Source organism: Arthrobacter sp. MYb23 (genome assembly GCF_002979775.1).
GTDB lineage: Bacteria > Actinomycetota > Actinomycetes > Actinomycetales > Micrococcaceae > Arthrobacter.
Genome location: NZ_PCPR01000001.1, coordinates 227,379 through 285,049, shown reverse-complemented (window position 1 = coordinate 285,049; position 57,671 = coordinate 227,379). Strand labels below are relative to the sequence as shown.

Sequence of the window (57,671 nt, the reverse complement as noted above, 5' to 3'; positions counted from 1 at the left end):
GGCGGCGCCATTTTCAGCCTTCTCGAACACGGTGCCGTGGAGGACTCGGGAGCCTATGGCACCGCCGTCGAGCGCCTATTCGCTACCCCGCACGCAGTGGACATTTCGGCACTCGCGGCGGCTTACGGCGTCGGACACCAAGCCGTAACCACGACGGCGGAACTCGCCGTGGCCCTCAAGTCGCCGGTGAAGGGCCGCACCATTGTTGAAGTGCGCGTGGACCGGGCAGGCCTCCGTGCACTCCACGCGCGGATCAAGGAAGCCATCTCGGCCGCTGTGGACCAAGTCCTGACAGCAGGCTAACTCCAGCGAGGGCACCCGTGGGTTGGTCGCTACTGTTGCCGCGGATCGCACCCGTAACCACTAGTGCGAAGGGCGCGAAAGGGTGCGCCGAGGGTGAAGGAGTGGTGCGCCGGGCGTGAAGGGGTTCCCCGCCGCCGTCGTGCTTCTGTGAGCCACCCAAATTCGTAGGTGACACAGAAACGGGAGGGCGACACCCAAATATGGGTTTCGCCCTCCCGTTTCGGTGGCGCTAGCGAAGATGCGTGGCGTCAGTGCCAAACTGAAGGGGTTAGTCCTCCACCACGTCAATGTGCGTGGGGTCGAGGACACGGCGCAGGAACTCCTTGGTGCGCGGCTGGGTGGGGGCGCTGATCACGTTTTCCGCGGGCCCTTCCTCCACCACAACACCGGCGTCCATGAAGACCACGCGGTCAGCAACTTCGCGGGCGAAGCCCATCTCGTGCGTCACCACCAACATGGTCATGCCTTCTTGGGCCAGCTTGCGCATGACAGCCAGGACGTCGCCCACGGTTTCGGGGTCGAGAGCGGACGTGGGCTCATCGAAAAGCATGAGCTGCGGGTCCATGGACAGTGCGCGTGCGATGGCCACGCGCTGCTGCTGGCCGCCTGACAGCTGGTCCGGGAAACGATCGGCCAAGTGACCCAGGCCCACGCGCTCCAGGTTGTGGCGCGCCACCTCTGCGGCCTCGGACTTGGAGCGCTTGAGGACCTTTGATTGCGAGATGGTGCAGTTGTCCAGGACGCTCAGGTGCGGGAACAGGTTGAAGTGCTGGAACACCATTCCAACGTTCCGGCGCATCCGGTTGAGGTCCACGTCCGGGTCGGTCGCCTCGAACTCGCCCACGTTGATGGTGCCGCCGTTAGGCTGCTCAAGCAGATTGACGCAGCGGAGGAGAGTGGATTTACCCGAGCCCGAAGGCCCGATCAGGCAAACAACCTGACCCGGTTCAACAGTCAGTGAGATGCCTTTGAGGACCTCGTTACTGCCGTAGGACTTGCGCAGATCCTTGATGTTTACGCCGGCGGCTTGAACGGTGGCCGTGCTCCCAGTGGAGTTATTCATGACTGTCCTGCCTATCGCTTAGTCCGCGCGGAGCGGCTTTCGAACTTCCGTGCCAGGAGGCTCAACGGGATGGTGATGACCAGGTAGAAGGCACCGGCTACGAGCAGCGGCGTGAGGCCTGCACCGAGGCTGGAGATGCCGTCGCGGCCAAATTTGGTGAGCTCGTACTGGGATGCGGTGAGGCCCAGGACGTAGATCAGCGAGGAGTCCTTGGTGAGCAGGATGATCTCGTTGGTCAGCGGCGGCAGGACAATCTTGAATGCCTGCGGGATGACGATTGAGATCATGGCCCGCCAGTGCGGCATGCCCAGCGAACGGGCTGCTTCCATCTGGCCCTTGGGCACAGCCTGCAGGCCGGCGCGCAAGGTTTCGGCGATGTAGGCCGAGGCCACCATGCCCAGCGAAACCATGACCACGATGTTGACGTCCCACTGGACACCGAACGCCAGCGGTACGCCGTAGCCGAAAGCGATGAAGACGAGAAGCGCGGGAACGCCCCGGAAGAACTCGATGTATCCGGTGGCGAGCCAGCGGTACAGCGGGAACGAGGAGAGCTTCATCAGGGCGAGCAGAAGGCCACCTGACAAACCCACAACGAAGGCCAGCGCCGTGTAGATGAGGGTGTTCTTGAGGCCCACTAGGAAGATGTCCGGGAACATCGGCCCAATTTTTGAGAAGTTGAAGACGCTGGTGCCAATCGTCTTCCAGTCCACAGCAAGGATCACTGCGGCCACGGCCACGACGAATATTCCGGCCTGGACGTACAAACTGACTTTGGCTCGTTGACGTGCAGTCATTGCCATGGGTTTCTCACATTCATGTTGCGCAGGTGGGGCCCCGAAACAACGGATCGTTTCGGGGCCCGCCTACGTGATCTTGGGAGCCGGGGCTCGGACTACTTGGTGGCTTCGCCGAACCAGGTGGTCTCGAACTTCTTCAGGGAGCCGTCATCGGTGATGCGCTTCAGCGTGGCGTTCACGGCATCCGCCATGGCGGTGTTGCCCTTCTTGATGGAGATGCCCAGCTTCTCGCCCGTGGCGTAGTCTTCCACGCGCTTGAGGTTGGAATCGTCCTTGATGGCGTAGCCAAGTACGGACTGGTTGCCCACTGCGGCATCGATGGTGCCGGCCTTGAGGGCCTGGACCAGGAGGCCGGAGTCTTCGAACTGCTGGGCGTCGATTCCCTTGTCCTTGGCGTACTGGGCGCCAGTGGTGGCCTGCTGGACGCCCACCTTCTTGCCCTTGGCGCCGTCGATGTTGGAGATACCGGAGGACGAGGTGGCCACGAGGGTCAGGTCGTCGTCCAAGTACGGGGTGGAGAAGTCCATGACGCTCTTGCGGACGTCCGTGATGGAGATCGAGGAAATGGAGACATCGCAACCGGTCAGCGCGGTGCCGGTCTCGATTGCTTCGAAGGAGCTGTCCACTACGTTGAGTTCTGCTTTGACGTCCTTGGCGATCTCGGCGGCGATGTCCATATCGAAGCCGACGATCTTGCCGTCCTTCTGGAATTCGAAGGGCTCGTAGGGAACGTCCGAGCACACCGTGAGCTTGCCGGCATTGACGAGCTTGAGACCCGACTCCGAGGACGCGGCAGGGGTGGAGGAACCACCACAGGCGGTCAGGGCCAGGGCGCCGGCTGCGAGCACGGCGGCAATCTTGGTGCCGGACAGAACCGAACGGGAGATCTGCATGTTGTTTACCTTTTGTTGCGGTGGATGCTGAACTGAGTCGGTTTTAGTGTAGCGCCGAACGTGAGATGTGCATCACAGGAAACGAAGTTTCACTATTGGATAACAACATTACCTACATATCAACCCCGCTTGCAGGGGTCCTGTCTGGAATCCCAGATTTAGCGCGTGATCCCCAGCGCTTCCAGCATCGGCCGGAATTTAGCCCACGTCTCAGCCAATTCGGCCTCAGGCACGGACCCTTCCACAATCCCGCAGCCCGCGTACAAGCGCACAGTGTTGGCATCCTCAATCACAGCGCCACGGAGTGCGATGCCCCACTCGCCATTGCCGGCAGCGTCCAGCCAACCCACCGGCCCGGCGTAAGGGCCGCGGTCCAAATGCTCCAGTTTGCGGATCAGGGCACCGGCTACCAAAGTGGGCGTTCCGCAGACCGCCGCGGTGGGGTGCAGGGCGTTGATCAGGGCAAGGCAGGTAGGAACGTGACCCTCGATGTCCGCCAGCTCCGCCTTCACGTCCGAGGCAAGATGCCAGACGTTGGGCAGCTCCAGAATGAAGGGCTCGCTATGGGAATTCATCGCCTCGGAGAAAGGAGCGAGCTGCCGGGTCAGTGAATCTATGGCGATCTCGTGCTCGTGGCGCTGTTTTTCCGAGCCAGCCAGGACCCGTTCCGCATACTCCATGGGGGACCCATCCATGCCGTCCGCGTCGCGGCGATCCAAGGTTCCAGCCAGCACGCGGGCCTGCGCAGTGCGGCCCTCCACCTGAATCAGCATCTCCGGCGTAGCACCCACCAGTCCGTCGACGCCGTACGTCCAGCATTCGCGGTACCTCGCGGCGAGTTGACGAAGAACCTCAGCGGCGTTGACGCCCTCAGGAAGGTTCGCCACGACGTCGCGGGCCAGCACCAGCTTCTCCAGCTTTCCGGCGCGGATCTCCTCCACGCCGTTGGAGACGGCCTGCATCCAAGCGGCCTCACTCAGGGAGCCGCGGCTTAAGGAACCGCGGCTGGGGTGACCAGCTGAACCGTTCGCGGCAATAGCGTCCGGCGAGAGTCCGACGTCGGGCCCTCCGGTGGCAGGACGGTCGCCGTTGGGCTCCGGCTCAGTAAGCCAGCGGTCCACGGAGGCGAGGACGCCTGCCTCGGTGAGGGGGCCGTCGTCGAACGTTAACTGCGTGGCCCAGGCGCGGCCGTCCCGCATGCCGATCACCAGCTCCGGAAGGATCAAGCGGGAAACGTGCGGGGAGGTTTTGGAGAAGGCAAAGGAGCCGAAAGCCACCGGACCAGTGCCCGGGACCTCCACCAGATCCGTGATTTCCGCCTCAATAATGAGGTGTCGCCACCAGATGTCGGCCTCAAGGAACCGCTCGGGACCGGTGGCCTTGAAGCGGGTCAGTTCGCCGTAGCCAACCAGGCCGGCTTCGCGGCGGGACCAGCACAGGACGTCGTCCCGCACCAGAAACGACGGCAGCCCCCCGGAGGATGTTTCAACATTCAGGGGGACTGTCAAGGTGCGGAGCGTGCTCGTCATGATGGAACAACAGTACTCCCGAGTTCAGCCAGAATCTGAGCCGACTTCTACAGCGCAGCAAAGTCGGTTGAATGTCTGAGACAATTACAGGGTGAACCGAGCATCCTTGGAAAAGCGTCCGGACGAAGTTGCGACGATGTTTGATGATGTCGCCCCAAAATACGACGTCGTCAATGATGTCCTGTCCATGGGCCAGACGCGGCGTTGGCGCCGGATCGTGGTTGATGCCATGGACGTCAAGGTGGGTCAGAAGGTCCTGGACCTCGCCGCCGGAACGGGAACATCCAGCGAACCCTACGCCGACGCAGGCGTGGACGTCGTGGCATGCGACTTCTCCCTGGGCATGCTCAAGGTAGGCAAACGCCGCCGCCCGGACATCGACTTCATTGCAGGCGACGCCACCAACCTGCCGTTCGCTGACAACAGCTTCGACGCTTCCACCATTTCCTTCGGCCTCCGCAACGTGGTTGAACCCCGCAAAGCCCTCGAGGAGATGCTGCGCGTCACCAAGCCTGGCGGCCGCCTGGTCATTGCCGAGTTCTCCCACCCCGTGGTTCCCCTGTGGCGCAACCTCTACACCGAGTACCTGATGCGCGCGCTCCCGGCCATCGCCACCAAGGTCTCCTCCAACCCGGACGCCTACGTGTACCTCGCCGAGTCCATCCGCGCCTGGCCGGACCAGGATCATTTAGCCCAGTGGCTCAAGGACGCCGGCTGGACGGACGTCACCTACCGCAACCTCAGCGGTGGCATTGTTGCCGTGCACCGTGCACAGAAGCCCGCCGAGCACCGCGAAAGTGTTCCCGTGGCCAAGCTCCGCCGCCAGATCAAGCCGCGCCACCAAGCCGGCTAACCAGCACAGCCCGTTGATTAGGACGTCGTGAAAGTACTGATTGTTGGCGCGGGCCCGGCCGGGTCCACCGCTGCGTATTACCTCGCCCAGCAGGGCATCGATGTCACGGTGCTGGAAAAGACTTCCTTTCCCCGTGAAAAAGTGTGCGGCGACGGCCTGACTCCTCGAGCCGTTCGCGAAATCCAGAAGCTAGGACTGCCGCACGCTGTCTCGGAGGGTTGGAGGCGCAACAAGGGCCTCCGCCTGATCGCCGGTGGCCGCACCATCGAACTGCCATGGCCCGAGGTGGCCGACTTTCCCACCTACGGCCTGATCCGGACCCGACTCGGTTTTGACGAGGACCTGGCCCGCCACGCCGAGTCGGCGGGCGCCGTCGTGCTTGAACGCCACAGCGTCACCTCCGCATTGACTGCAGAAGATGGCCGCGTCATCGGCGTCCAGGCTTCCATCCTGGACGAGTCCGGACGCAAGACGGGCGAAACGCGCGACTTCCACGCCGACGTCGTACTCGCCGCGGACGGCAACTCAACGCGAACTGCTGTGTCGCTGGGCATGCACAAACGCGACGACCGGCCGCTGGGCGTCGCAGTCCGTACGTACTTCACCTCGCCCAGGCATGATGATGACTGGATGGAAGGCTGGCTGGAACTCCCCGGCAAGTCCGGAAAGCCGCTGCCCGGATACGGCTGGGTGTTCGGGGTTGGCGACGGAACATCCAACGTTGGCCTGGGAATCCTGAACTCCTCCAAGGAATTTGGCAAGCTCGACTACAAGCAGGTCCTCCGCGAATGGACCGCCGGGATGCCCTCAGAGTGGGGCTTCACGCCCGAAAATCAGGTGGGGGAGATCCGTGGCGCAGCGCTGCCCATGGGCTTCAACCGCACGCCGCACTACTCGCCCGGGCTGCTCCTCCTGGGCGATGCCGGTGGCATGGTGTCCCCGTTCAACGGCGAGGGCATTTCCTACGCGATGGAATCTGCCCGGTTCGCAGCTGAGTTCTTGATTGACGCTTCGTCGCGCTCGGCTTCTGCCGGATGGTCCACGCACGACGCCGATGCTCACCTCGCGCGGTACGCGGACTATGTGCGGGACCAGTGGGGTTCACACTTCACCCTGGGCCGCATGTTTGCCTCTTTGATTGGGAAGCCTGCCGTGATGAAGCTGGCATTGCGCACGGGCATGCCCATCCCTGTGCTCATGCGCTTTGTGGTTCGAATGCTGGCCAACCTCACGGATCCGTCCGCGAAGGGCTTCGAAGACCGCGTTATCCGCGTCCTCGAGATGCTGGTTCCGGCTACCTCCAACACTTCCTCTGCCCGCGCCCTTACGCCGGCAGATACCAACACCGCGGTCTCCGCAACAACTAGTTAGGGTTAACCCGTGACGAACTCTGCCGAACACAGCTGGACGCATGCCGGGCACGGCTTGCCGCAGGCTGTTGAGCCTGCTCCCAACACCACCGCGATCGCAACGGGACTCCAGCTGCCCGCTGGATTCGCTGCCATTGCCGGCGATGCCGAGCTGGGCCCGGCCATCACCACCAACCTTGCCCGGGTGGAGAAGAAGCTCCGCGAAGCCATCTCCAACTCGGATCCTTTGGCTGACGCGACGTCGCGCCACTTGGTGGAAGCCGGCGGCAAGCGCATTCGTCCGCTCCTGACTCTTCTGTGTGCCCACCTCGGTGATGCTTCACGTCCCGAGGTAGTCCAAGCTGCTGTTGTGGTGGAACTGACGCACCTTGCCACCCTGTACCACGACGACGTGATGGACTCCGCTCCCTTCCGCCGCGGCGCTCCCACTGCCCACGAAGTATGGGGCAACTCAGTGGCCATTCTTACCGGCGACCTCATCTTTGCCCGCGCCTCCATCCTGGTGTCCGAGCTCGGTTCCCGGGCGCTGGGCATCCAAGCGCGGACCTTTGAGCGCTTGTGCCTCGGCCAGCTCCACGAGACCGTGGGACCGCGGGAAGACGAAGATCCCGTAGATCACTATTTGTCCGTCATCGCTGACAAGACCGGCTCACTGGTGGCAGCGTCCGGCCAGTTGGGCGCGATCTTCGCCGGCGCCGACGAGTCCTACGAGGACCTGCTGGTGGAATATGGCGAGAAGGTTGGCGTGGCCTTCCAGCTTGCCGACGACGTCATTGATGTCACCGGTGTGAAGGTCAAGTCCGGCAAGTCACCGGGAACCGACCTCCGCGAGGGCGTTCCCACCTTGCCCGTCCTGTTGCTTCGCCGGGATGCTGCTGCGGGGGATGCCTCCGCAGCTGCCCTCCTTGAATTGATCGACGGCGATTTGTCCTCCGATGCAGCTCTGGCTGAAGCCGTGGCCGGACTGCGCGAGCACCCTGTCACCAACGAGTCCTGGAAGATCGCCCGCCAGTGGTCCGCCGAAGCCGTTGCGGCTCTGGACCCGCTGCCGGAGGGCGTCGTGAAGGCGTCGTTGACCAACTTCGCCCATGCTGTAGTGGACCGCAGCAGCTAGGTTTTTCTCTTAGGCAGGCGTCCGACTCTCATGGGTTGGGCGCCTGTTTTTTGCTGCCCACGTTCTCGTCTGAGTAAGCGCTGGGGCCGCGTACCTACGCCACCCACTTTGAGGGGCCGGGTGCGGTGACACGCCAGCGGTTGCGGCGTGTTGGGCAGTTTGGGGAATCAAAGTGGGTGGTGGGCGCACGCGCCACCATCAAATCGCGGGAAAAACGGAATGGCCCCGGCTCGCTGCAGCGTTACGAGTCATACGCTGCACCGAACCGGGACCACAATCTCCGTTCGCATCAGACCCACCGGAGGCATTTAGTGGATCCGTGAAAAGCTTATGACAATTCTGTCACATATGCAACTCTGCGGGTCAACGGTTTTTGTGATGCTGCAGCAAGATTTACAGCTGCGCGCCGATCCTCCGCCACCAACTTTGAATTTTGGAAGCGACGGACACGCTGTTTTGGCGGTGTGTTGCAGCCTTCAAGGTGGGCAAAGCTGGTGGTGGAGGTGCACGGAGTTGTCCACATAGGAGAACTCCCCAGCCAGCGCAGCGTCCTATAAAAGCCAGCATGGCTGTATGGACATCATCAATTTCCTCCAAAGCCGGCGCGGAGCAGCGACCACTCGGACCCTGCTGACTGCCGGCTTTACTCGCCGCATGCTTGCAAATGCCGTGATGGACGGTCGAGCGACACGCCTTCACCGTGGCGTCTACACCTCTAAAGAGGCAGACCTCGACGTCGTTGCCGCCTTTCGAGCCGATGGCTTACTTACCTGCGTTACAGCAGCTCGCTTCTATCGGCTTTGGACCCTTGGGGATCCCGGCTCTCTCCATATGAGCTGCAGTACTGGACTAGCGAGACGGGGTGTAGTCCATCACGGAGCCTGCTTACACACGGCACACCCGTATCTACCAGTTGCAGGGGTAGCGGATGTCCTGATCCACGCCCTCAGATGCCTACCGGAATTGGAAGCGCTTGTCATGGTGCAGAGCGCAGTCAGCCAAGCACTCCTGTCCACAAGTTTCCTAAGATCGAAGCTGCCCGGCAACCGGAACGGCAGGGTCCGCGGAACGTTGGATTTGGTTCTGCCTCGTGCCGATTCACTCTTGGAGGTGCTGGCCCACACGCATTTCACACGGGCAGGTCTACGAGTCCGTATGCACGTGGACGTGCCCGGTGTGGGAGAGGTGGACTGTGTGGTCAATGAATGCCTGATTGTAGAACTCGACGGCGGCACTCACCTGGAGGGGAAACAGGTCAAGAAGGACCAATACAGGAATAACGCGGGCATGCGCGGAGGCTTCTTGTCTCTCCACTATTACTACGTGGACGTCGTACACCATCCGGAGAGAATGGTCGCCGAAGTCCTGGCAGTCCTGCTCAATAGGGAAGTCGGCCGCTTTGCGCCGGCGAGGTACGCACCCGGGTGGGTCCCGCCGTCGTGAGCTCCGTCTGTGCCTGTACCGCCATCACCAACTTTGGCCGCAAACTTCCGCCGACACGCCCCGTGTACGGCGTGTCAGGGCAGTTTCAAAATCAAAGTGGGTGGTGGCCGCACGGCCCGCAAAGGAAACAGCCCCTTCCCAACCCAAAATGGGTGGGAAGGGGCTGCTCCAAAAGTGAAACTTAGTCTTCGTCGTCGTTGAATGCCCACTCGAACATGTCGAAGGCGAACTCGGAGAATGTACCTTCTTCGCTCTTCCACTGGCCGCGGGCGTTGTTGCGACGCCAGACGATGGGGTCCGGGATGCTGAGATCGGCGGTGCGGAAGCCCCAGGTGAACTGTTCGTCCTCGTCCTCAAGGAACATGAGGAAGCCTTCGTCGTCTACTTCGAGTTCCTCAGGGTCCCAGAAGTAGTGGTAGGCCTCCATGAGGTCCTCGCAGCCACCGATTGCAAGGTAGAACTCGCGCAGAACCAGCGGGATGGTGAAGGAGTGATCGGAGAGGGCGTCGTCCAGTTCGTCGGGCGTGAGGCCGTCTTCTTCCTGCCATTCATCCTCGAGATACTTTGGGACCAGCGCGCGGAACTTCTCGAGGAACATGTCAGTCATGCTCTTATCCTAGCTAATCCCGGGGACCTGAAATTGCGCCCCCACCGGTGGCTGCTCGATGCCATCCGCGCACAGCCAACGGCACATACCAACTGCGCCGCCACGCGGTTACCCGGAAAGCGAAAACAACGCCGGCAATGACACAAGCGGTTACCCCGTTGAACAGGCCAAGGTTCCACAACAACGTGGTCAAGCCGGCACCCGCGAAGGCCGGCAGAGCATAGATATCGCGGTTGTTGAACAAGGTAGGGATTTCGTTCGCGGTGATGTCGCGGAGCAGGCCTCCGCCCACGGCTGTGGTGACCCCCAGCAGGATCGCAGCCACCGGATTCATGCCCGCGCCGATTGCCTTCAGCGTGCCCGTGATGCAGAACAAGGCCAGCCCGCCGGCGTCGAACAGGGTCAGCAGAGAGGTGAAGCGCTGCACTGAGGAGAACAAGTAGTAAACCAGCAGCGCAGCCAACAACGGCGGGGCCAGGTACGCGGGGTTGGTAAAAGCGATAGGGGGACCGGCGTTGATCACGATGTCACGGATTACGCCACCGCCCAGTGCCGCGATGGACGCGAGAAGTATGGAACCCACGAAGTCGAACTGCTTCCGGGCCGCCAACAACGAGCCTGACACAGCAAAAAAGAACACGCCGATGAGGTCAAGCCAAAGAAGAACAATGTCAAAGGAAATCAAGTGGACGGGTTCTTTCTTAACGCGCTTAACAACAGGTGCTGGCTCAACGTTACGCTAGCTCCCATGAACAGCCCCGTTTTGATCGCTTGCGCCCACGGAACCCGCAACGCCGAAGGCCAAGCTGCCATCCGCCGCGTCATGGCCGAAATCGAAGCACTCCGCCCCGGGTTGCGCGTGGTTGAGGCCTACGTGGACGTCCAGGAACCCGAGCTGGGCGGTGTGGTGGAGGCCCTGCCTGAGGGGACTCCCGCCGTCGTCGTACCGCTTTTGCTCTCTACCGGCTTCCACATCAAAGTGGACGTTCCAAAAGCCATCAAGCCCCGGCCCGAAGTAGTGGCCGCCAGGCCGTTGGGCCCGGACCCGCGGTTGGCTGAACTGTTAGCCACCCACCTGCGCGCGGCTGGGTTGCAGGAGAACGACGGCGTTCTGCTGGCTGCCGCGGGATCGTCCCTGCCGGACGGTTCGGTGGATTCAGAAGAGCAGGCGCGACTCCTCGCCGAGCTGCTGCCGAACAAGGTGCGCGTCGCCTATGGCGCCAGTGCCCAGCCAACAGTGCCCGACGGCGTCGCCTCCTTGCGTGCCGAACTCGCCGAAGACGGTGGGACAGGCCGGGTCTTCATTGCCTCGTACCTCTTGGCTACTGGCTATTTCCATGACCAACTGGCGAAGGCTGGTGCGGACATTGTGGCTGAACCGCTTTTGCCGTCTCCTGTGTTGGCGGAGATCGCGCTGGAACGGTACGACGCAGTGTTGGCTAGCCGCTGACGACGGGTTTGCGGCGAGGGCTGTTGAGTTCCTCGGGGCGCAACGCCTCCAGTCTTTGTGCGATCACCGAACAAGCGTCCGGCCCTCCCCGCTCTATGTAGGCCGACTCCTTGGGATGCAGCAGAACAATGCCAACCAGCGCAACATCCCCGTTCGGCGTACCGACCATCCGAGGTACGTGCGGATGTTTCACACCCAGAATGAGGTCAACCAGTCCAGCTGCGTTGCGCCAGCGCCGCGGTGCTCTTGTGTGCTTGACGTTCTGCAGCGTCAAACCGCCGCCGCCGGGGCGCTTCAAGGTTCTGTAAAGACCTGGACGGTGGGCGACTACTTGGGCAGCTAAGTACAGAAGTTCGAACTGCCAAAGCCTGTCCAGCTCATGGATGCCCTTCCCGACCAAAGCCGTGCTTGCAAGATAGACCTCGAGTCCTTCTCCAAGGGGGTAACCCTGTTCCAGGCAGGGGTCGGAGAGGCCGTCGGAAGCCACGATTGATACAGCCCCGACGTTGTCGATCTTTTGGAAGGCCTGCCGGACCCCAGGCCACTGCGGTCCACCATGAAAGCCCAAGTTGATGACGTTTGTGTAGAGGAGAGGGTTGACGGTTCCAGCCATCGACCACGCTGCATCCAAGGCCTGCGCGGTCTGCTCGAGGATGCGGTTGTGGGACTGTTCCTGCTGGATGTCCTGTTGCTTTTGTGAAGGGGTCTTGACCCCTTTGAGTTCTTCCCTGAACCAGCCGGGAACGTGGTCCTCGTTTCTGGGGAAATACGTAAGTTCGTCTGAGTAGTCCGCTTCTGCGGGTTCCGGAGACTCCCATGCAGGCTTCTGGTTGTAGTTGTAGCTGGCTTCCCAGCCGCTGCCAGCAGAGGTGATCGTCAGAGTCATGGACAGCCAGGTGCCCTTTCCCTCCGAGTACATGCCTTGGCGCAGACGTTTCGCGGCCCAAAACATGTCATGTGAAATGCTCTGTCGGCCGACTATTTGGCGGTCTTGATAAACGAGGGCGACGAACCTGCTCATGCTTCCTGTCTCCATGTAGTCGACAGTGAATTTGTCCCAGGTGAGCTCTCGCGGCCGTGCCGTCCAAAGTCCTTCCGCAATGGTTCTCTCTAGTTCTCGAGTCGATTCGAAAGTGTCCTTGGAGGTGGTTCCTTGCGTCATTCTTGGAAGTCCTAGTCGGAGCCCGGGGTCCAGGTGGAACCCCGCATTTCTTCTTTAAACCAGTCGGGGATGTGTTCCTCGTCCCGGGGGAATAGGTACAGCTCCTGGGCGTAGGTGTCATTGACCGGATCGCCGAGTTCCCAGACCGGTTTGTCGGTGTAGTTGTAACTGGCTTCCCAGCCATTTCCGGCTGGCGTGACGGTCAGGGTCATGGAAAGCCAAGAGCCCTTGCCAGGCTTGTACATTGCTTCTCGAAGATCGTCGACTGTGAATGCGACTTCTTTGACGATGCTCCTACGATCGATCACGGCTCCCTGATGGAAGATCTTGGTGATGGAGCTGCCCAGCCCACCTATTTGATTATGGACATACACCAGTGAATCCCAAGACACATCCGTTGGACGGATGGACCACACCGCCTCGGCGATGATTTGCTCGTACTCACGCGCCTGCTCAAATGGGTCTTTGGCCGATTCTTGAGTCGTCATTGCGTTCCTCTTTCTACGATGTTTTTGAAGGTCACATCTACGAAACCTTGGCCGTCGGCCCACGCTTGGACGATGAACTTCTCGGGTGTTTTCATGGAAGGTCGTCGCAGGACGTCAATCTGCAAATTAATCCTAGGCGGCGGTACTTCGAGCAACTTGTCGCGGAGCTGCATCTCTATCCTGTAGAAGTTCTTCCGGTTAACGGAGCTTCGGTTCAGTTCCTTCAGCATGCCAACGGTGTTGATGCGTTCGCCGATTCCGTCGAAGAGCCGCGCGATGAGGTGGCCGCCGTCGTAGTCGGGTGGAACGACGTCGGGATCCCAGTCGCCTATCTCGGCCATTGATTCCCTGCCGACCTGTCCTTGGATGTATGGGGACCTTTGGCCGTCCCCGAGTTCGAGCCCCTCCACCTTGACGTGTTCCGTATGTCCGTCTCCATTGGTCTTGAACGTCACGTCACCTTTGACGCCCTCCACCTTGTACGTCATGTCCGGCAGCGGGTTGTTCAGGTCAGGGTTCAGTTTGTCATTGACCTTGGTGATGACAGCTTCTTTGATGGTCCCATTCGCATCCGTAATGAACGTACCGCGGCCGGGCACCCGGTATTCGGTATTGGGTGCGAATCCCTCGGTGACTTTGGTCCAGGGTGTCCTGGGTCCGGGAACCATGGAATCGGGGACACGAACCACTTGTTGCACTGCAGGGTTCGAGGCATCGTGGAGCGGGGAAGGTTTGAGTTGGGCGATGACTTCGTGATGCTCCGCGGCTCTGCCGAGGGTGCCCATCGCCGGGGGACGGTAGGCGGCCTGGTCCAGGCGGTCGATGCCGTGAAGGACCTCCTCTGCCAGACCGCTCAAAGGACCACGGCCCACCCCGGAGATGCCGTCCGCTACACGGACTGCGCCAGCACCGCCGTCGAGGTGGTTGAGGAGGTTCGCGGATCCCTGCAACGGTGGTTTGATCAGGCTCTCCCAGGTGACAACCTTGACCGTAGTCATCACGTCAGTGATTTTTGCTACCGTCACTGAACGCAGTTCTCCTACTTTGGCAAGGCCTGGCAGTGTGCCGGGCAGACTTCCTAGGTCACCCGCACTGGCGAGACGCAGACCCAGTCGTTCAGCGAGGGATCCGGCTTTCAGGACGCCAGCCGTACCGAAGGAGACAACGAAGGCGCCAACATCCGCTGAGTTGCGGGTCAGGGCATATTCCCATTCGCCCTTTGACCATGCGTCCGCCTGGAATAAGTCCGGAAGAACCTTTCCCAACTGCTCAGCCGCAGCGTCCTGCTCCTCTTGCTTCCCTGTGATTGCCCGGTCCAGCCAGATGCCAGGGGATATAACCATGCCCACGTTCCAGAGCATGCTGCCCACACCACTCCAGGCGTCACCGAAATTTTGGGTGGTGAGGCCCAATTCCTTAATCTCGGGTTTCCACGCCAGCGACAACGGAGTCAATGAGTAGGCGCCGCCCACCAACTCCCACCCCGAGTCCAACAGGCCCTGCCCAGCACCCATCAAGCCCCGAAGTCTGGCCCGATCCACGGGTGCGCCCCAGGGGAGATCACCTTGTGCGCCCAATGCATCCAAAGTCCCGGCATCAACAGCATGAACGTTGGATCCATCCGGCTTCGCCTGCGAATCGTTGATGTTCACATAATGTGTTCCGCCGTACTGGGCAGCGATCTTATTGGCACAGTCCTGCTCGGCTTCCATGAACCGAGCCTTGATGTTGTTAAGTTCAGCGAGCAGCCGGTTCTGCTCACTAACGAGCTCAGGAGCGGTGGCCCACTCGTCGCCCTTGAGCTCAATGCGTGAACTGAGGTTTCCGGAATCGCTCCTCAGGGCGTCGCTTCTCGTTTTGATGTCGCGGCAAGCAGAAGCGAAAACCGACAGGGCAGAAGCGACCATCGAAACGCTGCTGTTGAGATCATCCGCCATGGTGGTAACTGGGGAAAAGGCCGCCAGAAGCTGTGGCTTCTCGGGTGTATCGAATGTCCCGGCCAAGGCGTTCCAGCCCGAGGCAGTGACCTGAACTGATGCCTCATATTTAGCTCCGGCAGTTGATAAGGCAGCAGCTTGTGCGTCCAAAGCTTCCGGGTTGGGTATCACGGGCAACGCTGTGAGGTCGAGGCCCGGGACCCCACCCCCTGGCGCTACACAAATCTCGTTGAAGGTAGTCATGTAGTCCCTTTAGCCAAGCTCCGCCGGGCGGTGACCTGCCCGCAGTGGCATGGCGCCGCCGTCGGACGCGCTGTTACCGGCCGCGCTGTTGCCGGCCGCGATGGCCGAGGCCTGGGCCTGCTGCGCCATGACGCCGTCTGCCTGAACGTACGCCATGAGGGCGTCGTTGGTTCCTTGGACGATTGCTGCGGACCTGCCGGCAATGAACTTGACCTTGAGTGCCAGTGAGTGCTCTACGAATTCATTGAGCGCCTGAGCTACAAGACCGGTGCCGAGCACGGCCCCAACATCGGAAATGGCGGTTCCCACTGCCTTAGCCGCTTCGTTCTGCGCGTCGATATTAGAAGCCGCCGTGGTCAGCACAGCGTGGGTGCCCTGCGGCGTCAATATTCCAGTTGAGCGTCATCGTTCCCCCAAATAGCGTCCTCGGACTCGGCCGATACCTCAACGACGCTACAACGACTGGACGAATCCGTCTTGTCACACGTTCAATCCCACAGAGGAGCGTCACGAAAGGGGCCACGAAGCCACAATATGAACCTGCATAAGAAGCCCGCTGCAACAAGGCCGATGAAGCCTTCGTGACGAAATGTTTCCCTAGGTGACTTCGCGTTTCCGGACCTTTGCTGGCGAAAACTGGCCAGACCTACAGTCGATGTATGACAGATACAGCTGTAGCCGGTGCGTCGGCTGACACCGCCAAGCGTCCGGCACGCACCCGCCCTGCCGCCAAGCCCCACGGCCAGTGGAAGGTTGACGGCACCGCGCCCCTCAATGCCAACGAAACCTGGAAGCAGGAAGACAGCGGACTGAACGTCCGTGAGCGGATTGAGTCTGTCTACTCCAAAGAAGGCTTCGACTCGATCGACGGTACTGACCTTCACGGCCGTTTCCGTTGGTGGGGCCTCTATACCCAGCGCAAGCCCGGGATCGACGGCGGCAAGACCGCAACGCTTGAACCGCACGAGCTCGAAGACAAGTACTTCATGCTGCGCGTGCGCATCGACGGCGGTGCACTCACCACCGAGCAGCTTCGCGTCATCGGCCAGATCTCCGTGGACTTCGCCCGCGGCTCGGCCGACCTCACGGACCGCCAGAACATCCAGTTGCACTGGATCCGCGTTGAGGATGTGCCCGAGATCTGGCGCCGCCTTGAAGGCATCGGTCTGTCCACCACAGAGGCCTGCGGCGACGTTCCGCGCGTCATTCTTGGCTCCCCGGTTGCGGGCATCGCCAAGGACGAGATCATCGATCCCACGCCGCTGATCCACGAGCTCGCCGAGCGTTTCATCGGTGACCCCGAGCTGGCCAACCTGCCGCGCAAGTACAAGACCGCAATCACGGGCCACCCGTCCCAGGACGTGGTGCACGAGATCAACGACTTCGCCCTGGTGGGCGTCGTCCACCCTGAGCTCGGTGCCGGCTACGACCTCTGGGTCGGCGGCGGACTGTCCACCAACCCCCGCCTGGCCGAACGCCTTGGGGTGTTCGTCTCCGCTGATGTCGCCGCTGAAGTATGGCTGGGCGTCACCAGCATCTTCCGCGACTACGGCTACCGCCGCATGCGCACCAAGGCCCGCCTGAAGTTCCTCATGAACGACTGGGGACCGGCCAAGTTCCGCCAGATCCTGGAGGACGAGTACCTCGGCTTCAAGCTTCCCGACGGCCCTGCCGCTCCCAAGCCCACGGCTCCCGGCGACCACATCGGCGTACACGAACAGAAGGACGGCAAGTTCTTCATCGGCGTGACCCCCACTGTTGGGCGCACGTCCGGCGAGGCACTTGTTACGCTGGCGGACACTTTGGAGAAGCACGGCAGCTACCGCCTGCGCACTACTCCTCACCAGAAGCTCGTCATCCTGGATGTGGCCAAGGAGCAGGTTGAGCCGCTTATCGCCGAACTGGACACCTTGGGCCTCTCGGCTCGTCCGTCCGTGTTCCGCCGCGGCACCATCGCCTGCACGGGCATCGAGTTCTGCAAGCTGGCCATCGTGGAAACCAAGGTCACGGCAGCTACGGCCATCGCTGAGCTGGAGCGCCGCTTGGTGGACCTCGTGGAAACCAAGCAGCTGCCGTCGGCACTGTCCCTCCACATCAACGGCTGCCCGAACTCCTGCGCTCGTATCCAGACGGCGGATATCGGCCTGAAGGGCATGATGCTTCCAACGCCCGACGGCGACCCCACCCCGGGTTTCCAGGTCCACCTCGGTGGCGGGCTGGCCAACAACGAGCGCGAAGAAGCCGGTTTGGGACGTACCGTCCGCGGCCTCAAGGTCACGGTGGAAGACCTGCCCGATTATGTGGAACGCGTGGTCCGTAAGTTCGTCGCCGTAGGCGCCGAGGGCCAAACCTTCGCAGAGTGGGCACACTCGGCAGATGAAGGAGATCTCCAATGACAGATCCCGTCACCATTACCAACCTCGCCAGCGCGGCAGCCCGCCCGCTGCGTTCCCATGAAGAGCTCAAGGCCTTGGCCGAATCTGGCGCCGCTGAGCTCGGCTGGAACGCCCCCGCCCGTGACATCATCGCCTGGGTGGCCCGCAACTTCGAGCTGCCCACGGTGACGGTGGCCTGCTCCATGGCCGACGCCGTCCTGCCGGCTTTGGTGGCGGACCAGCTTCCCGGCGTCGACGTCTTGTTCCTGGAAACCGGCTACCACTTCAAGGAAACATACGAGACGCGCGACGAAGTCGCAGCGAATCTCCGCGTCAACGTGGTGGACGTCCTTCCGGAAAACACCGTGGAACAGCAGGACCGCCTCCTGGGCAAGGACCTGTTCGCCCGCGACCCCGCACAGTGCTGCGCGCTGCGTAAGGTGCAGCCGTTGCGCCGTTCGCTGGCCGGCTACGAGGTGTGGTTCACCGGTGTCCGACGCGATGAGGGCCCCACCCGCACCAACACGCCGGTGGTCACCTGGGATGAGGGCTTTGGCCTGGTCAAGGTGAACCCGATGGTGGACTGGACCTTCGATCAGCTGATCGAGTACTCCGAGGACAACATCCTTCCCGTCAACCCCCTCCTGAGCCAGGGCTACCCGTCCATCGGCTGCCAGCCCTGCACCCGCAAAGTGGCCCCGGGCGAAGACCCCCGCGCCGGCCGCTGGGCAGGATCCGACAAGACAGAATGCGGACTACACACATGAGCACGTACACAACAGAGGAGTCCACGGTGGAAGTTGCAGCGGCAGTCGACGCCCCCTCAGCCGAGCGTCTCTCCAGCCTGGACACCCTCGAGTCCGAAGCAATCCACATCATCCGCGAGGTTGTGGCCGAGTTCGAGAAGCCTGCGCTGCTGTTCTCCGGCGGCAAGGATTCCGTGGTCATGCTGCACTTGGCCACCAAGGCGTTCTGGCCGGGCAAGGTTCCCTTCCCGGTCCTGCACGTGGACACGGGCCACAACTTCCCTGAGGTCATCGACTTCCGCGACCGCACCGTTGAGCGCCTGGGCCTGAAGCTGGTTGTGGGCTCGGTGCAGGAGTTCATTGACAGCGGCGAACTGGCTGAGCGCGCTGACGGCACCCGCAATCCACTGCAGACAGTTCCGTTGCTTGATGCGATCCAGAAGAACAAGTTCGACGCCGTATTCGGCGGTGGCCGCCGTGACGAGGACAAGGCCCGCGCCAAGGAGCGCATCCTGAGCCTCCGCGACGAATTCGGCCAGTGGGATCCGCGCAACCAGCGCCCCGAACTGTGGAACCTGTACAACGGCCGCCACACGGTGGGCCAGCACGTCCGCGCGTTCCCCATCAGCAACTGGACCGAGCTGGACATCTGGCGCTATATCGAGCGCGAAAACATCGAGCTCCCCGGCCTGTACTACGCCCACGAGCGCGAAGTCTTCGCTCGCGACGGCATGTGGCGCGCTGTGGGCGAGGTTTCCCAGCCGCTGCCTACCGAGGAAGTCATCACCAAACTGGTGCGCTACCGCACGGTGGGCGACATGTCCTGCACAGGTGCCGTCGAGTCCGATGCCCGCACCGTGGCCGACGTCGTTGTTGAAGTCGCTGCCTCCACCCTGACCGAACGTGGCGCCACCCGAGCAGATGACCGCATCTCCGAGGCAGCCATGGAAGACCGCAAGAAGGACGGCTACTTCTAAATGAGCACCGAAACACTGGCTGCCGGGCTGGAAACAGCCCTGCCCACAACACTGTTCCGTTTCGCCACGGCCGGCTCGGTGGACGATGGCAAGTCCACCCTGGTGGGCCGCCTCCTTCACGATTCCAAGGCGATTCTTGCTGACACGCTCGACGCCGTTGCCCGCACCTCTGCGGACCGCGGTTTCGGTGGGGAAAAGGGCGGGATCGACCTCGCCCTGCTGACTGACGGACTGCGTGCCGAGCGTGAACAGGGCATCACCATCGACGTCGCCTACCGCTACTTCGCAACGGACCGCCGCAGCTTCATCTTGGCGGACTGCCCCGGCCACGTTCAGTACACCAAGAACACGGTGACGGGCGCTTCCACAGCGGATGCCGTCGTCGTACTCATTGACGCCCGCAAGGGTGTCCTGGAGCAGACCCGCCGTCACTTGTCTGTTCTGCAGCTGCTGCGTGTTGCCCACGTGATTGTGGCTGTGAACAAGATTGACCTGGTGGACTTCAGCGAGCAGGTGTTCCGCGACATAGAGACCGACGTTCAGAAAGTAGCCCGCGAGCTTGGCCTCGGGTCTGATGGCGTTGCTGATCTCCTGGTGGTTCCCGTTTCGGCGCTTGACGGCGACAACGTGGTGGACCGCTCCGAGCGCACCCCTTGGTACACCGGTCCCGCACTGTTGGAGGTCCTCGAGACCCTCCCGGCTGCTGACGAGCTTGAGGCCGAGCTGGAGAGCTTCCGCTTCCCGGTCCAGCTGGTGATTCGTCCGCAGGGCGCCTTGGCTCCCGACGCTGTGGCTGGCGGGCTCGATGTGGAGGCGTACCGCGATTACCGTGCCTACGCAGGCCAGATCACTGAGGGCTCGGTGAAGGTTGGCGACGAAGTTTCCGTTATCAGCCCGGGTCACGAGCCGCGCACCACCACGGTGATCGGCATCGACTTCGCCGGCCAATCGCTGGACGAGGCCGCGGCTCCGCAGTCGGTGGCTGTCCGTTTGGCCGACGAGATCGACATCGCCCGTGGCGACACCATCGCCGCAGCCGGAACGGTCCGCGAAAGCACGGCTGACCTGTATGCGTCGCTGGCGTGGCTTTCACCGAAGCCGCTCCGCGAAGGCCAGAAGGTCCTGGTGAAGCACGGCACGCGCACGGTCCAGGCACTGGTCCGCAACGTCACCGGCAAGCTGGATCTGGCCACGTTCAACGTGGAGCCGGCATCGAACCTGGAGCTCAACGACATTGGACACGCACAGCTGCGCCTGTCCGCTCCGTTGCCGCTGGAGAACTACCTGCACCACCGCCGCACCGGCGCTTTCCTGGTGATCGACCCCATCGACGGCAACACCCTTGCTGCCGGTCTGGTGAAGGACCACCCGGGCGACCACGAAGACGAACGTTACGTCATTTAGGGTCACACGTAGTCACAAAACCGCAGCTTGTTCGCGACTCCTCACGTTGTACGGCGGGAATTTCGAACAAGCTGCGGTTTTCTTTTTGGGGAAGGACCCATGCCACAGAACACCACGCTCAGCACTCTCCTCAACGCCGGTAAGGACCTGGTCCTGGACGGAGCTTTGGCCACCGAACTGGAAGCTCATGGCTGCGATCTGGAAGACGCATTGTGGTCCGCCAAGGTCCTGCTGGAGCAGCCGCACCTGATCAAGCAGGTTCACCGGGACTACTTCGACGCCGGGGCCTCCGTGGCCATCACAGCCAGCTACCAAGCCACTCCTCAGGGTTTCGCGCGGCGCGGGCTGTCCGTTGAAGAGTCGTTGGAGCTGGTGGCTTTGAGCGTCCGGCTGGCCGACGAAGCCCGCCAGGAAGCCTTGGCGGAAGGTTCTGCGAGCGGCCCTTTGCTGGTGGCTGGATCTGTGGGTCCCTACGGCGCCTACCTTGCCGACGGCTCCGAATACCGGGGTGATTACGCGCTTTCCGCCGCGGAATTCCAGGACTTCCACCGGCCCCGCATAGCCGCGCTGGTGGACGCCGGCGTGGATTTCCTGGCGTGCGAGACCCTGCCGTCGTACGCCGAAGCTGAGGCTCTGCTGACGCTCGTGGCGGAGTTCGACGTCGAATCCTGGTTTACGTTCACGCTGCGGGACAGCGGCCACATCAGTGACGGAACGCCGATCGCGGACGTTGCTGCGTTGCTCAGCGCGGAACCGCGGGTGGCCGCCATCGGCGTTAATTGCGTGCCGCTGGAACTGGTCACTGAAGCGCTCGGCACCCTGCAGGAGTCCTCGACCAAGCCGCTGGTGGCGTACCCGAATTCGGGGGAGACCTACGATGCTGTGACCAAGACGTGGGGTCCTTCAGAGGGCGTTCAAGGTCACGGAACTTTGGCAGGCAACGCAGCTGTTTGGCGTGACCGGGGCGCCCATCTCATAGGTGGCTGCTGCCGCACAACTCCGCGCGACATAGAAGGCCTGGCAGCGAATATGACGCCACGTGAACCTGCGTGAACCTTGATTTCTACGGGATTGAAGCCGAAATATGACAGTCCCTACTGTGAAGGCATGACCTCTCCGGAATGGTCCTTGCTTGCCCTCGACGGGCGATGTCACGGGGCCTGATCTCGCCCCCACCTCGCATCCCACATTCATAAGGACCCACCCCAATGGCTAACACACCCGAGTCACAGAAACCCGATTCCGGTACCACCCGCATCGTCGCCGGTGAAACCGCACCCAAGCCCAAGCGCCGCCGCACCCTGGAAATCGGCCTCGCCGTCGGCCTCGTGCTGCTGATCGGTGCAGGCGCTGCAGTTGCTTCCGCCGTTTCGCAGAACAACCAAGCTGCACCGGCCCCCACCACGACGCCTGCAGCTGAGCTCAAGCTCGGCTACTTCAGCAACGTGACCCACGGCCCTGCGCTGGTAGGCACCAGCAAGGGCCTGATCGCCAAGGAACTCGGCGAGACCAAACTCAGCACCCAGATCTTCAACGCGGGCCCCGCTGCGATCGAAGCCTTGAACGCCGGCGCCATTGACGCCACGTACATCGGCCCGAACCCGGCCATCAACTCCTTCGTCAAGAGCAAGGGCGAGTCCATCAGCATCATCGCCGGTGCCGCTTCAGGCGGTGCCCAGCTGGTGGTCAAGCCGGAGATCACCTCCGCAGCCGACCTCAAAGGCAAGATCCTCAGCTCCCCGCAGCTCGGCGGAACCCAGGATGTGGCCCTCCGGGCCTGGTTGGGCGAGCAAGGCTTCAAGACCAACACCGATGGCAGCGGTGACGTCAACATCAACCCGACCGAAAACGCCCAGTCGCTGAAGCTCTTCCAAGACGGAAAGCTCGACGGCGCGTGGTTGCCTGAGCCGTGGGCCTCCCGCCTGGTGCTCGAAGCCGGAGCGAAGGTCCTGGTTGACGAGAAGGATCTGTGGGAGAACGGCGACTTCACCACCACCATCCTGATCGTGAACAAGAAGTTCGCTGCCGAACACCCGGAAACCGTGAAGGCACTCCTGAAGGGCCACGTTGAATCCGTGAACTGGCTCAACTCGGCTTCTGCTGAGGAGAAGGCGACCACCATCAACGCGGTCCTCAAGGACACCGCTGGTAAGCCGCTTCCCGCGAACGTGATTGAACGTGCTCTGCAGAACATCAAGTTCACCACCGATCCGCTGGCCGGAACGTACAACAAGCTCCTGGAAGACGGCGTCAAAGCCGGAACCACTCAGAAGGCCGACATCAACGGCATCTTCGATCTCCGCACCTTGAACGAGGTTGAAGGCAAGAAGACCTCGGCCGCAGGACTCGGCCAGGACTAAGCAGTATCAGGCTGGTCCGCTCCCCTCATGTTGATCGGGGAGCGGACCGGCCTTTAGCCATATCAGCTCTACCAATCAACACGAAGGACGGGACCATGCCAGTCGTACTCGAGAACCTGGGTAAGCGCTTCGGCGACGGCGCCCCGGTGCTGGACGACGTCAACGCCACCATCGCGCAGGGAGAGTTCGTAGCCCTCCTCGGTGCGTCCGGCTGCGGCAAGTCCACCCTGCTGAACATCATGGCGGGACTGGAAAAGCCGACGTCGGGCGCTCTTGAGGTACCCAGCGACGGTGCCGCCTTCATGTTTCAGGACGCATCTTTGTTCCCGTGGCTGACCGCACGCGGCAACATCGAGCTCGCACTTCAACTGGCGGATAAGACCAGCACCAAGGCGAGCCGGCGTGAACGCGCCAGCGAGTTGTTGGAACTGGTGCACTTGGGCGGCGCAGGGGATAAGCGTCCCCACGAACTGTCCGGCGGCATGAGGCAGCGTGTTGCGCTGGCCCGTTCCTTGGCGCAGGATCGCCAGTTGTTGCTGATGGACGAGCCCTTTGCTGCACTGGACGCCATCACGCGCGACCTCCTGCACGACGAACTTGAGCGGATCTGGAAGGAAACGGGCCGGACCATCGTGTTCGTCACCCACAATGTGCGCGAAGCCGTTCGACTCGGCCAGCGCGTGCTCCTTTTGTCCTCGCGCCCGGGCCGTGTGGTGGCCGAATGGGACGTCACCGAGGAGCACCGGACCGATGCCGGCCGCGCTGGGGAGCTCACCGGAGTTATTACCCGCCGTCTTCGCGAGGAGATCCGCCGCCATGCCAAGTAACCCCATCACCACCGAAGAGCGGACCCTTCCCGTGACTGAATCCAAAGAGCACATAACCTCCCCGTCGCTGAAGGGCAATGCCTCCGAACTCCGTGACCTCGAGGCCGGGCTGGACAATCTTCAGTCGGACAGCGGACGGAAAGCCGGCATCGAATGGAAGCGCGTACTGCTGCCCGTTGCCGCGCTGGTGGTCCTGATCCTCGCCTGGCAGTTCTACGTTTCGCTCGAGTTCAAGCGCCGTGACCTCGTTCCCGGGCCGTTGGACGTTCTCACCCAGTTCGTGACCATGTGGGGCGAAGGCAAAGTCCAGGAAGCAGTGTGGACATCGCTGCAGCGTGGTGTGATCGGCTTCCTGATCTCAGTGGTCATCGCTACTCCCGTGGGTCTGATCCTGGCCCAGGTGGCTCCCTTGCGCCGTGCGTTCGGTCCGCTCATTTCCGGGTTGCAGGTGCTCCCGTCGGTGGCATGGGTCCCTGCCGCGATCATCTGGTTCGGCCTGACTGACGCCACCGTCTACTTTGTGGTGTTCATGGGCGCCATCCCGTCCATCATCAACGGACTCATCTCCGGTGTGGACCAGATCCCGCCGCAGTACCGCAGCGTGGGCACAGTCCTTGGCGCCAACAGGCTCCAGATGGCACTGCAGATTGTCCTGCCCGCCGCACTCCCGGGCTACATCGGCGGGTTGAAGCAGGGATGGGCCTTCTCCTGGCGTTCACTCATGGCCGCGGAAATCATCGCAGTGGGCGGCACCATTGGTTTCGGGTTGGGCTCATTGCTGGATCAGGGCCGCTTGCTCTCCGACATGACAATCGTGATGTCCGCGATCCTGCTGATCCTGTTCGTGGGCATCCTGATCGAGCTCTTGGTGTTCGGGCCGATCGAGAAGCGTTTGCTGCAGCGTCGGGGTTTGCTGGCGGGCAGCAGCCGCTAACCCCCCGGAGTTTTTGTACACGTCATGCCCTTAAGAGCGCTTCTTAGGGGCATTATGTGTACACAAACTCCGGCTGGCCTTGTTCGCGGGTTCGCACCCTTTCGCGCTGTGCGCACCCGTTCGGTGTCGGCGTCGCGCCCGTTCGCGCCATTCGCTGCAGTGGTTACGGGTGCATTTGGCGGGAAGTGGTGCGGCAGCAACCCTCTAACCCTTTCTGCCCCCGCAGCCTAGAATCGTCGGATGGGCCTTCTAACGTTCAGCATCAACGTCACTCTTGATGGTTGCGTCGACCACCAGGAGGGCATCGCCGACGACGAGACTCACGCCCTCTTCACCCACCTCTTGGAGCAGAGCGGGGCAATGCTCTGGGGCCGTACCACCTACGAAATGATGGAGAGCTACTGGCCCTTGGTGGCAAGCGGCGAAGTGGACGCACCGACCGCGTTGCGGGAGTGGGCGCTGACGCTGGAAACAATGCCCAAGTACGTAGTATCTTCCACGCGCACCGACTTCCCTTGGATCAATAGCCACCACCTTGTTGGCGATCTGCGCACGGCGGTGCAGGATCTCAAGGACCGGACCCCCGACGGTGTGCTGGTAGGCAGCGGAAAATTAGCCACGGAACTGGACCGACTGGATCTGATCGACGAGTACAAATTCCTCGTCCACCCCATGATCGCTGGCCACGGTCCCACCCTGTACCAGGGCGGGCTGCCCGCCACCCGGCGCCTCGAGCTGGTCTCGGCTAAGCCGCTCAGCAACGGCGTGGTATCCATGCACTATCGACGCATTGACTGAGGGCTGAGCACGCACTCTGCCTCATGCACCCATTGCCGCCGTAGGCACCCTTTCGGCTCCGGCGTCGCTCCCTTTCGCCCCGTTCGCACCAGTGGTTATGGGCGCGATTGGCGGAAAAGGGCGCGGTGCGCTGGGGAAGCTGAGCGAACGCACGACGGCGACCTGCCGCCGTCGTGCGTTCGCTCTGAACCCGAGTGCTAGAGGGTGGCCAGGAGATCCCGCATTTCCTGAATCTCCGCTTCCTGGGAAGTGACGATGTCCTTGCTGAGCTGGACGGCTTCGGGGTTACTGCCCTGGCTGATCTCAGTCTTTGCCATGGTGACCGCGCCTTCGTGATGCGCGATCATCTGGGTCAGGAAGAGCTTGGCCGCTTCGGTGCCCTTGGCTTCGCTGAGTTTCTTGAGGTCGGCGTCGGTCAGCATGCCGTCCATGCTGTGCCCACTGTGTCCGGAGGATGCCATAACCGGCATGTTCCAGTTCTTGAGCCAGGCGGTCATCTTCTCTATTTCCGGTGCCTGAGCCTCTTTGATCTTGACGGCAAGGTCACGTACCTCAGCGGGGATGTCAGCCTTGGCGAGCATGGCGTCGGACATCTCCACGGCTTGGGCATGATGGGGAATCATCATCTGGGCGAACATGACGTCAGCAGCGTTGTGCTCGGCAGAGGTGCCGTTGGCCGGTGCGCTGGTGGTGGCGTTTCCGTGGTCCATTCCCGGCATGGAGCCAGGGCCTGCGGGAGAGGCGCAGCCGGCCACGGCAAGGAGCCCCGCAAAAGCGGCGGCGCTGAGGGTGAGTTGGGTTTTGTTCATGAGAATTGTGGTCTTTCGATCAGGGGACGGCCCAGGGCGCGAGCCATCCTGGCGATAAGCATGACGGTGGCCTCGTGAGCCCCGAGGGGCGGGAGGCGAGGCACTGCATAGGCGGCAAACTCGGGGCCGCCAAGGCAAAATGCTTACGTTCTACTGATCGAAAGTTGACTCAGGGAAGGCCTTGGAGGGGCGTAGCTCCATGTGCTCGGCGACTCCAGGGGAGCCGACGGGCCAGCAACCGCAGCTACAACTCCGCTGCCCGGAAGCGGAGCAATCAGGGAACCTGTCTTCAACGACGGGATGCAGTGTTCAGCGGTTGATTGTGCACATGAGCAGCTACCTGAGGAGCAGGACTCTGCGTCGATGCTGGGGGCCAGCGGGTGGTGGAGCTTGCTGGATGCCTGGGATCCGGCTGTTGAATGCCCGTGATGAACACTGTGCAGCGTGAACGCCTGAGTTGCCGGAGCCGAATGGGTCGCATGTGAACCCATCACGACGTGCATGCCGAAAATTCCAACAATGACGCCCAGCACCAGCAAGAACAGGGAAGCCCGACGAAGGGGCGGTGGAAATGCTGATTTGCTCACGGTGGGCCTCCTTCCGCCGGGTATCCGCTGGGGTGCATCTACTTAAACCATACCCCTGGAGGGTATGGATGCAAACGAGGAATCAGCGTATGTGGAATTCCCGCACCCCTCGCAGGGTTGTTCTCAACATGCACAACAAACGGATCGGCTTCCTGTCCTTCGGCCACTGGGCCCGCGTACCGGGATCGCTGGTTCCCACGGCCGGCGAGGCCCTGAAACAGGGAATTGAACTCGCTGTTGCGGCGGAGGAACTGGGCATAGACGGCGCATTTTTCCGGGTCCATCACTTCGCCCGGCAGCAGGCCTCTCCTTTCCCGCTCCTGAGCGCGATCGCGGCCAGGACCAGCCGGATCGAAATGGGTACAGGCGTGATCGACATGCGCTACGAGAACCCCCTTTACATGGCCGAGGAAGCCGCTGCAACGGACCTCATCAGTGATGGCAGGCTGCAGCTCGGTGTGAGCCGTGGTTCACCCGAGCCGGCACGGAACGGTGCCGCAAACTTCGGCTACGTCCCCGCCGACGGCGAGGACGGCGGCGACATGGCACGCCGTCACACCGCACTGTTCCGGAAAGCAATCGCCGGGCATGGCGTGGCCGAGGCAGATCCGCACTACGCTGGTGGGGCCACAGGCCTGCTGCCCATCCAGCCCCAGTCACCCGGCCTCCCGCAAAGAATCTGGTGGGGAGCCGGCACCCGGAAAACAGCCGTGTGGGCAGCAGAACAAGGCATAAACCTGATGAGTTCCACTCTCCTCACCGAGGACACAGGCGTGCCCTTTGATGAGCTGCAGGCCGAACAAATCCGCATGTTCCGCGAAGCCTGGGCTGCAGCCGGGCACGACTTCGAGCCGCGGATCTCCGTCAGCCGCAGCGTGATCCCGATTGTGGACGAGGTAGATAACCACTACTTCGGCCTCCGTGCCCAGGCAGACAGCCAAGACCAGGTGGGCGTCCTCGACGGCGCGTTGTCCCGTTTTGGTAAGAGCTACATCGGGGAGCCGGATCAGTTAGCAGGGGAGTTGGCCAAGGATGCAGCCGTCCAAGCGGCTGACACGCTCCTGCTCACAGTGCCCAACCAGCTCGGCGTGGACTACAACGCCAAGCTGTTGGGCAACGTCGCAAAGCACGTCGCCCCCGCCATCGGATGGAGCGCCAAGCACTGACCTAGCCCCAGCCTTCAGGAGAGAGGCCTAGGAAGCCACCGCCACCAGCCCGGCAACCGAAGACGATACAGGCTCCACGAATACCCGATACCCCCGTTCGTGATCGAAACCGTGGATTTCCCGGGTGTCCAAAGCAGCCATGAATTCCAGGGTTTGCCGGGTGATCACCTGACCCGGAACGAGGATGGGGAAGCCTGGTGGATAAGGGGTGACAAATCCTGCCGAGACCACTTCCTGACCCGCGGCTACAGCGGAAGCTACCTCAGCGGCAGATAGGTACACCGTGGAATCGGGCTTGTAGCTTTCAAAATACGCCGTTCGGATATCCCCGTCCTCGCAGGCATCGTCGGTACGGAAGCGCGCGGCGAAGGTGCTGAAGTCCGGGAGCGGGGGAGTCGGGCGGGGTGCATCGGTTGAGGCAGGGAGTGCCCGGCGCCGTGCCGAGGGGTGCGGGTTCTCGAAACCCTCGGCGAGCTTCACCAGGACCTCTATCAGGTACGCCACGGAGCTGCGGGAGGTGCCGATGTTGGTCATGAACAGCACCGTGTTCCGTGACGTCTTGTTCACCTGAATGCCGTGATCGTCCATGAGGTAGCTGTGGCGGAAAGTGTCGCCGTCGATCCCTGTCTTGCTGATGTCCAGCGTCAGGCGGCTGGGGTCGATCACGAATTCGTCCCGGCGCCAGGCATCTTCCAGCTCAGCCAGCCCGTCCCGCAGCGGCATGCTGGATCCGGTCTCCCTGTAGAGCGAACCAATGAGGTCACGGGAGGTGAGCACCCGGAAGTACTTCTTCAGGAGGGGATGGCGGGCGACGGCTTGGGCCACGGACACGGCGAGGTCGGATTGCCGCTGAACCAGGCCGAATCCTTCCAGCTCCACCTGTCGCCGGCCGATATCCAGGGATGCCAGGATCTGGTAGTTGGGCGAGGTGGACGTGTGGGTCATGTAGGCCTCGCGGAAGGCTTCCTGATTGGATCCGGCGAAGTCCTGGTCATACACGTGGATCATGGAACCCTGGCGTAGGGACGTCAGCGTCTTGTGGGTGGACTGGGTGGAGTAGACCCGGATTCGAGCCTTCGACGGGTCCGGAATCAGGCGGGTGTTGAGCCACGCTTCGTCGTCCACAGGTTCACCGGTAACAGGGTGGTGCAGGGCAGCGGCTTGTTCGGCGTACCGGGCAGCGTAGGCCGGGGTGCCGAAGGAAGCTTCCAACGCGGCGGCAGCCGCCATGCCGGTTCGACGCCGGTACACCGGATGGGAGCGGGCGAAGGCAAACCAGGCCTCGTCCCACAGGAAAACCAGGTCCGGTTTGATGGCCAGACATTCCTCCATGACCCTTTCGACGTCGTACACTACACCGTCAAAGGTGCAGTTGGTGAGGGTCACCATTTTCACTTCGTGAAGCCGGCCTGCCCGCCGGTATTCCAAAAGCCTGCGCTTCAGGCTGGCCAGCGGCACGGCACCGTAAAAGGCGTATTTGTCCAAGGGGTAGGCGTCCAGGTATGAAACACGGGCGCCGGCGAGTACGAAAGCGTAGTGGTGCGACTTGTGGCAGTTGCGGTCAACCAGGACAACATCGCCTGGGGCAAGCAATGACTGATGCACGATCTTGTTGGCCGTGGACGTGCCGTTGGTGACAAAGTAGGTTCGTTGTGCCCCGAAGGCCCGGGCTGCGAGTTCCTGAGCCCGCTTGATGGATCCATGGGGATCGAGCAAAGAGTCCAGTCCGCCGGAGGTGGCGGAGGTTTCGGCCAGCAGCAGGTTTGTCCCGTAAAAATCCGCCATGTCCCGGATCCAGGGAGAGCTTCCAACGGACGCGCCCCTGGAAATCGGCAGGGCATGGAAGACGCTGGCCGGGCGACGACTGTAGTCCTGCAACGCAGTGAAGAACGGCGTTTCGTAGCGTTCGGCCACCCCGGACAAGAGAGACAAGTGCAGGTCTAAATGATCCTGCCTCCTGAAGATCCGCCGGAACTTCCTGGTGAGGGACCCCGCGAGGGATTCAATGGAAACCCCTGCCACAAGATAGACATCCAGCTCGGGACGAAGGCCGGAGATAGCTTCGGCCAATCCAAGGATCCGCTTGAGGGGCCGCGCGTCGTGCAGCTCAGTGGAGGTATGCCGGGCAAGGAACCTCCGGAGGTCGCTCCCCAAAAGATGTGAGCTGCTGATGGCGAAGCCCGGGCGAAGGACCACGGATTGGATGGCGGGATTCAGCATGACGGCAACCAAGGCGTCCTCGTAACTGGGAACCACGTTGACGGTATAGGTGAAAGCATCGGAGGGACGCCGCTGGGCGGCCATGGTGTTCTTGAGGGCTTCGGCCTCATCCGGTTCAACGGTGTCCACCACCAGGACCTCGAAGCGGGGACGCTCGGCTGGCTCGGCTTGTTCAACAGCTTCATCGTCCACTGTCTCTGCGCGCGGCACGGCGGCCGTTTCCCCGGAAGAGGCGAGCGGAAGGTTTGCCAAACCGCCCAGAAGCTGGAACGCGGCCTGGGGTTCGCCGTCGTCGATCAGCTGGCGCAACTGCGCCACGGCCGTGACTCCGGGTTCAGCCCAATACGGTTCCACTGCCTCCAATAGGGCAAAAGTCCGATCAATCTGAGGGCGTAGACCGGATTCCTGCTGCCGGGTGGAGGCAAGCTGCCTGAGGGCGTATCCCAGGAACTCCCACGCATCGGCACGGGACCGCCAGGCCCGGCTTGGAGTGCCGATTTTGAGGGACGGGGCAGGGTTACTCATGGGTTTCACTTTCAAACTAGGGGTGTGTCTTGGCTGCGCGGATGCGGCCGCGGTACGCATACCAACCAGCGATGAGCAGCGGAGCCAGTACCAGCAAGGAGGCCAAAACCCACCGGCCGGTCTCTGAGAAGCCCATGGTCACCAGGACGAAGGCCAGAAATCCGAGCGTGAGGTAGGAGGTGAACGGTGCTCCGAAGAGACGGAACGCGGGACGGACAACCTTGCCGCTGCGTACCCACGATTGGAGCTTGATGTGGCAGAGCATGATGGTTGCCCAGCCGCCGATGATGCCCACCGCAGAGATTTCCAACACAATCTCAAACACCTGCGAGGGGACTACAGCGTTCAACCCAACGCCCACCAAGGTGATGACGGCCGTGAGCAGGATGCCGCCGTAGGGCACGCCGGACGCGCTGATCCGCCCGGTGAACTGCGGAGCCGAGCCGTTCACAGCCATGGAGCGCAGGATGCGTCCGGTGGAGTAGAGCCCTGCGTTGAGGCTGGACAGCGCTGCAGTGAGGACCACGAAGTTCATCACGGACGCGGAGATGGCGCCGGCCTGCGGATCGCCGAGGTGCGAGAAGAACGTGACAAAGGGTGATTCGCCGGCTTTGTAAGACGTGAAGGGAAGCAGGAGCGAGAGCAGCAGGACTGAGCCCACGTAGAAGATTCCAATGCGGATCACCACGGTATTCACGGCTTTGGGCATCACCTTGTGCGGGTTGGCCGTTTCACCGGCCGCGGTGCCCACAAGTTCCACGGCGGCGTAGGCGAACACCACGCCGCTGATGGCCAGCAGCGGAGCCACGGCGCCCATGGGGAACATGCCGCCGTGCTCGGCAATGACGTTGAAACCCGGAACGCCGACGTCCGTCCGGCCGCCGAAAACTATGAAGCAGATGCCCACCACGAGGAAAACCACCAGTGCACCTACTTTGACCAGCGCGAACCAGAACTCCATCTCGCCGAAAATTTTGACGGAAACAAGGTTCAGGGAGAGCACCACTACCAAGGCGATCAACGCGATCAACCACTGCGGGATGTCATTGATGGGGGCCCAGTACTGGCCCCAGAACTTCACGTAAAGGGCAACTGCGGTGACGTCCACAATGGAGGTCATGGCCCAGTTCAGGAAGTAGAGCCAACCGGCGGTGTAGGCCATTTTCTCGCCGTAGAACTCGCGGGCGTAGGAAACAAACGAGCCCGAGGTAGGACGGTACAAGACCAGCTCGCCCAATGCCCGCAGGATCAGGAAGGCAAAGAATCCGCAGACGGCATACACGAGAACCAGGGCGGGCCCGGATCCGTTGAGTCGGCCTCCGGCTCCCATGAAGAGCCCGGTGCCGATTGCACCGCCAATGGCGATCATCTGGATTTGCCGGGGCTTGAGGGTCTTCCGGTAGCCGGCTTCCTCTTGGGCGAAAGCGTTCGACGGCGGAGCGGCAGCCAGGTCTGTTGGGGAAGGAAGGGTTGTTGTGGACGCAGGGGTGGGTATCACTTCGGGGGTCTCCTTTGACTCCGGTGCCACCTGGGGTGGCTCAATACTCCAAAACGTGGGGCCGGCTGCGGGCAGCTGCGCCTGAAATTGGCCGCGCTGCAGGCAGTCTTTGTGGTGTTTGGGACAGTCACCAACTCTAGGTGCCCGCCGCTCCCAACAAATTGGCTGGCGAACCAAATTCAGGGCCCGGCTCTTGTGCCGAGGGGACAACACTGGTGTTCTGAAGGGCCGGTAATGTTTCTCGCTGTGCGTGCCTGCGCACAGGTACCGGCGGAGCCCCTCAATGGCGAGGGAGGCTCGGCCGCTGTGAACTGATGAGGAGAGGAAGCGATAGCTTCGTTGAAAGCTTTGGAAATTGACGACGACGGCGTCGTCACCTTATTGAGCGATGTCCTTGAAGACCTTGGCGTGGACAACGCGCGGTTGCTGCTGGCTCCGGCAGAGGACAACAGAAACGTTCGCGAAACCGTCATTGTTGACGCTGAAGACGACGATGCAGTCCGACCCGGGGCTTTGGTCATGCTGATCGGGGTCCGGGGACGCGCCTCGCTTCCGGCCCTGCGCCGGATCATTGCCCACCGCCCCGCGGCAGTAGCAGTGAAGGGCAACGAGCGGGAGTTGGAAGCCGCAGCAGAGTTGCTGCAACCCACGGGAATCGGGCTGGTGGCGGTGGCCCCTGGCCTGCGGTGGGACAAATTTGAAGGCATCGTTTTGGACCGTGTCCACGAAAACCGTTTCCGGGAAAACGATGGTCGTTTCAGCGATGTGCCCGGAAACGGTCCCACAGCAGTGCATCGGGACCTGTTCGCGATCGCCCAAACCACCGCAACCCTGACCAACGGCCATGTGGTCATTGAAGATCCGGGCAACAAGGTACTTGCCTATTCGCCGGCGTCCAATGACGTTGATGAGCTCAGACGACTGTCCATCCTCGCGCGGCGGGGACCTGAAAAATACCAAAAGCTCCTGAAAGAATCAGGGGTCTACAAGCACTTGCAGGCCACTGAAGCACCCGTCCACGTGGAAGCAAATCCGGATGCCGGACTCCGGGAACGCGTGGCAATCGGCATTCATGCCGGCAGCCGTGTAATGGGGTACATCTGGCTGCAGGAAGGCGCTGAACCCTTGGCCGCGAACACGGACCGCATCATGGTGGGAGCGGCCCGCCACGCAGCGATCGAGCTGGTCCGGCACCGCAACGAGCAGTCTCAGTCAATGCGCGAGGACCGGGTCTCCAGCCTGTTAAGCGGCACAGCCCAGGTACATTCCCAGGCTCAGTCCGCAGGAATTGATCCATCAAAACCGGCGGCCCTGATCCTGATCTCCGCCGGTGGACTGAGCCAGAGCGCCGCGGGTCTTCAATTGCGCCGGGGCGAGCTTTCCAAGGTGGCGTCGATCCATGCTGCCGCGTACCGGCCAGGCGCGGTGGTGGGCGCACTCGGGATGGAAACGGCCATCATCCTGCCCGACCTGGACCCGTTGAAGTCCCTGCCCGCCGTCAACCGGCTGGTCAACACCATAGTTCGTGACGCCACCACCCACCTTCACTTTCAAGTGCAGGCGGCCGTGGGACCCATCGTTCCGCGCCTGGATGCCCTGCATGCCACCCTTGATCACGTCCGCAGCGTCCTCAAAGTCATGGAGGCCACGCCAACAGTGCGCGTGGCCTCGTACAGCGACGTGGAAACAACAGTCTTGACCAAGGAACTGCTGGAGCTGCTGGAATCAAGGACCACCCTGCGGCATGAGGGAATCGCGCGGCTGTGCACCCGCTACCCGGAATTCGCACTGACGCTCCTGACCTATTTGGAGTTCTTTGGCGACGTGAACCGCTGCGCCGAAGAACTGGCCGTCCACCGCAACACCGTTCACTACAGGCTCCGACGCGCCTGCGAAGTGGCGGGCCTGAACCTCCACTCCGCCGACGAGCGGCTGCTTGCCCACCTGCAGATCAGGCTTTGGACCTACGCAGGGACCAAGGGCTAGGAGCATGGATATCCAGAATCTCCTCGACGACATCGTCGGGGCAGTGCAGCCGCATGTGGGCCAAGGCAGCGTGGCCGACTACATTCCTCAGCTCGGAGCCGTGGACCCCCAACAATTCGGCATCTCCGTAGCAACCCGGGAAGGCGAAGTCTTCTCAGCCGGGGACGCTCACGTGGAGTTCTCCATTCAAAGCATCTCCAAAGTCTTCGCCCTCGCCCTGGTGCTGGCTTCCGACGGCGACCGCATCTGGAAGCGTGTGTTCCGGGAACCGTCGGGAAACCCCTTCAACTCGCTGGTCCAGCTGGAGAGCGAGGACGGAATTCCCCGTAACCCGTTCATCAACGCTGGCGCAATAGTTGTGACAGACAGGCTCCTCAGCCTCACGGGCAACGCAGCCCACGCCGTCCGGGACCTGATGCGCCAAGAGACCGGCAACGCCGGCGTCGACACGGACCAACGCGTAGCGTCTTCCGAGTTGGGCGAAGGGCACCGCAACGCGTCCTTGGCCCACTTCCTGGCAAGCTGTGGCAACTTGGAGAACCCCGTGGACGCGGTCCTGGACTCCTATGCGAAGCAATGCGCCTTGGCCATGACCTGTGAAGACCTGGCGCTCGCAACCCGGTTCCTCGCGTCCAACGGGCTGGGAGCCGCAGGAAATCTGTTGCTGTCTCCAGCACAGACCAAGAGGATCAACGCCGTGATGCTCACTTGTGGAACCTATGACGCCGCGGGCGAATTTGCCTACAGGGTAGGACTTCCCGGCAAGAGCGGCGTGGGCGGCGGGATCGTGGCGGTGGTTCCCAACAAGTGCTCCATCAGCGTGTGGAGCCCTGGATTGGGAAGGTCCGGAAACTCGGTGGCCGGCGTGGCCGCGCTGGACGAATTCACCACGCGTACTGGTTGGTCGGTCTTTTAGGCGCATGATGGAGACATGACCCCCAAAGACGGGAAGGCCCCCAAGAACCGCAAGCCTGCGGCGCCGGCGCCGGGAACCCAACCCACCGCCGTCGCGTTTTTGGAGCGCCTGGAAATCCGGCAGTCCGAGGTGGAGCAGGCAAAGTACCAGCGGTATTTCAAGACCGGCAAGGGTGATTACGCCGAGGGGGACTTCTTCCTTGGCGTCCGGATGGGCGAGGTTTTCACGCTGTCCAAGGAATTCGCGGCCATGACTTTGGAAGATCTGGAGACGCTGCTGGAGAAGGACATCCACGAGGCCCGGGCGGGTGCCGTGAAGATCATGTCCTTGCAGGCTCAGAAGAAGAAGACCACCAACGAGAGGCGCCAAAGCCTCTACGAGCTGTATCTCCGCAGGCACGATCGCATCAACAACTGGGACCTGGTGGACCTTGGCGCGGGGAATGTGGTGGGCGGTTGGCTCATGGATAAACCACGGGAGCCGCTCTACCAGCTGGCTCACTCGGAGAACATGTGGGAACGCCGGACAGCCATAGTGGCGACGTCCGCGTTCATCCGCGAGGGCCAACTGGATGACACCTTTGCCATTGCGGAGATCCTGCTCCACGATGACGAGGACCTCATCCACAAGGCCGTGGGCGGCTGGGTCCGTGACGCCGGCCGCAGCAGCCGCGAACGGCTTCTGGCTTTCCTGGACGATCACGCCGCCACCATGCCGCGGACGGCGCTTCGTTACGCGATTGAGCACCTGGGCAAGGAACAGCGGGCCTATTACCTGACGCTTAAAGACAGGGTTTCGCCCAACTGATCCGCGCAAAATAAGGCCAAACCGCGGCAAGGGCAGCCAGCGTTTGTGACGTTGGATTACCCAGCGTTACCGGGTGTTTCCGTGCCTTTGATGCATGTTACGGGGCCGCCCTACAGTTTTTTCATGGCAATACAGGACATTTACCCCACCGCGCTGCGGCTGCTCGGCCGCCCGGTGCTGGTTGTGGGCGGCGGACCCGTCGCGCAACGCCGCGCCAAAGGGCTGCTCGACGCCGGTGCGAAAGTCACCGTGGTCGCTCCGCTTGCCACCGAATCACTTCGCGGCCAGGCCGCGTCCGGCCTCCTCATCTGGGAGCCGCGCGAGTACCGCACCTCGGACCTCGACGGCGTCTGGTTCGTTCAGACCGCCACCGGCACAGCCGCTGTGGATACCCAAGTGGCAGCCGACGCCGAAGCGCAGCGCATCTGGTGCGTCAACGCCTCGGACCACGAAGCATCAGCTGCCTGGACACCCGCAGTGGCCGTGGTGGACGACGTCAAAATTGCCATCAACGCCGGGGGAGACCCGCGCCGTGCCATGGCCCTTCGCAACGCTGTTGCCACCGCACTGGAAACAGGCGATCTTCCGCTCCGCAGGCACCGCAAGCCGGACGTGGACGGCAACACGCCGGCCGGTTCCGTGGCCCTGGTGGGCGGCGGTCCGGGGGACTCGGGACTCATCACTGTCCGCGGCCGACGCCTGCTGGGCCAGGCCGACGTCGTGGTTGCAGACCGTCTTGGCCCCCGTGAGCTGCTCAAGGAACTTGCCCCGGACGTCCGCGTGATCGAAGTTGGCAAGACGCCCGGCCACCACCCGGTGCCGCAGCTGGAGATCAACCGCATCCTGGTGGACGAAGCCCTGAAGGGCAACCGCGTGGTCCGGCTCAAAGGCGGCGACCCCTACGTCCTGGGTCGCGGAGGCGAGGAAGCAGAATTCTGCCGGCAGAACGGCGTCGAGGTTGAAGTGGTGTCCGGAGTGACGTCGGCAATCTCGGTTCCGGCCGCCGCCGGTATTCCCGTGACGCACCGCGGCCTGGCCAAGGGCTTCAGCGTGGTGACCGGACACGAAGAGCTGTCCGAGGTCCCCGCGCGCCCCGATCACACTGTGGTGTTGCTCATGGGAGTGGCGCAATTGCGCGATTCCGCGGCTGCGCTGGCAGGCTCGGGTCTGCCTTTGGACACGCCAGTAGGTATCGTAGAGAACGGGTATTTGCCGGATCAGCGCGTCACCATCGGCACTCTGGGTACCATCGCGGACCAGGCGGAAGCCGTCGGCGTGGCCAACCCGGCGGTCATCGTGATCGGGGATGTGGTCCGCGTCAGCCCCTTTGCACCGCAGCACTTCAAGACCGCTGATTACAGCACTATTACCCCAAATCGTCCCCGCGTCCGCAGTAACTGAGAAGAAGAAGGAACACAGCCGTGTCAATTAGCACCCCCGTAGGTTCTGCGGACCGTCCGCTTCGCGTCGCCGTCATCGGCTCCGGCCCGGCCGGCGTGTACGCAGCGGACATCCTGACCAAGAGCGAGGCCGTCAAGAGCGGCGAGCTCACCGTCAGCATCGACCTCTTTGACCGCTACCCGGCACCGTATGGCCTCATCCGCTACGGTGTGGCCCCGGACCACCCGCGCATCAAGGGCATCGTCAACGCCCTCCACAAGGTGCTGGACCGCGGCGATATCCGCTTCTTCGGCAACGTGGACTACGGCACGGACATCTCCATCGAGGACCTCCGCAAGCACTACGACGCCATCATCTTCGCCACCGGCGCCATCAAGGATGCGGACCTGAACATCCCGGGCATCGAGCTTGAGGGTTCCTTCGGCGGCGCCGACTTCGTTTCCTGGTTCGACGGCCACCCGGACGTTTCCCGTGAATGGCCGCTGGAAGCCACCGAGATCGCTGTCCTCGGCAACGGCAACGTGGCCCTGGACGTGGCCCGTGTCCTGTCCAAGCACGCCGATGACCTGCTGGTCACCGAGATCCCGGACAACGTGTACGCCGGCCTGAAGGCCTCACCCGTCACGGACGTGCACGTCTTTGGTCGCCGCGGCCCGGCACAGGTGAAGTTCACCCCGCTGGAACTCCGCGAACTCTCGCACTCCAAAGACGTGGACATCATCCTCTACGCCGAGGACTTCGAATTCGACGAAGAGTCCGACCGCCAGGTCCAGACGAACAACCAGATCAAGACCATGGTTGGCACCCTCACCAACTGGATCGCCGAGCAGCCCGAGGACCTTTCCGAGCTCAAGGCTTCACGCCGCCTGCACCTGCACTTCCTGCACAGCCCGGTGGAAATCGTTGACTCCGCGGAGACACCCGGCAAGGTTGCCGGCATCAAGTTCGAGCGCACCGAACTGGACGGCACGGGCAACGCCCGCGGCACCGGCGAGTTCATCGACTACCCGGTCCAGGCCGTGTACCGCGCCATCGGTTACTTCGGTTCGGCCCTGCCCGACGTTGAGTTCGACCACAAGAAGGGCGTCGTCACCAACGACGGCGGCCGCGTCCTGGACGCCGACGGCCAGCACGTTCCCGGACTCTACGCCACCGGCTGGATCAAGCGTGGGCCTGTTGGCCTCATCGGCCACACCAAGGGCGACGCTTTGGAAACCGTCACGTACCTCTTGGAGGACCGTGCGAACCTGCCGCTTGCCGAGGTTCCTGCGGCCGATGCCGTGGTGGATCTCCTGGATGCCCGTGGCGTGAAGTTCACCAGCTGGGAAGGCTGGCTGGCGCTGGACGCCCACGAGCTCGCACTCGGTGCAGCCGCAACCGAGGCCGGCACCTCCCACGGTGTTGAGGTCAAGCGTGAGCGCATCAAGGTTGTTCCCCGCGAGGACATGGTCAACATCTCCCGCGACGGTGTCACCGCACAGGTCTAACAACTACGCGGGGTTACTTAGGCACCTTTCCGGGCACCCGGAAGGTGCCTAAGTGACCCCGCGTTGCTTTAACCTGAGTCATGGACGTCGTGATCATCGAAACTCCGCAGCTGGGCGATCGTAGTTACCTGGTGCACGACCACTCCGTGGCCCTGGTGATCGACCCCCAGCGGGACATTGACCGGGTGGAAGCGGCGGCTCTGGAGGCTGGCGTCCGGATCACCCATGTGGCCGAAACGCATCTGCACAACGACTACGTCACGGGCGGCCTGGTGCTGGCTGAGAAGCAGGGCGCTGAGTATTGGGTGAACGCCTCCGATGAGGTCTCTTTCACCCGCATCCCCGTTTCCGATGGCCAGGTTCTTCGCGTCGGCCGCCTTGTGGTCACCGTGGTGGCCACGCCGGGCCACACGCACACGCACCTCTCGTATGTGGTGCGGGATGACACGCACGACGGCGGCCCTGAAGCAGTGTTTTCCGGCGGCAGCTTGCTCTACGGTTCGGTGGGCCGGACGGACCTGGTCTCTCCCCACGACACCGCTGCGTTGGCCCACGACCAGTACTCCTCGGTCCGGCGCCTGGTGGGCTCGGCGCCTCCGGAAGCTGCGCTCTACCCGACCCACGGCTTTGGATCCTTTTGTTCGATCGGCCCCGCCAGTCACCAGGAATCGTCCACCGTTGGTGAGCAATCCGAGTCCAACCATGCCCTGACGGATCCCGACGAGGACCACTTCGTTGCAGAGTTGTTGGCGAACATCACCGCTTATCCCGCGTACTACGCCCACATGAGTCCGCTCAATGCGGCCGGGGTGGGCCCTGCAGACCTGGCTGTCCCGGACTCGGTGGATGCTGAAGAGTTGACCCGGCGTCTGGAGTCAGGGGAGTGGGTGGTGGACCTCCGGCATCGGGTGGCTTTCGCGGACAGCCATCTCAAGGGCAGCGTGAGCTTCGAGTACGGGAAGGGCGAAAACTTCACCAGCTATCTGGGCTGGGTCATCCCCTGGAATCAACCACTCACGTTACTGGGGCCAATGGGCGAGGTGGAAAAGGCGATCCGCGACCTGGCGAGAATCGGCATCGAAAGTCCGGATGCCGCCGTCGGGCCTCAACCTGGTGAGTTGGCACCGGAGTCTCCGCAGGTTAGCTACCCGCACGGGGACTGGAGCTTCTTGCTCAGGGACAGGAAGCCGGAGGACGTGGTGTTGGATGTTCGCCGCCCGGAGGAGTTCGAGGCATCGCACATCAAGGGCGCCCTCAACATCCCCGTCTACGAGCTTCCCGGCAAGATCACGGACTTACCGGACGCGAGGATGTGGGTTCACTGCGCCACGGGATACCGGGCGAGTGTGGCGGCGAGCCTGCTGGACCGGGCAGGACGCAAAGTGGTGCTGATCAACGCCAGATTCAAGGACGCAACGGGAGCCGGGATCGAAATGGTGCCATAAGCCGTTGCGAACCCGCTTTCCCGTGGTTGGGCAACAACGGATATGCGGGCCCGCCACGGACAAGCGATGAGTTACCGCGGCGCCTGATCCGAGCAGTAGTCCAGGTTCCGGTAGACACTGCGGACGGCGGCATCGGGATCGTGGGCTTCCAAAGCATCAACCAGTTCATCGTGGCCTTCGCGGGGGATGCCGTTGAAACCGCCCTTGCGTTGCTGCCGGAGGAGGTCGTTATGGAACACTCCGCCGAACGAAACGTACAGCTGGTGCAGCAAGGGGTTACCTGACGCCAAGGCAACGCGCTCGTGGAATTCCCAGTCCGCGCTGGCCCACGTTGGGTAGTCCTCGGCCTGCCAGGCATCGTGGCGGAGCGTCAGCAGGCGGCGCATTTCGGCCAAATCCTCTGTGGTGGCGTGCTTGGTGGCCAGACGGGCAGCCTGGGTATCCAAGCCGAGGCGGACCTCCACAATGTGTTCCTGCGTGTGTTCCAGGTACATCCGCTGGGCCGCACCGGACATTTCACTGTTGGCCCGCACGTACGTGCCATCTCCCCGGCGGACCTCCAACATGCCCGAGTGTGCCAGCGCCTTGATGGCCTCGCGCAGGGTTCCCCGCGAAACACCAAGGGTGGACATGAGCTCCGGTTCGGCCGGAATCCGCTCTTGAAGCGGCCACTCGCCGGACTTGATCATGTCCCGCAGCTTGGCGGTGATCTCCTCGGCAAGGGCCGGGCGATGCGAAGGGGTCAGGGTCATGCTGTCCTCGGTCCGGTCTTGGTGGCAGTGCGCTTGCTCGTCAACAGGTGGCAGGTAACCATGAGAGCTACGGCCACGATGGACAGCAGGCTCAACGGCAGCACCCAGCCGCCGGTGGCGCTGTGGAGGAGTCCCATGCCAAAGGGGCCAATTGCCGCAATCAAGTATCCCAGCGATTGGGCGATGGTGGAGAGTGCGGTGGTTTCCGCCGTCGAGCGTCCGCTGCGGCTGATGATCACCAAAACCAGCGGGAAGATGCCCAAACCGAATCCGAAGAGCACAGCCGGTACAACCGCCAACGACGTCGGCAGCCAGACCATGGCGGCGATGGCCAGCAACGTGGAACTGCTGGCGAGATACAGGGCGGGACGCAGCATGCCGGGCCGGGAACCGAAGGCCAGCAGGATCATGCCGGCGGCGACGGAGACCAGCTGCATGACGCCGAACTGCAGGCCGCTTTCGGAGGCGCTGAGGCCCTGGGAGGTCAGGATGTAGGCGAACCAGCTCATGACTGCGTAGGCAAGGAAGGCCTGGAACGTAAAGATGGCTGTGATCAGAATGCCCAGCCGGGTGCGGAGGAGCGGCCACATGGAGACCCGCGGGCGATCCGTCTTGGTGGCGTTCCGGTGGGTGTGCAGAACTATCGGCAGGAAGCCGAGGAGGGCTGCGACACCCAGCAGGCCCCAGGCGGCCAGACCCATGGAGGGTGAGCCGAGTTCCTGCGCCAAGGGAACGCTGACGACTGCTGCGAAGGTGGCGCCGCCGGACATGGTGAACGTGTAAAGGCCGGTCATCATGGAGGTGCGCTCGGAGTAGTGCTCGCGGATGAAGGACGGCATGGCCACATTGCAGACTGCCAGGCCGGACATGGCCAGGACTGTGCCTCCAAGGAGGGCGCCCGTCACCGGCACGCCACGCACCAGCAAACCGCCGGCCAGCAGTGCCAAAGCGATGGCGATCGCCTTCTCCACCCCTACCCGGCGGGTCAGCCAGGACGTTCCCATGCCAGCAACCGCGAAGCACAGCAGCGGGATGGACGGCAGGATGGACGCTACCAAAGCGCCGTAACCAAGGACCTGCTGCAGCTCGTGGAACAGGGCGGCGGCGCTGGTGATGCCCGCGCGCAGATTCAGGCCGATGAGAACCACGGCAATAATGCCGACGACGGCGACGACGCGCGTCTTGGGGACCGCAGGGTTCGCCCGGACCGCGGGGGCAGTCTGGGCGTTGCTCACAGTAGGGATGTTTCCTGTGCTGGGGGTAAGAGGAGTCGTCGCGGCCATATCTAAAAGGTTAGACGTTTGACGTCTAATGTCTAGAGTTTTGTGGCGAACCTCTCCGCGCTGGTTCGCGAAAGGGAACTTACCGCGGGTTTCGGGAGCCCAGACGTTGCACGGCAAGGGCGAGCCAAAGCTGTACACGGTCCTGAGTCTGCGAGGGGTCATACCCTGTCAGCTCGGTGATCTGGGCCAGGCGGTACCTGACCGTATTGCGGTGCAACGTCAACGCTTCGGCCACGGCGGCCACTGAGCCGTTGTGGTTCAGGTAGCTCTCCAGTGTGGCCACCAGTTCGGCACCGTGGGCGGCATCAAACTTCCGCAGGGGCGTCAGAGATTCGCTGGCCATATCCGCCAACGGAACATCCTCGCTGGCGAGCAACAACGAGGTCAGGCTCAGCCGTTCGGGCTCGTTGACCGGCAAACCGTGTGCCACGGCGTCGCGCGCTTCAAAGTAGCTCCACCGCAGACCGTTCGGCTTCGTGTAGGCGCCCCCAATGCCGATCACGGCGTGGATGCCGGCTTCCTGCAAGTGATCGCTCAGGCTCTTGGCCAAAGCGGTTGCCGAGCTGCCGTCGTCACTGATGACCGTGACCAGGTCCTTCCCGACGACGGCGCTGACGCCGGCTTCCAGCGCCTGGGGCAGCGAAATGCTGATCAGTTGTTTGTGGTGGGCCGTGGATTCCGCAACAAGCACCACGTTTTTACGGGTGCTGTTGATGCCAACGCCGGCCAGGCGGCGGGCTGCCTCAATGGTATCCAGGGTGCCGTGAATGACATCGTCAAGTACCTGCCCTGCCATGGCCCGCTGGGACTGCCGCTGCTTGACCATGTTGTTGAGCTCCACGCTGATGAGGTTCTGCGCGTAACTGACAATTCCGGAGTCCACAAAAGGCTGCCGCAACCACAGCGTGCAGGCGTCCCTGCGGCCGGTGGGAATCGGGTACGAAGCCCAGCCATCCGCCGTCGGGGCCGGTTTCCCAGCCACGCTGTTGTAGAGCTGGGCGCTGAACTGGGTGAGCACCACGTCGGTCCGGAGCATGCTGCCCAGTTGCTTGAGGAGCTCGTTCAAGCCGCCGCCGGTGAGGAGTGAGCGGGCCAGGATCTGGTGTCCGGCGAGGAGGCGCTCCAAATTGGAGTAGTGGTCCGCGGAGTGGGACTCGGCCACGAGTTTGCCGATCGCGATGAAGGGGATCGCATAAGGCACTTCCACCAGCGGCAAGCCCCAGCGGTTGGCTTCGGCGATGAGCGCTTCAGGAACGGACTCGTGGGTGAGGCCGATGCCGAAGCCGATCCCCACTGCGCCGGCGCGCTGGGCCTGGCGGACGAAACGCCGCTGGTCCGCAGCGCTCTTGAGGCGGAGCCCGGTGGTCAGGACCAATTCTCCGCCGCTGAGGAAGCGTTGCGGATCTTCCAGTTCCGTCACGGCAACCCAGCTGATGTCCTGGTTCCACGTTGTTTCGGCAAGGCCGGCTTGGCGGAGTTTCAGGGAGGGGACAGCGACGAGCGAAGCGAGGGACATGGCCATGCTTTTAAGCGTAACCCGGTACTGGTCAAGCGCACTAAGCGGATAGTACTTGTGTGTGCAGCTGGCTATTCCTTGGACCCCCTCCCTGGCATAGGCTCTGATCAGCTAAACCCATGCCCAGACTCCGAAAGAGGGTTGCACACCGTGGTTCAAACCTTGCAGAACTTCATCAACGGCGAATTCGTTACGCCGGCAGGTACGGGTCTTTTGGACATCGTGAACCCCGCCACCGGGGAAATCGTTGCCAAGTCGCCCATTTCGGTGCAGGCCGACGTGGACGCCGCCATGACCGCGGCCAACCAGGCCTTCAAGTCCTGGAAGAAAGCCACCCCGGGCCAGCGCCAGCTCATGCTCCTCAAGCTCGCCGACGCCGTAGAGGCCAATAGCGACGAACTCGTCGAAGCCCAGCACCGCAACACCGGACAGGTCCGTTCCTTGATTGCTTCCGAGGAAGTTGCAGCAGGCGCCGACCAGCTCCGCTTCTTCGCCGGTGCAGCACGCATCATGGAAGGCAAGTCCGCGGGCGAGTACTTCGAAGGCCACACTTCTTACGTGCGCCGCGAACCGATCGGCGTCGTAGCCCAGGTTGCTCCGTGGAACTACCCGTTCCTCATGGCCATCTGGAAGATCGGCCCGGCCCTGGCCGCAGGCAACACGATTGTCCTGAAGCCCTCGGACACCACCCCCGAGTCCACCCTGGTCCTGGCACGCCTCGCCGGCGAGATCTTCCCGGCCGGTGTCCTCAACGTTGTTCTCGGCACCGGTGAGACCGGCGCCATGATGGTTGACCACAAGGTTCCCGGCCTGGTGTCCATCACCGGTTCCGTGCGCGCCGGCATCGCCGTCGCCAGCGGTGCAGCCAAGGGACTCAAGCGTGCCCACCTTGAACTTGGCGGCAAGGCTCCGGCCATCGTCTTCAAGGATGCCGACGTCAAGAAGAGCGCAGCGGCCATCGCCGAGTTCGCCTTCTTCAACGCAGGCCAGGACTGCACGGCCATCACGCGCGTGTTGGTGGAAGACTCAGTCCACGACGACGTTGTGGCAGCAATGGTGGAGCACACCAAGACCCTCCACACCGGTTCGCAGAACGACGAAGACAACTACTTCGGCCCGCTCAACAACGTGAACCACTTCAACGCCGTGACCTCCGTAGTGGAAAACCTGCCGGAGAACTGCAAGATCGAAACCGGTGGCCACCGCGCAGGCGAGAAGGGCTTCTTCTTCGAGCCCACCATCATCTCCGGCGCCAAGCAGACTGATGACATCGTGCAGAAGGAAACCTTCGGGCCGGTTATCACGGTGCAGAAGTTCAGCACCGAAGAAGAAGCGCTCGAACTCGCCAACGACGTCGAATACGCCCTGGCTTCCAGCGTCTGGACCACCGACCACGGCACGGCCATGCGCATGAGCCGCGACCTTGACTTCGGTGCGGTCTGGATCAACACCCACATCCTCCTGACGGCAGAGATGCCCCACGGCGGCTTCAAGCAGTCCGGCTACGGCAAGGACCTCTCCATGTACGGCGTCGAGGACTACACGCGCATCAAGCACGTCATGAGTGCACTCGATGCATAACTCAGACGCATAGCGCCGTCGAGTAACCCGTACGAATTTCCCAGAAAGGCAACCACCTCATGACCACCACCGCGAACGAACTCTCGTACCGCATCGAGCAGAAGCGCAACATCAACGGCGCCTTCCCCGGCCCCAAGTCGCAGGCACTGGCTGAGCGCCGCGCCGCCGTCGTTGCTGCCGGCGTCGCCTCAGGCGTCCCCGTCTACGTTGAAGACGCCGACGGCGGCATCGTCCGCGACGTTGACGGCAACTCCTTCATCGACCTCGGTTCCGGCATCGCCGTGACCAGCGTCGGCGCGTCCGACCCCGCCGTCGTCGCTGCCGTCCAGGAAGCTGCTGCACACTTCACGCACACCTGCTTCATGGTGACCCCGTACGAGGGCTACGTTGCAGTTGCCGAGCAGCTCAACCGCCTCACCCCGGGCGACCACGCCAAGCGCACCGTGCTGTTCAACTCCGGCGCTGAAGCCGTGGAGAACGCCGTCAAGGTTGCACGCCTGGCCACCGGCCGCGATGCGGTCGTAGCTTTCGACCACGCTTACCACGGCCGCACCAACCTGACCATGGCACTGACCGCCAAGGCCATGCCGTACAAGACCAACTTCGGCCCGTTCGCGCCCGAGGTCTACCGCATGCCCATGAGCTACCCGTTCCGTGAAGAGAACCCGGAGATCACGGGCGCCGAGGCTGCCAAGCGCGCCATCACCATGATCGAGAAGCAGATCGGCGGCGACCAGGTTGCCGCGATCATCATTGAACCCATCCAGGGCGAGGGCGGCTTCATCGTTCCGGCCGAAGGCTTCCTTCCGGCACTGTCTGCTTGGGCCAAGGAAAAGGGCATCGTCTTCATCGCTGACGAGGTCCAGTCCGGCTTCTGCCGCACGGGCGAATGGTTCGCCGTCGACCACGAGGGTGTTGTCCCGGACATCATCACCATGGCCAAGGGCATCGCCGGCGGTCTGCCGCTGTCCGCGATCACCGGCCGCGCCGACCTCCTCGACGCTGTTCACCCGGGTGGCCTGGGCGGCACCTACGGTGGCAACCCGGTTGCCTGCGCAGCAGCACTGGCAGCCATCGACACCATGGAACAGCACGACCTCAACGGCCGCGCACGCCACATCGAAGAGCTCGCCTTGGGCAAGCTCCGCGAACTGGCTGAAGAAGTTTCCGTTGTTGGCGACATCCGTGGCCGCGGCGCCATGCTGGCCATCGAGTTGGTCCAGTCCGGCTCCAAGGAACCGAACGCCGAGCTCACCAAGGCCGTTGCTGCCGCTTGCCTCAAGGAAGGCGTCATCATCCTGACCTGTGGCACCTACGGCAACGTCATCCGCTTGCTCCCGCCGCTGGTCATCAGCGACGAACTGCTGATCGACGGCCTCGAGGTCCTCACTGCGGCCATCAAGGCTCACGCGTAAGCTTCATCGCTACAAACAAGGAGGGCCGGGTTCATTCGTGAATCCGGCCCTCCTTGTTTTAGGTGCACTGAGCTCGCGGGGGAGCGTCGAGTTCGCCGGAATGCGTCGAGTTCGCCGTTCCTACCCGGCGTTCTCGCACCGCTCCCGCGTTCCCGGCGCAAGAGGTCGCGGAACGCTCGACGCCGGGACCCGCCTAGGTGCCCAGCGTCAGGTTCTTCTGGTGGCCATGTCCGTCGAGCTGGACCTCGATCACCAAGGGATCGGAACTGACCAGGACTGCGCCGGGATCGGCCTGAACCACGGTGCGCCACGTTGAGCCGGGAAGCGTGACCTTTACCGAAGGCTGGGTCCGTGACGGGTCCGCCACGGAAACGGCCAGCGTGTCCCCGTCCTGGTGCACGGCCAGGGTGCACGGCCCGGACGCTGAGTAGCCGCCGGAAGATGCTGCGGCAAAGAAGTTGGCCAAGACCAGCTTGTCCTTGCCCACCTCCACCATCTGCACATCTGCTGAATTGGCGAGTACCTTCACCTCCGGGTTGGCCGACTGGGAGAACGTATCTGAAGCAGCTGCGGCAGGCAGCATCATGTACGCATAGCCCGAAGCCACGGGATCCACTCCGTGGCGGTGCGTAATAGTCACATAGTCCCGCGTAACAGGATCCGTGGTGCCGCCGGTGTCCGCCCCCGAGTTCACGTCGAACCAACTCCCTGTGCGGCGGACAAGAGCGACTTCGGGAGTTCCGGAAACGCCGGGCGAGTCGAGGAATACGTAGCCCCCGTGCCCTTCAAGGTGCACGGACCGCTTCACGACGACCGGTGCATCACCGGGCTCAAATCGGCGATTCCGGGAATCGGTGCGAACAGCGGGCACCGAACCCACAGCGAAGGATCTGTTCTCCACCGTCGTTTGCACTGCAGCGCCGCCCGTCCCGGTAATTCCCGCGCCGAGGGAGACCACAGCATCGTCCAGGAAGAACCATGACTTCCGGCCGGACAGTGTCTTGTTGTGGTTGAGGTGGTCCATGCCGATCACGCCCCAGCGGCCGTCCACGGTGAGTCCGCCGGCGAACGCCTGGAAAGCGCGGGGGATGCCGGTCCCTGCCCCGCCAGCGCCGCTAGCCCGTGCTTGATCGTTGACCGTGGTCCCGGGAAGGGCATGGGGGTCAACGGTCGGCCAGAAGTCGGCGCTGAACTGGGACGGATCCTGACGGGTGTAAAGGAACGTCATGCCATCGCCCTGGTACCAGCCGAGGTTGTTCTCGCTGTTGCCCCACTCATAGCGGCCGATCCTCTTGGAGGACAGGTTGACCGTGCACCCCCACTGGGGGCGGTGGTGGACCAGCCGGTCCTGGTCGGAGAACATACGGCTGTAGACCGGTGCCGGGACAGCAACGACCGTGGAATCGGAAAGGACGCCCAAGGAGAGCAAGGATTTGGCCAGGCTCTGCGTTGGATGGCCCACCAATTTCTGATCGGCGCAGCGTTCCAGCCAGCCCTTGGCCAACGCCAGGAAACGGGAACGGTACGGCTCCTCGCAGCCCGGCGCCAGCAGCAGGACAGCGGAAATCAGTCCGAAGCCGCTGACATAGTCGGGTTCCCGCTGGCGGGAGACAGCCCGTCCCCGGATAGTGTCCATGATCCGGCCGTCCCAGACGAACGGCGCATAGGTTTCCTCCACGGCGTCGAGGAGAACAGAACGCTTGGGGTCGTTCACTGCCCAGGTGCTTCCACCCAGCATCGCGATGATCTCGGCGATGCCAGCCAGGGCCACCACGCCGTAGGTTCCTGCGTAGGGGAGGTAGGAGTGCTGCACATAGGACCCGTCTGCGTAGAAGCCATCGCCGCTGGTGACGTAGGTGAAGACACTGTTGGTGCCACCGCGGACTGTATCGCTCAGGGCATCGCGGCCCAGTGCGATCTCGCTGGGATTGTTATCCAGGATGCCCCGCATGCAGCAGGCCAGTGACTTGTCCACGCGGTTGGCGCCGGTCTCTGCCAGGGATGTGGCACGCCCGCGCCAATTCGGATTCGGGGCGAACCAGCGGACGGCCGCCAACAGGGATGTCCGCAGGGCCTGGGGAACTTCAGCATGCAGGAGGGTGAGGATGTCCACGGTCTTCCGGGGGACACCGATCTCCCAGAACCACCAGTTGCCCGCTGCCTTGTTGGACGGTTTGTATGCCGTGTCATTGAGGAGCTGAAGGCCCGCAACAATGTCGGCGGCCAGGTCCGGATTTCCAGCGTACGGATTGCCGGGGACTGCGTACCCGAGTGCCATGTCGTACAGACGGTTGAAGTGCAGCCCCATGTTGCCCGTAGCAGCAGCGGACTGTCCGATGCCCGTCAACGGGATATCGCTCCACAGCGAAGTCCGCGCCGGGGCTTTGTCCAAGGATGTCCACCATTTCCCGGTGGTCTCGCCCATGCCTTCAAGCTGCGAGGCGAGCTCGGGGATGTCTGCGGCGCTACGGCTTCCGGTGAGGACCAACCGGCGTCGATCAATGAGCTCCTGCAGTCCGGCATCGGAAGCGGCGAAGGCGGTGCCCGTCTGGGAGAGCAGTGCGCCGGCGAGGGCTGCCGCACCTCCTGCTTGGAAAAGGGTCCTGCGGCTCATTGTGGGTCCATTGAAGTTCAAAACTGCTCCGTTCAAAACTGTTCCAGGCGTGATGGGGTGGACATTGCGGTGAAAGTTTCCGCAACTTTATGTCCGGTTCCCGGGCACCTCAACAGAAATGAACAAAACTGCTCAGGGCTTGCTGGGTGGTGAAACCGAGTCCCGGATGACGATGTGCGTACCAACGGTGAGGGTGTTGTCAGAGGAGGCGCCGGCGTCGTGCGGTGACTGGGACAGTGCCAGACGCACGGCCTCGCGCCCCAGTTCTTCCAGCGGAACCCGGACCGTGGTGAGGCGGGGGCGTAGTTCGCTGGCCACCGGAACGTCGTCGTAACCAACCACCGAAACGTCCTGTGGAACGCGGATGCCGCGCTCCTCGAGCGCTTCCAGGATGCCCGCCGCCACGAGGTCGTTGGCGCCGAAGACAGCGGTGAAGTCCACGTCCTGGTCCAACAGTTCCCGCATGCGGCTGTACCCAAAACCGCGGCCAAAGGCACCCTCATGGACCAGTGCCGGATCCCGCTCAATTCCGCGCGCATCCAAGGCGCGGTAGAAACCGGCCAGCCGCGACGCCGTCGTCGAGAAATCGCGCGGCCCCCCGACATAAAGGATCCTTCGGTGCCCCTGTGAGATGAGGTAGTCCGTGATCGCGAACGCGCCTCCTTCATTGTCGTACGTGACCATCTTGGTGGGCACTCCCGGCCCCAGGGACGGCCTGCCACACAGGACCAGTGAGGAGCCGGCAGCATCGAGCGCACGTGCGCGGTCGGCCATTTGCTTCCTGTACCGGGGGTCATCCGAGGCGCCGCCCACCAGGATCACGGCATCGGTGCGTTGCTCGCGCATGAGGTCCACCAGCGCAAGCTCCCGTTCCTTGTCCCCGTGCGTGGCGGTGATGAGGCACATTCGTCCTTCTGCGCTCGCCTGCCGTTCAACCCCGCGGGCGATGTAGGCGAAAAACGGATCGGCCACATCGTTGATGATGATGCCCACGGTCCGCGTTGTTGCCCCGGCAAGGGCACGGGCATGCGCGTTGGCCACATAGCCGAGGTCGGTCACGGACCGGAAGATGCGTTCCCGGGTGGCTTTTGCCACCGGGTAGTTGCCGCTCAGGGCCCTGGAGACGGTGGCCACTGACACGCCTGCCGCCTGCGCAACGTCGGCAATGGTGGCGCCACTGCCGCCGCGGGCATGGATCGGTTCTGTAGGGGAGCTTTTCTCAGTCACTAAGCGATTCTCGCAAGATCCGCGGCCAATACCGGATAAGCCAAGGGCAAGCCCTCACTCAATCGGCGGACTTCCATCACGGCGTGGCTGCCCAGACGGTGGATTTCGTTGCCCATCGCCCCCGCAATGTGGGGCGTCAGCACAACATTGGGGAGCGTGTGCAGTACCGAACCGGAGGGGAGGGGCTCGGGGTCTGTGACGTCAAGATACGCGTCAAGCCGCCCGGAGACGAGTTCGGCCGTCAGCGCCGCGGCATCGATGAGGGCGCCGCGGGCGGTATTGATGACCAGGGTTCCGTCCCTCATGAGGGCAAGTTGCTGCGCGCCGATGATGCCCCTTGTCTCCGCGATGTCCGGAGCGTGGACGCTGACGACGTCGGACAACGCACACAGCTGGTTCAGCCCCACGGTTTCCACGCCCAGCGCTGAAGCCTCGACGGCGGTGAGGTAGGGATCGTAGACCAGCACCCTGGCATCGAGGTTCTTGAGCAGCCCAATAACCAAGCGGCCCACACGTGAGGCGCCCACTAGGCCGATTGTTACTCCGTTGGTTCCAATACTGGGGAAGCCGGAGGCGTTGCGGGATGCCCCTGTGGTGCGCAATTGTTCGCTGAACCGCCGAGCCCGTTTAAGGCCCATGACGATTGCGGCGAAAGTGAATTCGGCTACCGGCACGGCGTTGGCTGCGGCCGAGGAGGAAACTTCGATCCCGCGGGCGTAGACCTCGGGGGACAGGAAGGTCTTGACGGTACCTGCGGCATGGACGATGCAGCGCAGCTCCGGCAGGCGGTCCAACACGAAAGCATCGATGGTCGGAGCGCCCCACCCCGTGATGAGCAGCTGCGCCCCGGCGAGCTTCTCCAAGGAACCAGGGACTGAGAAGTCAGCAACTGGCTCTGCGTCCAGGAGGGTAACCATTCCGCGGAGACGCGCGAGGTCCTCGGCGCTGAACAGGGTGCGCAGGTTGTTGCGGCCCATCACGAACGCAGCCTTGATGGTGCCGGCTTGCTGGAGGTTGGTGGTCACTGCGGTTCCGTCCGGTTCGTTACGAGAAATCTATAGAAAGCGCTTGCTATTTCCAGTCACCCTAGGCGGCCATGAGAAATCCTGTCAATCTCAAGGAATCAGCAATTGTATGGTTTTGAGCATGTTATTGACATCACACCTTGCGACTGGGTAGCTTCTTCTCCATAGTAAACGCTTACTATTTCTAGCCATTGAGCGCTCCCAGGCGCCGGGCCACTCCACATCCGCCCCCGCGGCGCAGACAGAGGAAATACATGAGCAGCAACAGCCAGACACTCACGCCGCAGGCGACGCCCGACGTCGGCGGGCCGGCAACGGTGGCGGAAGGTCGCTGTCGGGGTCGCCCACCGGCGGCCCCCGCAGCAGGGCAATCCCGCAAGAAGAGCCTCATGGCACGAATCCGACGCGACAAAGTGATGTTGCTGCTGATCGCCCCCGGCTTCTTGTACTTCGTGGTGTTCCACTACGTACCGCTCGCCGGCAACATCATCGCGTTCCTCGACTACAAGCCGTACTTGGGCTTCATGGACAGCGTCTGGGTGGGCTTGGATAATTTCGCTGCCATGTTCCAGGACGGCGCTTTCTGGGAAGCACTCCGCAACACCCTGGTGATCACGGGCCTTCAACTGGCCCTCTTCTTCCCGGTCCCCATCTGCCTGGCCCTGCTACTCAACAGCATCGTGTCCAACAAGATCCGGAAGTTCGTGCAGAGCGTTGTCTACCTGCCGCACTTCATCGGGTGGGTCATCATTGTGGCGGTCTTCTCCGAGGTCCTCGGTGCCACAGGAGCGGTTCCGCACCTGCTGGAAAACCTGGGCCTGCCGCGCTTCGATGCCATGACAACTCCGGAATTCTTCCCGTTCCTGGTCACCATCCAGTCCATCTGGAAGGACGCCGGCTGGGGAACCATCATCTTCCTGGCGGCCCTCATGAACGTGGACCAGGAACTCTACGAGGCTGCAGCAGTGGATGGCGCAAATGCCCGGCATCGGCTTTGGCACATCACGCTCCCCGGGATCATGCCGGTGATCGTCCTGCTCCTCATCCTCAACCTGGGCAGCATCCTGTCCGTCGGATTCGAGCAGATCGTCCTGCAACGCGACAACGTGGGACCCGGTGCAGGCGAAGTGCTGGACACCTACGTCTACTTCCACGGCATCCAAGACGGCCAATGGGGCCCCGCAGCCGCCGTCGGGCTCGTCAAGGGAATCGTTGGACTGTTCCTGGTACTGGGCGCCAACAAGCTCGCGCATTTCTTTGGACAGGAAGGTGTCTATTCCAATGGCAAATCCAAGTAGCACGCTGGTGGCCGCGGGCCACCCAAAAAGCAGCCCAAAGAGTCGCCCAAAGAACGGCCCGAAGCCCAAGGACACCCGGCCCGTCTGGATGGAAAAACCCAAGCCGGCCGTGCAGGTTTCCAAAGCCATTGCGTTGGTGGTCATCTGCTTCCTGGCGCTCTACCCCTTGCTGGCGGTCCTGGCCACGAGCCTCTCCAGCCAGAGCGAGATCGCCAACAACAACGGCCTGGTGCTGTTCCCCAAGGAACCAACGTTCGCCGCGTACCAAACCATCTTTGCCGGCGGCGTGGTCACTGATGCGCTGATCCGGTCCCTGGTCATCACCACCGTGGGCACGGCCCTGTCCCTGGTGGTCACCGTAGCCATGGCGTACGGCCTCACCCGCAGGGACCTGGTGGGCGGGCGCTTCTTCCTGATGACCGCGCTGTTCACCATGCTTTTCAGCCCGGGCATCATCCCCAGTTTCCTCATGGTCAAGGAGCTCGGACTGCTGGACAGCTACGCGGCGTTGGTCCTGCCCACCTTGATGAGCGCGTTCAACCTGGTGGTGGTCCGGTCCTTCTTCATGAACCTGCCGCAGGAACTGTTCGAGGCCGCGAAGATCGACGGCGCAGGCGACTTCCGGATCCTGGTCCAGATGGTGCTGCCACTCTCACGCGGTGTGCTGGCCGTCGTCGGACTCTTCTACGCGGTGGGTTACTGGAACGCGTTCTTCAACGCCATGCTCTACCTGAACGACGACAAATGGCCACTGTCCATGATCCTGCGCCAGTACGTCCTCCTCGGCCAGCCCATGGGCGATTCCGCAGTAGCCGAGATCGCGGTGCCGTCGCAAGCGATCCAGATGGCCGTCGTCGTAATTTCGCTCATCCCCATTGTGATCGTGTTCCCGTTCCTCCAGCGGTACTTCACCAAGGGCGTCCTCACCGGCGCCATCAAAGGCTAATCAAAATCTCCACTCTTGAAAGGGAAGCCCCATGAACGCAGTACCCTCTGCCGGCCCCAGCCGCCGGAACTTCCTCTCAGTTGCAGGCATCGGCGCGCTCGCGCTCTTCAGCGGCGGAGCCATGGCCGGTTGCGGGCAGCGCACCACCAGTGTTGCCTCGAACGCCAGCGAAGCATTGCTGCCAACCCACATGCCCCTGAAGGCCGCCGCGGCGGACATCCCCGGCACGGCCGAGGGCGTACCGTCCGCTTTCTACAAGTACCCCGCGCCGTTCCGAAGTGTGGAGAGCGCACCGCTCAAGGGCGGCAAGGTCACGGCCATCACCAACCTGTTCGGCACCGCTCCCAACGCCCGGGCGGACAACCCCGCGTGGCAGGCCATCGAGGCACGACTGGGCGGTCAGGTGGAAATCACCTCGGTCTCTTCGGATGACTACGCCACCAAGTTCAACACGATCATTGCCGGTGGCGAGCTGCCGGACCTCATGCTCAACGACGGCGCCGCGGTGCCCAACATCGTGGAGTTCCTCCAAGCCAAGTGTGCCGACCTCACGCCGTTGCTGGGCGGGGACAAGATCAAGGACTACCCCAACCTGGCAGCCATCCCGGAGGTGTTCTGGAAGCAGACCGTCCAGGCCGGCAAGCTCTACTCGTTGCCCATCCCGCGGAACCTCACCGGCGGCTCAGGCTTTGTGAACCAGACCCTGTTGGAAAACGTGGGCATCAAGTCCACGGAGGACATCAAGGACAAGGACGATTTCTACCGGGTGGCCAAGGAGCTCACCAACCCGTCGAAGAACCAGTGGGCGTTGGGCAGCACCAAATTTGGGCTCACCATGCTGCACCACATGTTCCGGACGCCGAACGTCTGGAAGAACGACGGCGGCATACTCACCAGGGCCTTCGAGACGGACGAATACATGGCCGCGATCGAATTTGCCGCCAAGCTCTACAAGGACGGCCTGTACGTGCCGGGTTCCGAGGGCTGGACCAAGTCGCAGATGGTGAACTCCTTCATCTCCGGCAAAGTAGCCATGATCTACGACGGACTTCCGGCGTACATCGGACCCACAGGCTACGGCCGCAGCATCCCCGCCGCCAACAAGGCCAACAAAGCCGTGCCGTTCATCCCCGTGGGCCACGACGGCGGGAAGGCCCAGACGTGGCTGGACAACATCACCTTCGCCACCGTGATGCTGAAGAAAGCGGACGAAACCAAGCTCAAGGAAGTCCTGGCGGTTGCCAACTTCCTGGCGGCACCGTTCGGCAGCGAAGAGTACTTGCTGCTCAACTACGGAGCCGAGGGAGCGGATTACACCCTGGATTCCAACGGCAATCCGGTGGTTACCGAGCGGGCCCTGCTGGATAACGCCGTGCCGTGGAAGTACCTCGCCGCACCGCAGCAAGTGGTGTACGACCCCAGCAACAAGGACATAGTGGACGTCATGCACAACGCGTACTCCAAGCTCATTCCTTTGGGCGTCGAGGATCCGTGCGGCACGCTCTTCAGCCCCACCAACGCCAGCAAGGGCGCCAAACTGGGTCAGCCAGTCTCCGATGCTGCTACGGCAGTCATCGCCGGCCGTGGAACCATGGACGCACTCAAGAGCGCCGTGGCGGACTGGAAGAAGAACGGCGGCGACACCATCCGCGGCGAATACGAATCGGCACTGGCCAAATAGTTCACCCCCCACTCTTCAAGGATCCGAACACCGTGACTCAATCCCTGCCCAATGCGACCAGCCAGCCGGGTCTCCCTTGGCTACCCACCCCCGATCCCGCCCTTTCCCCCTTCACAGGGTGGACGCGCAGCCATTGGGAAGCCACTGCCGATCATTGGCTGGAACACATCCGCGCCCATTCCAGCCCCCTCAAAGCCAGCCCACGCTTGCCCGGGCCGGTGACCCGGGACGGCGAACGCAGGGAGGGTATGGAGACCATTGGCCGGAGCCTGTTGATGGCTGCGCCGCGGATCGCCGGTGCCCGTGGCCGGGATCGGCTGGGGTTGGCGGCATGGTACCGGGAGGCCTTGATTGCCGGCACGGATCCTGAGGGTGCGGAGCGTTGGCCGTTGGGGGTCACTTGCAAGTCTCCTTTGTTGGGGGTGACCAACTCGATTGTGGAGGCAGCCAACATCGCCTTCTCCCTTTTCATGGGGCGCGAGTGGCTGTGGGAGCCGTTGACCGTGGCGGAGAAGAAGCAGGTTGCCGCCTGGCTTCGGCACCATGCCCGGCTGGAGGTGTGGGGCAACAACTGGCAGCTCTTCCCCGCAATGGCGGAGGGTTTCCTGCGTTCGGTGGGCGAGGACGTAACGGGCTGTACCGGTGCGCGGAACGTGGCCCGGGTGGAGTCCTGGTATCTGGGTGACGGCTGGTACACGGACGGCCCGGAGCATGCCATCGATTACTACAACGCGTGGGCCATCCACCCCTATTTGTGGGCTTGGTACAAGATGACAGGCCGGGAGGACACCCCTGAGGGTCGACGTCACTTGGAACGCATGCGTGAGTTCGTGGGCACGCAGAGCCTGATGTTCGCCAGTGATGGCGCAGTGCTGCATGTTGGGCGTTCCTTGGCGTACCGCACTGCTGTCCTCGCGGCGCTGTGGTGTGCTGAGATCTCGGGGGTGAATCCGCTGACGCCAGGTGCTACGCGGCGGCTCGCGTCGGGGGTACTGGCGAACTTCACCGCGAAGGGCGTTGGCGTTGATGGACCGCCGAACCTGGGCTGGTACGACGAGCACTTGGGGTCCTGCCAGGCATACAGCGGCTTTGGTTCACCGTATTTGGCAGGCATTGGATTCCTTGGCTTGGCTTTACCACCCGAGCACAGGGTGTGGCAGGACACCGAAGAGGCCCAGCCCACCGATGGTCCGGCTGTGGTGCGTCCACTGCCCGATGCCGGCTGGACTCTTGGCACTGACGGCGGTTTGGTTCGTCTGAGCAACCACGGCAGCGACCATTGCGGTCTGCCCGTGGGCGGCGGTACGGACCCTGACGATCCGCACTATGCCAAGTTCTCCTATTCAACCCACACCGCGCCGGGTACGGGACCTGCGTGGGAGGACAACGTGGACGGGCACCTTGCGCTGTTGGGGTCCGACGGCGTGGCGAGCCGCCGGTGTGCCCTCCGCGCCACCCGCACGGACGGATTCGTCAGCGGCTCCGTTCACGTTCCGCAGTTGTACGGGAAGACCTTGCCGGGTACGGCAGTGACTACCGTTTCCGTGGTCGACGGGATTCACGAGCTTCGGTGCCATTTGGTCCAGGGAACGGCGGAGTATTCCGTGCGTGAGGGTGGACATGCCGTGGCCGGCACCCGCCCCGTGGACGAAGGGCTCACCGCGGAGTCAGCATGGGTCAGCAATGGCGACGTCTTCGCCGCAGTCACGGCACTGCACGGTTGGGAGGAACCGGGCACCACGCGCTACACCGGGGCCAACGCGATGGGCGAGCACTCAGCAGTGCCGCATCTCTCTGCACGGCGAAATTC

48 protein-coding genes (2 of these 48 cut by a window edge) are annotated in these 57,671 nt (G+C 62.8%); 28 read left to right on the top strand and 20 right to left on the bottom strand.

The features are described from left to right. Positions 1-303, top strand: partial view of a 2-succinyl-5-enolpyruvyl-6-hydroxy-3-cyclohexene-1-carboxylic-acid synthase gene (gene menD, locus CQ020_RS01335; RefSeq protein WP_105690200.1) — the 3' end only. 1,407 nt of this gene lie to the left of the window's left edge; only the last 303 of its 1,710 coding nucleotides appear in the window; its start codon lies off the left edge, out of view; the stop codon is at positions 301-303. 268 nt (positions 304-571) lie between these two features. Here the strand turns inward: menD and CQ020_RS01330 are convergent, their stop codons facing one another. The 4 genes from CQ020_RS01330 to CQ020_RS01315 all read right to left on the bottom strand — a co-directional run bounded on the left by CQ020_RS01330 (position 572) and on the right by CQ020_RS01315 (position 4,588). Next, positions 572-1,366, bottom strand: a complete 795-nt coding sequence (locus CQ020_RS01330; protein ID WP_105690199.1) for an amino acid ABC transporter ATP-binding protein — start codon at positions 1,364-1,366, stop codon at positions 572-574. A gap of 11 nt (positions 1,367-1,377) precedes the next feature. After that, a complete protein-coding gene (locus CQ020_RS01325) occupies positions 1,378-2,169 on the bottom strand; it encodes an amino acid ABC transporter permease (protein WP_024817743.1) in 792 nt (263 codons plus the stop codon). Between the two features lie 92 nt (positions 2,170-2,261). Next, positions 2,262-3,059 carry an ABC transporter substrate-binding protein gene (locus CQ020_RS01320; RefSeq protein ID WP_105690198.1) on the bottom strand — a complete coding sequence of 266 codons (798 nt, stop codon included), beginning with the start codon at positions 3,057-3,059 and terminating at the stop codon, positions 2,262-2,264. 158 nt (positions 3,060-3,217) lie between these two features. Beyond that, entirely contained in the window at positions 3,218-4,588 is a 1,371-nt protein-coding gene (locus CQ020_RS01315) for an isochorismate synthase MenF (RefSeq protein ID WP_105690197.1), read from the bottom strand. 91 nt (positions 4,589-4,679) lie between these two features. Between CQ020_RS01315 and CQ020_RS01310 the strand changes: the two genes are divergently transcribed. The 4 genes from CQ020_RS01310 (at position 4,680) to CQ020_RS01295 (ending at position 9,368) form a co-directional block, all read left to right on the top strand. Beyond that, a complete protein-coding gene (locus CQ020_RS01310) occupies positions 4,680-5,441 on the top strand; it encodes a demethylmenaquinone methyltransferase (RefSeq protein WP_043456799.1) in 762 nt (253 codons plus the stop codon). A 27-nt stretch (positions 5,442-5,468) separates the two neighbouring features. After that, on the top strand, positions 5,469-6,812 hold the full coding sequence (locus CQ020_RS01305; RefSeq protein ID WP_105690196.1) for a geranylgeranyl reductase family protein: 1,344 nt from the start codon (positions 5,469-5,471) through the stop codon (positions 6,810-6,812). Between the two features lie 9 nt (positions 6,813-6,821). Beyond that, on the top strand, positions 6,822-7,925 hold the full coding sequence (locus tag CQ020_RS01300; protein ID WP_024817738.1) for a polyprenyl synthetase family protein: 1,104 nt from the start codon (positions 6,822-6,824) through the stop codon (positions 7,923-7,925). Positions 7,926-8,498: 573 nt separating this feature from the next. Further along, positions 8,499-9,368, top strand: a complete 870-nt coding sequence (locus CQ020_RS01295) for a type IV toxin-antitoxin system AbiEi family antitoxin domain-containing protein (protein ID WP_105690195.1) — start codon at positions 8,499-8,501, stop codon at positions 9,366-9,368. A 181-nt stretch (positions 9,369-9,549) separates the two neighbouring features. Here the strand turns inward: CQ020_RS01295 and CQ020_RS01290 are convergent, their stop codons facing one another. Beyond that, positions 9,550-9,975: a hypothetical protein gene (locus tag CQ020_RS01290; RefSeq protein WP_105690194.1), complete on the bottom strand. Its 426-nt coding sequence runs from the start codon at positions 9,973-9,975 to the stop codon at positions 9,550-9,552. A 13-nt stretch (positions 9,976-9,988) separates the two neighbouring features. Further along, positions 9,989-10,660 (bottom strand): trimeric intracellular cation channel family protein, encoded by a 672-nt coding sequence (locus tag CQ020_RS01285; RefSeq protein ID WP_024817735.1) that lies wholly within the window; start codon positions 10,658-10,660, stop codon positions 9,989-9,991. Here CQ020_RS01285 and CQ020_RS01280 point away from each other — a divergent pair, their 5' ends adjacent. Continuing rightward, positions 10,661-11,425 carry a sirohydrochlorin chelatase gene (locus CQ020_RS01280; protein ID WP_105690193.1) on the top strand — a complete coding sequence of 255 codons (765 nt, stop codon included), beginning with the start codon at positions 10,661-10,663 and terminating at the stop codon, positions 11,423-11,425. Here the strand turns inward: CQ020_RS01280 and CQ020_RS24070 are convergent. The 4 genes from CQ020_RS24070 to CQ020_RS01260 all read right to left on the bottom strand — a co-directional run bounded on the left by CQ020_RS24070 (position 11,415) and on the right by CQ020_RS01260 (position 15,642). After that, positions 11,415-12,446, bottom strand: coding sequence for a hypothetical protein (locus tag CQ020_RS24070; RefSeq protein WP_181151715.1), 1,032 nt, complete (start codon positions 12,444-12,446; stop codon positions 11,415-11,417). The genes CQ020_RS01280 and CQ020_RS24070 overlap by 11 nt on opposite strands. Before the next feature lie 152 nt (positions 12,447-12,598). Continuing rightward, positions 12,599-13,075: a hypothetical protein gene (locus CQ020_RS01270; RefSeq protein ID WP_024817730.1), complete on the bottom strand. Its 477-nt coding sequence runs from the start codon at positions 13,073-13,075 to the stop codon at positions 12,599-12,601. Next, entirely contained in the window at positions 13,072-15,255 is a 2,184-nt protein-coding gene (locus CQ020_RS01265) for a DNA/RNA non-specific endonuclease (protein ID WP_105690192.1), read from the bottom strand. Before CQ020_RS01265 ends, CQ020_RS01270 begins: the two co-directional genes overlap by 4 nt. 9 nt (positions 15,256-15,264) lie before the next feature. Continuing rightward, positions 15,265-15,642 carry a DUF6507 family protein gene (locus tag CQ020_RS01260; protein WP_105690191.1) on the bottom strand — a complete coding sequence of 126 codons (378 nt, stop codon included), beginning with the start codon at positions 15,640-15,642 and terminating at the stop codon, positions 15,265-15,267. Between the two features lie 272 nt (positions 15,643-15,914). Here CQ020_RS01260 and CQ020_RS01255 point away from each other — a divergent pair, with 272 nt between their 5' ends. From CQ020_RS01255 to CQ020_RS01215, 9 genes are all read left to right on the top strand, one after another. Next, a complete protein-coding gene (locus tag CQ020_RS01255; RefSeq protein ID WP_105690190.1) occupies positions 15,915-17,651 on the top strand; it encodes a nitrite/sulfite reductase in 1,737 nt (578 codons plus the stop codon). Further along, on the top strand, positions 17,648-18,397 hold the full coding sequence (locus tag CQ020_RS01250; protein WP_105690189.1) for a phosphoadenylyl-sulfate reductase: 750 nt from the start codon (positions 17,648-17,650) through the stop codon (positions 18,395-18,397). The genes CQ020_RS01255 and CQ020_RS01250 overlap by 4 nt, the downstream gene beginning before the upstream one ends. Continuing rightward, positions 18,394-19,353, top strand: a complete 960-nt coding sequence (cysD, locus tag CQ020_RS01245) for a sulfate adenylyltransferase subunit CysD (protein ID WP_105690188.1) — start codon at positions 18,394-18,396, stop codon at positions 19,351-19,353. The genes CQ020_RS01250 and cysD overlap by 4 nt, the downstream gene beginning before the upstream one ends. After that, a complete protein-coding gene (locus tag CQ020_RS01240; RefSeq protein ID WP_024817724.1) occupies positions 19,354-20,757 on the top strand; it encodes a sulfate adenylyltransferase subunit 1 in 1,404 nt (467 codons plus the stop codon). 99 nt (positions 20,758-20,856) lie between these two features. Further along, on the top strand, positions 20,857-21,810 hold the full coding sequence (gene mmuM / locus CQ020_RS01235) for a homocysteine S-methyltransferase (protein ID WP_105690187.1): 954 nt from the start codon (positions 20,857-20,859) through the stop codon (positions 21,808-21,810). Between the two features lie 155 nt (positions 21,811-21,965). Continuing rightward, complete coding sequence (locus tag CQ020_RS01230) at positions 21,966-23,117, top strand: ABC transporter substrate-binding protein (RefSeq protein WP_105690186.1); 1,152 nt, start codon at positions 21,966-21,968, stop codon at positions 23,115-23,117. Positions 23,118-23,212: 95 nt separating this feature from the next. Continuing rightward, positions 23,213-23,944 carry an ABC transporter ATP-binding protein gene (locus tag CQ020_RS01225; RefSeq protein WP_105690185.1) on the top strand — a complete coding sequence of 244 codons (732 nt, stop codon included), beginning with the start codon at positions 23,213-23,215 and terminating at the stop codon, positions 23,942-23,944. Then, positions 23,934-24,878 carry an ABC transporter permease gene (locus tag CQ020_RS01220; RefSeq protein ID WP_024817720.1) on the top strand — a complete coding sequence of 315 codons (945 nt, stop codon included), beginning with the start codon at positions 23,934-23,936 and terminating at the stop codon, positions 24,876-24,878. The genes CQ020_RS01225 and CQ020_RS01220 overlap by 11 nt, the downstream gene beginning before the upstream one ends. 240 nt (positions 24,879-25,118) lie before the next feature. After that, positions 25,119-25,676 (top strand): dihydrofolate reductase family protein, encoded by a 558-nt coding sequence (locus tag CQ020_RS01215; protein WP_105690184.1) that lies wholly within the window; start codon positions 25,119-25,121, stop codon positions 25,674-25,676. Between the two features lie 197 nt (positions 25,677-25,873). Here the strand turns inward: CQ020_RS01215 and CQ020_RS01210 are convergent, their stop codons facing one another. Next, a complete protein-coding gene (locus CQ020_RS01210; RefSeq protein ID WP_105690183.1) occupies positions 25,874-26,485 on the bottom strand; it encodes a DUF305 domain-containing protein in 612 nt (203 codons plus the stop codon). 143 nt (positions 26,486-26,628) lie between these two features. Continuing rightward, positions 26,629-27,018, bottom strand: coding sequence for a DUF6153 family protein (locus CQ020_RS24690; RefSeq protein WP_374956258.1), 390 nt, complete (start codon positions 27,016-27,018; stop codon positions 26,629-26,631). 182 nt (positions 27,019-27,200) lie between these two features. On the opposite strand from CQ020_RS24690, the gene CQ020_RS01205 reads away from it, so the two are divergent. Beyond that, a complete protein-coding gene (locus CQ020_RS01205; RefSeq protein WP_105690400.1) occupies positions 27,201-28,238 on the top strand; it encodes an LLM class flavin-dependent oxidoreductase in 1,038 nt (345 codons plus the stop codon). Positions 28,239-28,265: 27 nt separating this feature from the next. On the opposite strand, the gene CQ020_RS01200 is transcribed toward CQ020_RS01205, so the two are convergent. Both CQ020_RS01200 and CQ020_RS01195 read right to left on the bottom strand, forming a co-directional pair. Next, a complete protein-coding gene (locus CQ020_RS01200) occupies positions 28,266-30,983 on the bottom strand; it encodes an aminotransferase class I/II-fold pyridoxal phosphate-dependent enzyme (protein ID WP_105690182.1) in 2,718 nt (905 codons plus the stop codon). 16 nt (positions 30,984-30,999) lie between these two features. Then, positions 31,000-32,481, bottom strand: coding sequence for an amino acid permease (locus tag CQ020_RS01195; protein ID WP_181151714.1), 1,482 nt, complete (start codon positions 32,479-32,481; stop codon positions 31,000-31,002). A 339-nt stretch (positions 32,482-32,820) separates the two neighbouring features. Between CQ020_RS01195 and CQ020_RS01190 the strand changes: the two genes are divergently transcribed. The 6 genes from CQ020_RS01190 to CQ020_RS01165 all read left to right on the top strand — a co-directional run bounded on the left by CQ020_RS01190 (position 32,821) and on the right by CQ020_RS01165 (position 40,523). Beyond that, positions 32,821-34,467, top strand: a complete 1,647-nt coding sequence (locus tag CQ020_RS01190) for a CdaR family transcriptional regulator (protein WP_105690181.1) — start codon at positions 32,821-32,823, stop codon at positions 34,465-34,467. 4 nt (positions 34,468-34,471) lie between these two features. Continuing rightward, positions 34,472-35,383: a glutaminase gene (locus tag CQ020_RS01185; protein ID WP_105690180.1), complete on the top strand. Its 912-nt coding sequence runs from the start codon at positions 34,472-34,474 to the stop codon at positions 35,381-35,383. 15 nt (positions 35,384-35,398) lie between these two features. After that, the gene (locus CQ020_RS01180) at positions 35,399-36,190 is read left to right on the top strand and encodes a DNA alkylation repair protein (protein WP_105690179.1); all 792 of its coding nucleotides are present in this window, start codon (positions 35,399-35,401) and stop codon (positions 36,188-36,190) included. 123 nt (positions 36,191-36,313) lie between these two features. After that, positions 36,314-37,591 carry a uroporphyrinogen-III C-methyltransferase gene (cobA, locus tag CQ020_RS01175; RefSeq protein ID WP_105690178.1) on the top strand — a complete coding sequence of 426 codons (1,278 nt, stop codon included), beginning with the start codon at positions 36,314-36,316 and terminating at the stop codon, positions 37,589-37,591. A gap of 20 nt (positions 37,592-37,611) precedes the next feature. Continuing rightward, positions 37,612-39,078 (top strand): FAD-dependent oxidoreductase, encoded by a 1,467-nt coding sequence (locus CQ020_RS01170; RefSeq protein ID WP_024817713.1) that lies wholly within the window; start codon positions 37,612-37,614, stop codon positions 39,076-39,078. Positions 39,079-39,158: 80 nt separating this feature from the next. Beyond that, positions 39,159-40,523, top strand: coding sequence for an MBL fold metallo-hydrolase (locus CQ020_RS01165; protein WP_105690177.1), 1,365 nt, complete (start codon positions 39,159-39,161; stop codon positions 40,521-40,523). Positions 40,524-40,594: 71 nt separating this feature from the next. On the opposite strand, the gene CQ020_RS01160 is transcribed toward CQ020_RS01165, so the two are convergent. The 3 genes from CQ020_RS01160 to CQ020_RS01150 all read right to left on the bottom strand — a co-directional run bounded on the left by CQ020_RS01160 (position 40,595) and on the right by CQ020_RS01150 (position 44,080). Beyond that, positions 40,595-41,275, bottom strand: coding sequence for a FadR/GntR family transcriptional regulator (locus tag CQ020_RS01160; RefSeq protein ID WP_105690176.1), 681 nt, complete (start codon positions 41,273-41,275; stop codon positions 40,595-40,597). Beyond that, a complete protein-coding gene (locus CQ020_RS01155) occupies positions 41,272-42,558 on the bottom strand; it encodes an MFS transporter (protein WP_105690175.1) in 1,287 nt (428 codons plus the stop codon). Before CQ020_RS01155 ends, CQ020_RS01160 begins: the two co-directional genes overlap by 4 nt. A 79-nt stretch (positions 42,559-42,637) precedes the next feature. Further along, positions 42,638-44,080, bottom strand: a complete 1,443-nt coding sequence (locus CQ020_RS01150; protein WP_024817709.1) for a PucR family transcriptional regulator — start codon at positions 44,078-44,080, stop codon at positions 42,638-42,640. Positions 44,081-44,224: 144 nt separating this feature from the next. Between CQ020_RS01150 and CQ020_RS01145 the strand changes: the two genes are divergently transcribed. Further along, complete coding sequence (locus tag CQ020_RS01145) at positions 44,225-45,655, top strand: gamma-aminobutyraldehyde dehydrogenase (protein ID WP_105690398.1); 1,431 nt, start codon at positions 44,225-44,227, stop codon at positions 45,653-45,655. Between the two features lie 59 nt (positions 45,656-45,714). Then, positions 45,715-47,070, top strand: a complete 1,356-nt coding sequence (gene gabT / locus CQ020_RS01140) for a 4-aminobutyrate--2-oxoglutarate transaminase (RefSeq protein ID WP_105690174.1) — start codon at positions 45,715-45,717, stop codon at positions 47,068-47,070. Between the two features lie 193 nt (positions 47,071-47,263). Here gabT and CQ020_RS01135 read toward each other — a convergent pair whose 3' ends face one another. The 3 genes from CQ020_RS01135 to CQ020_RS01125 all read right to left on the bottom strand — a co-directional run bounded on the left by CQ020_RS01135 (position 47,264) and on the right by CQ020_RS01125 (position 51,936). Continuing rightward, positions 47,264-49,684 carry a polysaccharide lyase 8 family protein gene (locus tag CQ020_RS01135; protein WP_258141642.1) on the bottom strand — a complete coding sequence of 807 codons (2,421 nt, stop codon included), beginning with the start codon at positions 49,682-49,684 and terminating at the stop codon, positions 47,264-47,266. 132 nt (positions 49,685-49,816) lie between these two features. Further along, a complete protein-coding gene (locus CQ020_RS01130) occupies positions 49,817-50,911 on the bottom strand; it encodes a LacI family DNA-binding transcriptional regulator (protein ID WP_024817705.1) in 1,095 nt (364 codons plus the stop codon). Then, the gene (locus CQ020_RS01125; protein WP_258141641.1) at positions 50,911-51,936 is read right to left on the bottom strand and encodes a hydroxyacid dehydrogenase; all 1,026 of its coding nucleotides are present in this window, start codon (positions 51,934-51,936) and stop codon (positions 50,911-50,913) included. The genes CQ020_RS01130 and CQ020_RS01125 overlap by 1 nt, the downstream gene beginning before the upstream one ends. Before the next feature lie 254 nt (positions 51,937-52,190). Here CQ020_RS01125 and CQ020_RS01120 point away from each other — a divergent pair, with 254 nt between their 5' ends. The 4 genes in view from CQ020_RS01120 to CQ020_RS01105 are tightly spaced (at most 32 nt apart) and all read left to right on the top strand, a layout consistent with a single transcriptional unit that may run on beyond the window. After that, positions 52,191-53,234, top strand: a complete 1,044-nt coding sequence (locus CQ020_RS01120) for a sugar ABC transporter permease (RefSeq protein ID WP_105690173.1) — start codon at positions 52,191-52,193, stop codon at positions 53,232-53,234. Then, complete coding sequence (locus CQ020_RS01115; protein ID WP_258141639.1) at positions 53,218-54,180, top strand: carbohydrate ABC transporter permease; 963 nt, start codon at positions 53,218-53,220, stop codon at positions 54,178-54,180. The genes CQ020_RS01120 and CQ020_RS01115 overlap by 17 nt, the downstream gene beginning before the upstream one ends. A gap of 31 nt (positions 54,181-54,211) precedes the next feature. Beyond that, the gene (locus CQ020_RS01110; protein ID WP_105690172.1) at positions 54,212-55,861 is read left to right on the top strand and encodes an extracellular solute-binding protein; all 1,650 of its coding nucleotides are present in this window, start codon (positions 54,212-54,214) and stop codon (positions 55,859-55,861) included. 32 nt (positions 55,862-55,893) lie between these two features. After that, positions 55,894-57,671: the 5' portion of a DUF2264 domain-containing protein gene (locus tag CQ020_RS01105; protein WP_258141638.1), read on the top strand. 208 nt of this gene lie beyond the right edge of the window; 1,778 of the gene's 1,986 nt are visible here — the first part of the coding sequence; its start codon is at positions 55,894-55,896; its stop codon lies beyond the right edge, outside the window.

What these genes read in the sequence shown, in the direction of transcription:
- CQ020_RS01250 (WP_105690189.1), top strand. Translation starts at nt 17,648, where the DNA reads ATGACAGATCCCGTCACCATTACCAACCTCGCCAGCGCGGCAGCCCGC.
- CQ020_RS01165 (WP_105690177.1), top strand. Translation starts at nt 39,159, where the DNA reads ATGGACGTCGTGATCATCGAAACTCCGCAGCTGGGCGATCGTAGTTAC.
- CQ020_RS01220 (WP_024817720.1), top strand. Translation starts at nt 23,934, where the DNA reads ATGCCAAGTAACCCCATCACCACCGAAGAGCGGACCCTTCCCGTGACT.
- CQ020_RS01205 (WP_105690400.1), top strand. Translation starts at nt 27,201, where the DNA reads ATGCACAACAAACGGATCGGCTTCCTGTCCTTCGGCCACTGGGCCCGC.
- CQ020_RS01155 (WP_105690175.1), bottom strand. Translation starts at nt 42,558, where the DNA reads ATGGCCGCGACGACTCCTCTTACCCCCAGCACAGGAAACATCCCTACT.
- CQ020_RS01330 (WP_105690199.1), bottom strand. Translation starts at nt 1,366, where the DNA reads ATGAATAACTCCACTGGGAGCACGGCCACCGTTCAAGCCGCCGGCGTA.
- cobA (WP_105690178.1), top strand. Translation starts at nt 36,314, where the DNA reads ATGGCAATACAGGACATTTACCCCACCGCGCTGCGGCTGCTCGGCCGC.
- CQ020_RS01225 (WP_105690185.1), top strand. Translation starts at nt 23,213, where the DNA reads ATGCCAGTCGTACTCGAGAACCTGGGTAAGCGCTTCGGCGACGGCGCC.
- CQ020_RS01110 (WP_105690172.1), top strand. Translation starts at nt 54,212, where the DNA reads ATGAACGCAGTACCCTCTGCCGGCCCCAGCCGCCGGAACTTCCTCTCA.
- CQ020_RS01135 (WP_258141642.1), bottom strand. Translation starts at nt 49,684, where the DNA reads ATGAGCCGCAGGACCCTTTTCCAAGCAGGAGGTGCGGCAGCCCTCGCC.
- CQ020_RS24070 (WP_181151715.1), bottom strand. Translation starts at nt 12,446, where the DNA reads ATGAGCAGGTTCGTCGCCCTCGTTTATCAAGACCGCCAAATAGTCGGC.
- CQ020_RS01215 (WP_105690184.1), top strand. Translation starts at nt 25,119, where the DNA reads ATGGGCCTTCTAACGTTCAGCATCAACGTCACTCTTGATGGTTGCGTC.
- CQ020_RS01265 (WP_105690192.1), bottom strand. Translation starts at nt 15,255, where the DNA reads ATGACTACCTTCAACGAGATTTGTGTAGCGCCAGGGGGTGGGGTCCCG.
- CQ020_RS01320 (WP_105690198.1), bottom strand. Translation starts at nt 3,059, where the DNA reads ATGCAGATCTCCCGTTCGGTTCTGTCCGGCACCAAGATTGCCGCCGTG.
- CQ020_RS01255 (WP_105690190.1), top strand. Translation starts at nt 15,915, where the DNA reads ATGACAGATACAGCTGTAGCCGGTGCGTCGGCTGACACCGCCAAGCGT.
- CQ020_RS01240 (WP_024817724.1), top strand. Translation starts at nt 19,354, where the DNA reads ATGAGCACCGAAACACTGGCTGCCGGGCTGGAAACAGCCCTGCCCACA.
- CQ020_RS01200 (WP_105690182.1), bottom strand. Translation starts at nt 30,983, where the DNA reads ATGAGTAACCCTGCCCCGTCCCTCAAAATCGGCACTCCAAGCCGGGCC.
- cysD (WP_105690188.1), top strand. Translation starts at nt 18,394, where the DNA reads ATGAGCACGTACACAACAGAGGAGTCCACGGTGGAAGTTGCAGCGGCA.
- CQ020_RS01315 (WP_105690197.1), bottom strand. Translation starts at nt 4,588, where the DNA reads ATGACGAGCACGCTCCGCACCTTGACAGTCCCCCTGAATGTTGAAACA.
- CQ020_RS01115 (WP_258141639.1), top strand. Translation starts at nt 53,218, where the DNA reads ATGGCAAATCCAAGTAGCACGCTGGTGGCCGCGGGCCACCCAAAAAGC.
- CQ020_RS01290 (WP_105690194.1), bottom strand. Translation starts at nt 9,975, where the DNA reads ATGACTGACATGTTCCTCGAGAAGTTCCGCGCGCTGGTCCCAAAGTAT.
- CQ020_RS01210 (WP_105690183.1), bottom strand. Translation starts at nt 26,485, where the DNA reads ATGAACAAAACCCAACTCACCCTCAGCGCCGCCGCTTTTGCGGGGCTC.
- CQ020_RS01150 (WP_024817709.1), bottom strand. Translation starts at nt 44,080, where the DNA reads ATGGCCATGTCCCTCGCTTCGCTCGTCGCTGTCCCCTCCCTGAAACTC.
- CQ020_RS01230 (WP_105690186.1), top strand. Translation starts at nt 21,966, where the DNA reads ATGGCTAACACACCCGAGTCACAGAAACCCGATTCCGGTACCACCCGC.
- CQ020_RS01180 (WP_105690179.1), top strand. Translation starts at nt 35,399, where the DNA reads ATGACCCCCAAAGACGGGAAGGCCCCCAAGAACCGCAAGCCTGCGGCG.
- gabT (WP_105690174.1), top strand. Translation starts at nt 45,715, where the DNA reads ATGACCACCACCGCGAACGAACTCTCGTACCGCATCGAGCAGAAGCGC.
- CQ020_RS01185 (WP_105690180.1), top strand. Translation starts at nt 34,472, where the DNA reads ATGGATATCCAGAATCTCCTCGACGACATCGTCGGGGCAGTGCAGCCG.
- CQ020_RS01160 (WP_105690176.1), bottom strand. Translation starts at nt 41,275, where the DNA reads ATGACCCTGACCCCTTCGCATCGCCCGGCCCTTGCCGAGGAGATCACC.
- CQ020_RS01295 (WP_105690195.1), top strand. Translation starts at nt 8,499, where the DNA reads ATGGACATCATCAATTTCCTCCAAAGCCGGCGCGGAGCAGCGACCACT.
- CQ020_RS01120 (WP_105690173.1), top strand. Translation starts at nt 52,191, where the DNA reads ATGAGCAGCAACAGCCAGACACTCACGCCGCAGGCGACGCCCGACGTC.
- CQ020_RS01270 (WP_024817730.1), bottom strand. Translation starts at nt 13,075, where the DNA reads ATGACGACTCAAGAATCGGCCAAAGACCCATTTGAGCAGGCGCGTGAG.
- CQ020_RS01325 (WP_024817743.1), bottom strand. Translation starts at nt 2,169, where the DNA reads ATGGCAATGACTGCACGTCAACGAGCCAAAGTCAGTTTGTACGTCCAG.
- mmuM (WP_105690187.1), top strand. Translation starts at nt 20,857, where the DNA reads ATGCCACAGAACACCACGCTCAGCACTCTCCTCAACGCCGGTAAGGAC.